We start from the raw sequence: 57,671 nt of genomic DNA, 5'->3' as shown, positions 1-57,671 counted from the left end.
CCCAGTGCGTCGATGACAGTCGTGAGGTTGCCCTGATTGTCATATTGATAGCGGGTGGTGTCATCAACGTCGGTACGCTCGCCGTCGACACTGGCAACCTGTCCAAGTGCCGTATAGGTACGGCTAACCGTTCCTGCATTAACGACGGTTGCCAGCCAAAGGCAGGCAACACCAGTAACTACTTTATGAAAGGCATGAGCGGCCATATAAATCCTTCTAATTAAAAGCGTCCAGTCGGACAAGTCATGTCATCGTGGAGTGACTTGCCGGCCGGTTTCCCTGCCTCGGTCGTCGTAGGTAAATGCGGTGATTCGTGTAGATTCTATAACTTTTGTTGGGAGGAACCGGGAAGGGTCCCTTTCGGTTGTGACATTCTAGGGCTGAGCATTACCGCTTGCCTCGCCCTCGGTGAGCTCAAAATGTAACCCAGCTCTGATACGCACAGCCACAAAATTTGAAATTTTGGTTCCTGGATACCTTAACCTTGAATATTTTCCAAATCCTTAAACGCTGCGTAGCGGCGAGTCGCAGACCTTCAATCGCCCCGCATCACAGACGTAAAACGTGTTTGAGGGATTTGTTCTCTTTGGCAATCACAAAAAACTCTGAGGGAGCTTTTACACCCTTAAGCTCCGAGAACCACAAAATCAATGAGTTCAAAGCTGGGCCACACCAACAGGTCTGGATGTTGTGCTCACGCGCACCCAATCCCAATCAGACATACCGTTTACAATCAAGGCATATAGGAAGGCTAGCATCACAATATATTTTCTGGTAAAACCCTAAAATTATTCAGATTAAATTTTGAACCAGAGGACTAGCCATGCGTGCTTTTTCGTCACCACTGCTTCAAGCGGTTGTCTGTAGTGTATCGCTGGGAGCAATATTGAAAGCAAACGCGGTTGATTTCTCATACTGGAAATACTATGGAATTCCTAATTTAGTGATGAGTGAAGTGGAGTGGTGTGAATATCTCTACTCTGAATACCATTGGAAAGAAATGGTCACTTACTATGACCCATCGCTGAGCCGTTACGCCATTGAGGGTTCAGACCCAGTCAGAACCTATCACTGCGGAAACAAATACGCATCTGCTCCTGCCTATACATTTGGTCAAGTATATTGGGTCACTATTTCTTGTGAAAACGGAAGCGTGTTGGACCGAAGTACTGGAGCATGCTCTTCTCCGGAGCAAAAAGGCCGACAGGATACAACATTATTCTGCTCAAACCCGTCGTCTTTTGTTGGAAATCCAATAAACGCATCAACTGGAAATAAGTATGAAGAGGAGGTTGACTTTGAGCTAGGAAAAATAGATCCGATAGTGATATCACGCTTTTATAATAGTACTGATGGTAGGTGGAGGCATAGCTATTCTGACTCTATTTTTTTTGGCGAAGGCGTGGTGGTTCTCGAACACTCAGACGGACGTCAAGCACTATTTGCACCTGTAGGAAACTCTTTTAAATCCAACGCCGACAATGGAACTATTGATTTAAATGGAGGTATCTGGACATATTCCAGCCCTTCAGGAAGTAGAATGATATTCTCTTCAGCTGGCACACTAGAAAAAAAAGTAAATCCGGCTGGACTGGAGCAGAAGATAACCTATGAAAAACTTGGCGTCGATCGCAGACTAAAAATTCAAAACAGCAGCAATCAAAATGCTACACTTCTAGAAGACCCCTTTCATCAGCCTAAGACCCTGAACTCCGATGGCCTAAACATAAAATACGACTATGATATTCGTCATTACCTGATATCTAAAACAAAATCAGTCCAAAATTCAGCCCCCATGGTTAGAAAATATCATTATGAACTTCCCGGGCGCGAGCATCTATTGACCGGAATCACGGATGAGCGTGGTATTCGATTCGCTACATGGGAGTATGACAACCAAAATCGCGGCATCAGTAGTCAACATAGTAATGGTGCCGGTCGCACCCAAGTAAGTTACAATGCAGACGGCTCAAGCATCGTTACAAACGAACTCGGTAAGCAGGCCTTAATCAGCTATGTGCTTGTCGGAAATCTGATACGTATCTCATCAATCAAAGGAGAACCTTCACCGAACTGCGCAGCAAGCAACTCCAGCTATACCTATAATGATCGAGGTCAAATCCTTACAAAAACAGATGCTAAAGGAGTCATCACAACTTATACCTATAATGAGCGCGGCATGGAAACTCAGAGAACAGAAGCAACTGGGACCGGTATTGCTCGAACTTTTACTACAGACTGGGACGCTTCTCGTTCACTTCCTATTAGAACCGTAGGCCCTAATAGCACTATTTACTACCGATACGACGATGAAGGTAGAGAGTTAAGTCGTGAGACTACCGCACACTGACACGGACAGTAACTCCCTGTTCGTAGCACGACAGTAGGCGTCTGGACGACAGGGGCGCTTCCACAGGCTCCTCAAAACAAAAAGGCTTGCCCAGTTGTGCCGGGGCGAAGTGCAACAGATAGAAATAATGTCCTAACGAAACGGCATTATTCTTCGCCCCTATAGTTATACAGCCTAGTTCCTGCGCATGAGAATGAATTCACTGCCGCACGCCATTCGTGTGGTTTTTCCTACAAATTTGGTGGCGAGAGAATCGCTCCATATTGCGTGGCAGCCAAGCATGCTCACCTAGCAGGAGTGGGTCGAATCTTGGTCGAGCAGGGGAATTTCTTAGATCCGCAGGTAGGTCATGGTGCATGGAAATGCGAAATCACCGATATTGAGTACATCGAGTCGTCGATTATAGAGCTTCACAACCGCTATAAATCACCAGAATGCCTAGAATCAGGAATCTCTAAATCTCCAAACAAGTCCCTAAAACACACTGAACCTAAAATCAGTTTTACGGCAGCGTCCCCCAGCATCATGTAGTTGACTGTATCCCGATCACAAATCCGGACACAGCTCATGTCACCTCGACGCCATGCACTCACCGCATGCCTCATTATCATTCTGGCCAGCACAGCGGCCAATGGTGAAGCCATCCTGATCACCACCAACCAAAGCCCACTCGCCGCAACCAAAAACATCCGCACAATCAACCTCAATCTTCATGCAATGCTCGAGGCCGATCTATCCAGTGCCCTCCCCGCAAACCCAGCAGCAGCCCAGGATATTGCCACCCAGCGAATCACTCCAGACCTAGCTGCCCAAATAACCCAAGCCCACCAAAACGTCACCGACGCCTGGAGCATGGGCATCACCAAAGTCCCAGCCGTGGTAGTCGATCGCAAATACGTGGTCTACGGCGAAACCAACGTCCAGCGCGCATTGGATCGCATTGACGAGTACCGGAGGAAAGAGCCATGACTCTTCTTGCCCTACAGCCATTGGCACGGCGGCACCTTTCCGCCCTCCTGTTGGCCTCAAGCCCAGCATTCGCGCTGAACACCGCGACCATCGTGCCGTCAGTGAAGTCCCCTGCGTGCATGGACTACAGAGTCGTCGGTGTCTGCTATTGGCTGTACTGCACCACCTTCGGCTGTGAGGTAAAGACTTCTCCCAAGGTAGGTCACTACGTCCCGGATGCTGTGGTCTCCAGCTACGGCAACACCGGCCAGAACCCATGGGTAGAAGTCGCAGCCATGAGCTCACCTACTTCAGCCGCTCAGGGTGGCGGTAGCGGTACGACCAACAATGTGCACGAGAACAATCTGGCGGCATTCAAGAATGTTGATGTGATCGGCCATCCCGGGCTCTTGGCTTTCAACAGTTTCGCCAGTGGATCGGGTTACACGTGCGCAGGTGCTGGCACGTCCTATGTACCGAACATGCTCAGCACCCTGGACACCATCGCATGGCGTTATGGCGTTCCTGAGAGTGTGTTTCCGCAGGCGCTGACGCCTGGCGTGCGTGAGATTGGCAATCGTACTGCAGCGAATTTGTGGGGCAGCGTCTATCCGCGCAGCGGGTTTCTGCATCAGCCGGATGACTACAAAGCGGCAGCGGTTATGGCGCAGCGCGCCGGGGATGTCGTTACCCGCTCTGGGCAGGTTCATGTCTACCAGCCGTTGCTTGCTCAGGTGCAGCCAGGTTACTGGCCTGCAGGCGAGTTGCGTGAGGGTGAGATCCGAACTGGCAAATGGCAGCAGCTAGCACCGGTTGTTAGCCCAACCTGCGGTGTATTTCCCGATCAGTCGCCAGCGATGCAATCCCAGGATGGCGGTTATGCCTGGGCCTTATGGCGCCCCTACAGCTGCTGCAAACGCGAAGGTCAGACCTTCCTCGGCAGCACTGGCGCTTACTAAAAATCCAAGCACATGAGGCCCTATATGGTTCGGTTTTCTTCTGAGTCTCTGACTGTAATTCGCTTCCTAGTAATAACGATTGCGCTCTTGACGGCAAGAACAGTGCAAGCAGATCCGATTAATGCTGGAAGCTCCGGCAGCGTCATTGGGGACGACGTGCTTTACAGCATTGGTGGCGGCAGCGCGGTGTCGATGGGTCGAGCCGGCAATATGCAAAGCATTGGTGTCGGGGTCGGCTGGAACAGCAATTTGATGTGCGGAAACATGGACCTGTCGACGACATTGCAGAACCAACTGAGCGGTGCCACGGATGGCTTTCAGAACATCATGAGCAGCGTGATTCAGGGCGCGACAGGTGCCGTAGCTTCGTTGCCCGCGCTGATCATTCAGCGAGCAGACCCTGGGCTGTACAACCTGCTGACCAACGGGATCCTCCAAGCACGCGTCGACTTCGATCGCTCCAAGGCTAGCTGCGCAGCGATGGCAGCAAAGATGGCTGACATTGCGGGTAATCAGACCGGCTGGAACACCCTCGCCCAAGGTCAGGCCATGAAAGAGGCCGTTGCCCAGAACGGCGATGCGGTGGCAGCAACCAAGACGGCTGAAGCCTCCAAAGGTAACAGCGGCGTGCCCTGGGTTGGCGGCACCAAAGCGGGTGGCAAAAATCAGCAACCTATCAAGGTCATCAGCGAGGTCACAAAAGCGGGTTACAACCTGCTCAACGGCCGCGGCGCTACGGATGACTCGGCGATCAGTCAGAGCACCTGCAACAGCGGCATGACGTGTGGCACCTGGAAGTCTCCCGAAGAGGCCGCGCAGTTTGCCAATCGTGTACTCGGCGAGGTGCAACAGCAAACATGTGAAGACTGCACCAAGTCCACCACCACCGCAGGCGTCGGACTTACTCCGCTGATCCAGGTGGAGTACGACGTCAAGCTGCAGGCCCTGCAAGAGCTGATCACCGGCAGCAAAGAGACCACGCCGGAAAACCTGGCCGCTGCAAGTAGCAACTCCCTGCCCATCTCCCGGGGTGTTGTCACAGCGCTACGTGATGAACCGGATCAAGAGCTGCTGGCTCAACGTCTGGCGTCTGAGATCGCAGTGTCCAGCGTGTTGGAGAAAGCCTTGCTGCTGCAGCGCACCCTCCTCGCTGGCAACAAAGAGCCCAACGTCTCCGCCAACGACGTGGCCACTGGCGCTATCAACAGCGAAAGCCAGAACTTGAAGCTCGAAATCGACAACCTCAAGACCGAGCTGGAACTGCGAAGAACCCTGGCCAGCAATTCGCCGATGGCGATCATCGCGCGCCACAAAGAGCGCAAAGAGAACTCGCGCTCGATCTACCAAGGCGACACAGAGATGAACCGCCTGGACGACGCCCAACAACCTACCAGTCAGGACAACCTGTAGGAGCACGACATGGATTTCAAAAGCAACCGAGTATTCAGATTTAAGTACTGGCGCGTGATCGGCCTACTGATGATGCTCATCACCGTCGCCACACTCATCAACCTATACGGCATTTACATTCTGGGTAGTTTGGAAAATTGGCGAGCCTGGCGCGCTGAGTCCTACGAATACCTATTGGCGTGGCGACTCGCCGTGTACGCCCTGCTCGTCTGGGCATGGCTATCGGTGCGTCCACGCGTGCTGAATCCCGCACCTCAAATGAGACGACGAATCCGGCGCGCCGAATTCGCTGCCGCGATGACCTGCATCCTCTTCGAGATCACCCGTGCGAATGCCCACGGACTCTGGGGTGCAGCATGACGCTCTATACCAACGACTATCTGGAGTACTACCTGACACTGGTGGGCTGGCTGGTCGGTAACGGGATTTGGGAAGTGCTGATGGACTCCGGGGTCTACGCCCTGGCGTTTGCCGCAATCATCGTTCAGGAGTGGATCAAGGCGCGTGGCGAGGGTGCTGACGAAGGCAACAAAGGCGCGCTGTCGGTTATACGTATCGAAAACCGCGTGTGGGTGGCCACCGTTGTGATCATGTTCGCTGGCCTGCCACTCATTAACGTCGACCTAGCCACCCTGAAGTTTGACGAAAGCCGATCTCAGCAATGCCAATACCAGGTTGCGCAACCTCAGGACACTCGCTGGGGCAAGTCCTTCACTACGTTGAACGACCAGAGCGCAAAGATCCCGGCATGGTGGTTCTTTGTGCATGGGATTTCGAAAGCGATTACCAACGCGGCTGTCGCATCTATACCTTGTGGGTCAGATCTACGCCAGATGCGCATGGAGATCAGCACAACCCGAATCCACGATCCCCTGCTCGCTCAGGAAGTCGCCGACTTCACCAACGACTGTTACGCCTACTCCCGAGCCAAGCTGTTCATGAAGCGTCCGAAGCTCGATGACAAGCTCATGAACGACGTGAACTGGATAGGTTCAAGCTACTTCAGCAATCAACCAGGCTATTACGACAACTACTACTCCCGATCGCCGAGGCAGGAGTGGCCATGGGACCCGGTCCGGGATGCTGCCATGCCGAAGGTCAAGAACGGCGGCGGTTTCCCCATGTGCAATCAATGGTGGAGCGATGCAGACAAAGGTCTGAGAGACCGCTTGCTGAGCCAGGTGAACCCTACGCTGACGGAGCGATTCATCAGTTGGGCGAGCTTCATGTCGCCTCAAGAAGTGAGCGACGCGCTCATTCGCGAGATCGCATCGCCCAGAGCACAGCGTATGACTCAAGGGCAGGTCTACTCCGACTACGGCGGTCAGATTGGCGGCTCGATGTTCAACGATGCAAGTCGTGTTACGGGCGCAGTGGGATTGGGTGTTGGATCGATGGCCTACTTCCCAGCGATGGACGTGGTTCGACAGGCGTTGCCGATGGTGATGGCGTTTATGAAGATGACCCTGATCATCTGCATACCGCTTGTGATTACGTTTGGGACGTTCGATTTCAAGTCAGCCATGACCCTGTCCATCGTCCAGTTCTCGATGATCTTCGTGGACTTCTGGTTTCAGCTCGCACGATGGCTGGATACGACGATTCTGGATGCAATGTACGGCGGAGATTCGCCGCATGGGACGCTGAATCCGCTGTTGGGGATGAACAATACGCAGGCGGATATGTTGTTGAATTATGTGATGGCGGCGATGTTTATCGTGCTGCCAATGCTCTGGATGACAGCGCTCGGATATGCAGGAATTAGCACAGGCAAGGCGCTTGACGGCCTCGTTGGCGGCACAAAAGGAAGTCAAGCGGCTGGAGGGGAAGGCGCGAATATCGTCACATCTAAACTGAAAAAATAATCCCTAAAGGTAAGTGGCTCATGAGCCACTTACCTCAGTCATCCTCATCATTACCTGAATCAACTCTGTATCCGTTGATGTAGTACCCGAAACCGGAGTGGCCATAATCCCAGCCTTCATCAGGAGCCGTCCCTTTTGGAACCAAACCCAGCTCAGCCATACCCCGAAAAACCCACAGCCCAAAGAAAACTGCAGCAATCCAGAACGATACATACAGAGCGAGCGTAATCAGACCAAGCTTCAGAATACGAAGAGCCCAGCGGCACAGTCCGGGATGCATGCCCCAGCCGACACACCGAATAATCAGACGCCTCTCGATTACCGAGTACCGACGCAGTGCCGTCCCCATTAACTGACCTGCGCGGAACGCAAAGCCGGGTTTGGTAGTCATCCTGTCCATAGGCGCTCTCCTCTCCTAATACCGAAAATGCCTTTGGCTAGAGAAGAGCAAAAACAACATCAAATTGCGATCAGCCGTTTCTCTATATTGCGTAGGACACTTCCCCTAATAGGCTCGCGCCTCTAATCAAGGGCGACATACCACCTGACGAAACCAGCTATCTCGTGACCTGTTACGCAACCAAACATGGATCTCAGCGCTATCGCGAGATTGGGGCTCGGCATCAAATGCAATCAAACATGAACCGGCATCAACAACCTTACCCATCAGAATATGGCGTTTGATCAGCGCAACATCCCCGTCACCGGGTAATTCGTAACAGCCATCAAGAGTGGACACGAACCACTGTCGTTGAAATTGTGTAATTCCTAGTGGCTCCGCCGGGACCTGAGCTATTGTCCGAAGTATCTCACCCGAGACCGAAATCACCGAACCGCCGGCCGCTACCGCCAATAACTCACCTTTGGGTCCCTCCACACCGGCGATCAGGTTCACAAACGCATTGGCCTCCTCTGGCCACGGTCCTGACAAAAGTTGCCAGGTACCTTCGGCCCTGCGGCGCAAAATCAGGCCCGCATAACCAAGGGCATACACTGCATGGGCTGTCTCAACAATGCCATTGATCCCTCCCAATACATCTGATCGTTGGTCGTCATATTCGAGGATAGCGGTGCCATGGGAATCCCAACGGTAAAGACGACGATCGCAAGTGCCAATCAGCAAACTACCGTGGACCCAGGCTAAGCAACAAGCCAGTTCGATTTTCTCTGCATCCGGCGAAATGTAACGTAAACGTCGAGTGAACCAGTTACTCCTCAAACCAAGTTGCGGGTGAGACGTGATCGTCTGCCAGCCGTCTAAATGGCCCAGATCCGTATTGGTAATCAGGTCGTCTTCGCTGGTGATTGCCCAAATCTGACCGTCGCTATCGGTAACGATTGCCTGAATAGCATCAGGCACCCAAGTCTCCGGGCGGAAATCAAATCTTTCTCCGTTCAACTCACCGCTGATAATCCAGGAAGATGTATGCCCCTCACCATCCTGTACGTGGACGGCAAACCACGGCTGATCACCTGCGACAGTCAAATCTGCTAACTGGTAACGTCTATTAGCGACAGCATTCGCGGGTTCAGTAATATCCAGGCTCATGTCACAGGCACCTGCTGTTGATTGACCGTAGGCGGAATGTCGTGGAACAGTGGTAGCTCTCGATCCATTGTCCAGCCAGCACTGGTATAAAATTCACGTGCCTCAATCAACAGGGCTACGGCCACAGCTCGACCGACATCTTTGCGCTCCGCCCATGTCATGAATCCTGCCTGTGCCAACGCAAAGCCTTTGACATTGAAGTTCTTGAACTCGCTTCCGTTGGCCAAGCCGCTGTCCCTCACCGCAACATCGACACCTAGATCAGCCATGGTGTAGACCTGCGTCATCCATTTGAAAACATGTTCGAGGTATTCGCCCGTCGTTGGGTTCTTGGCAGGACTTTGCAGATCACCACGCAGCAGCTTACGGGTTTTCCTCTGCTCATCAGTTACGAACTTGTGCTGCGAACCTTTGTTCTGTGAGTCCTGCATAAACGTCGCGAAACTGTGATTCAGACTGAAGGATTGGCCTCTAAGCAGCGAGCCACGAAGCACCTTGTCAGGAATCAAGTGATCTGCGTCGTATCCACGATAAATACTCAATAAGTGCGCGCGTTCAGTGGACTTGGTATTGGAGAGGGTCTCGTAACCACCTGCCAAGGTCGGCATACGCAGCAGCTCACGAATCGCATGTTTGCTGGTAGGGTCTAGTGTGTCGTTACGCCAGTCCAGCTGATTGATTTCATTGGCCACCCTGATCACTGACTCAATCTCATCGCGGAGCACATCTTCTTGCAGCGGATAGGCAGCCTCAATAACACTTGGACGAAGATCTGCCGCCGAATAGCCGGGAATGGATAGAACTCTCGAAATGGCCGCTCTCGCCTCACGCTCACTTAATTTGTGGCCATCAGTTCGCGGGTAGGTAACACCACCCACGTGAAATGAGTCGACGAACGTCGTCTGATGGAGCTGATGCGCGGCGGCGAAAGCGGCTTGAGCGCCTTGATCACTCGGATTACTCAGCGCAGCTTCGTAAGCCTGGCGCATCAGAGACATTGCTTGAAACGCGCTACTCATCTGTACTCTCCCCTTGCACCAAGGCAGATTCGTACCCACATAGAAGATCTTCAATGTGCTTACCGTAAGTCGACGGTCTGCCATGCCCACGAGCATGCATCCAGGCCAATAACTGATCGACTGTCGGCTCAAGCAGAGAATGGGTTCGTGTGGCATTGTCCTGAGCCACGACTTGTAATACCGGAGGTGCCTGCGCACCAAGTAAAGCTTCTACTCCAGATTGAGCCCAAGAGGACGTGTATCTACCACCCCCCTCAGGATCAATGCCAAACCATCCGGCGTATGCACCCTGCGTGCCCGTGATAACTTCAACACCAACCTCAATAGGGCGCACCACCCCCCACGTCAGCGGGTAAATCCGGCGTACGGTGTGCATCTCGCCGTCACGCAAGGAAGAGGCGAGCATCAGCTTCGACATCATTGCGTAAAGCTGCCGCTGCCGGGGTGAGAAACCAGCCATCTTTTCACTATCAGCTTCGATGGCCAAATCTAGAGGGACCAAAGCTCCGTGCGCCCCGGAGCGTCCCCCACCCAAATCTTCAGGTGTATCCCCCGCCTCGACAGACTCGCTTTTCTCTGCTGGTAAAATATCGACACTGGACGTCTTCCAAGAGCTCAAGTCCACAGATGGTTGACCGGCGAACAACATTATCTCGAAGCCTTGTGCATCAACCGTTGCTGAGTAGGGGCCAACGATTGGAGTCGAGCATTCCTGTGCGGGACGGCAATCGTCAAACCTCGCGGCCCAAGTGCGAAGGAACTCAACGTAGTCCTGCTCACAGGCATCAGCATGCCAAGACAAGCGGGTTAGCGCCTCATCGAACGCGATCAATAATTCATTGGCACTGATTTGCTCTAGCCAGGAGCTCCCTAAAAGCTTGTTTGCAAGGTTCCGGCCGGCCTCTGTCAGGCATAGGCGTCCTTGGTCATCCAGAGTTGCCCAAGCGCCATTACGAGGAAGCGGTTTAGATTCATCAGTATCTGCGCGTAACTCATACAGCCTCTGCAGTGCTGTCATAGTCTCGGAGGGTAGCCAACCAAAGCGCCGAAATGCCTCCTGCAATACCTGGTTCGTACCGAGTTGCTCCATGGGTGGCAGCAGTTCAGTGTTGTGCTCGATAAGACATGGCGTAGTTGAAACGACAGCATCCTTCAGTGCCGCAGACACAAGTGATGCATTTTCTTCGACGTCCGTCCCCCACCTGCGCCACCCCTCTGTCCCACGAAGTACCATCAGACGCGCGGGCACCGCCGTGTCATTGACCAACAGCGTGATTGCGATGCCGAATCTTTTACCCGGCCTTTCCTTAGAGTCGCCATGTGCCGCTAAGGCTCTCAATAGCGGGCCCTTTACCCGGCCCCCGCCGGGAATTCCGTGGCGCAGGTAAACTGAGCCGATCAGGTTATCCAAGACCCGCAGAGCGATGGCACCGTACGCCAAGCCCATATTTAGCGCGCGACACATACTCGCAGCACGCTCTTCCGGGGTAGCCCCCTCTACAACTACCAGCTTGCCTTCCTCAAAGGCCTGCTTCATATCCGGTTCAGTCAGCGAGTGAAAGCGCACGCGGCGCACCTGCCTCACATGGACAAACCAAGGAGCATCTTTTAGGACTTGGATCATGTGCCAGGCGATTGCTTCACCTTGAGCATCGTCGTCTGTGCCGAGGACTAGTTCCTTGCATTGCAGCAAGCGGCTGCCGGCATTACGCAACGCGGTTGTGAGGTCGCCACCCTCCCGCTGGCTCATTTGCCAACGGGGGTGGAGTCCATCCTGCCATCGAATAGCACCTGGACCTGGTAGGTCGCGGATATGGCCGCCGCAACCGAATACCTGTGTTCCAGCAGGCACAAGATTCTGGATAATTTTGGCTTTATGAACAGACTCCACGACCATTAGAGTGTGGGGCCCCAGCTTGCAAGCTGGTGTTCGAGGGGCGCCAGTCATCCTCTCATGTTCCGGCTCGCGGACACCGGCAAGGCATCTGCCTACAACGGCGGAAGGCAGATCGTTGGCCGGATCCATCGCCTGCTGGGAAAAGAAGAGATCAGAATGACCAAACAGTATGAAGCTCTTCTGAGCACGGCTGATCGCTACGTTGAGCAAGCGACCATCGTCCCGGTCGATAAACACCCGTTCGCGATGGTTGGTGTCAGTTCTGCAGTTAGCACGGCTTTCCCTGTTAACGGAGCTGAAGAGCACCACCGGCTTTTCAGCACCTTGCAACGTATGGACAGTGCCAATGGTTAGACGCCCGCTCAAGTTGTCGTCATTGGCATCCAACTCCTCGCGGATACAGTTTCTGATGGCTTCAACTTGCCCCCGAAACGGCGTCACAATCGCGACAATTTTCTCCAACGCGATCGGCTGATCAGGATTGCCCTCGACCCGTGCCGCCCATCTGGCCAATGGTGGCCCATTTTGTTTTAGCCAATCTACGATCGCCCTCGCCTCTCCGGGATTAGACCAGGAGTCACCTTTACTGGGTTCGTCATTCGGTCCCCCAGTCTGATAGAACCCAAGCGGCGGCAACGGATAAGAGGCTTTCATGCGCTTACGCAACTCCTCCTCCGGCTTGCCATCAAGGAGTGGCAGATCTGCATCCGCAAACAGACCTGGTTGCGGATCGGGGATTTTTGGCACCAACTCTCGCTCGAGCAATCGCCCATCAGAATCACGATCATGGTCGTGATACAACAGATCGATGCAAACATTGATGATCGACTCAGTGCACCGGTAGTGCTCTCGTAACAACAATCCGTCCCGCAGCCGTCCATCAGGCATCGATTCGGCAAAAGAGGCTCCGGTAGCCGCCAATTTCATGATTGAGCCGGTTGCAGAGTCAGCCCCGCGTTGCCGCAGATCGAGCAAACGGTCCGAATCAGGCCAGCGATCTCGTACTTGTCGAGCATCCACCTCCGGCGTGACCGAGGAGACAGGAGAAAGCTGCTTCATATCGCCAACGATCACTGCTCTTCTGGCGAGGCTTAAAACTGGCACGCCTAACTCCGGAGCCGCCTGGCCGGCCTCGTCGATAATCAACATATCAAGAAAATCAAAAAGCGGTTCCCCCGCTTGGGTCAACAAACGCGGTGCGCTGTGCAGCGTGGCCACTATGCATGGGAATAGCATGGCCGAACGTCTCAGCGCAGCTCTTCGGTTAGCAGGCTCTGGGGATGCCACAACGTCGGCGAGCCAGCGGGTCTCCCAATATCTGGCTGCCAACTGAAATATGATCGGTCTCCAAACAACATCAAGTAACTTCTGATACTGCATCTGAACATGTTCAGGGCTGGAGGCAGCACGCAGTTCAGTAAGGATGTCTTCTACCCAATGGGAGGACCACGCCTCGCTCGGAAAGCTGGAAGTCAGCTCAGTCAGATCCGTCAAAGGTTCGACATCACTCTGCCGATCAATCGCGCAACGCAGGCCACTATGCAAAACCTCAGCGAGTGCGTCCAAATAACCGTGAAATTCATCCCTGGAAGGCAACGCATCTTTCGACGCGGCCTTCTGAGCTAGACGGATCTTGCGCGTTATGTCACTGACCAAGAGCTTTTGCTCGACGCTGAAGAGCGAGTCAAATAAAGGCCTCAGTTTAGTAAACGCGTCTTCGAAGTGCCCCGCCAGCGCGTAGGCCGCCGCTGCAAAGTCTTTATATGGTAAATGCAGGCTTGAGGAACCAATACCGAAGGTATGCAAGCGGCTCTTCCTGATTTCCAGCGTGGTGAATTTCTTGCGATGCGACCTACTTTTAGCCTTCGAAGGTGCACTTGCGGTAAACCCCAGTAGGTTCTTCCCGACTGGATTCAACCAACGTCGGGCCAATGGGTGTTTGTTACCAGCAGCGCCGTCGAATGTACCCATAACGTTCTCAACGCTCTGATTGGTAGCGCCACATACAAACGTCACAGGACAATGCTGGGCGCTATCGTAAGCAGCTAAGACCCACTGGTTCGCAATCATCGCCCGCAACATCGCGGTTTTTCCGGTCCCTGGCGGCCCACTCACTGCGAGAACCCCGGTCCCGCTCGCCAGTTGTCCGTAGGTGTGCAGGGCCCTTCGCTGTGAGTCATTCAGAGGGTCAGCGGAACGTTTTTCATCAGGCTTCTGAATGTTGGCAGCTTTGTCGACCATCGCCACGTGCCGGGCAATTACTGACGCGGGACTCGGGCACCCCACCTGAATGGCTGAACGGTGGCGACCAGGCAGTATTAGTTGTCCGAGTGCACCAATAGAGGTGGCCTGCGGCATCGCCTTGTAAACGCCTTCTAACGCCCGGGTCGCATAACTAGGTTGTCTTGGTACCGCAATCCACTGCCCGGATATAGTGGCTAGACCTGTCTCTGCCCCATCGGCTTGAATCCGCTTGAAAAGAGCAAAACAAGCATCGACATATGTCCGCAAATCCGTGCTGTGCCGCAGGGTGTCGATAAATGATTTCAGCTCCTCGCGGTAGCTGTCGTAGTGTCCGATTGGTGGAGGCAAGTCGTTGAAAGCGATAAGAGGCTGCGGCTCAAGCCATTGCCTGACGACCCTCGGGCGACAATCGTTCAAATCACGAGGAAGGCATACTTGGTTGGCGTCGTTAAGGTCAAAGGGGAACCAGAACGCTATGTTCAGTTTGGTCACTTTGGGACGTGAGCTCTTCTTACCCTTCACCGGCTTATCAACCGGATCAGGCCAAGTGACCTGAATTTCGTCAGCTGATGTAGCGTGGTGGAACACCAGCGCCATAGGAATACGCGTGTCTACCTCACCAGAGTCATCCGCGCTTTCTGGGTCCTCCTCCAAGGCCTGTAACGCCTCGGCTTCTTGCTTTCGCCGATCCTCTGCGGCCCGCGCAGTGATCACCGCCAACGCTTTTGTCGGGCGCGTCCCGTAACCTAAGTCGAAATTCTGCCACGCCAGTCGGGCATGATTCTTAAGCGGAATGCGTACATCGGTTGACTGCAGCCCGAGAAGATCATCCTCCGTTAACGCCTTATGCCAGTAACCGAGTATGTCGGACGGTAAACTGGCTACAGCCTCCCTGTAGGGCGCGCGCTCGCTCGATTCCTGCACATCCTCTTTGAAGTCCTGCTTCGCGACCGCCTCGGATCGAAACCACTCTCTAAACTCCTTCAATCTCCTGAACATCCCTTGCTCCCTGCGAACTGGCGCGCCTGAGAACATCAGACACCCTAAATTGTCGATGATGTCGTATCGCCTTTAATCGTGCAATTAACGACATTGAGTGGCCCAGAGGAATACGAGGATCACAACGCCATAAGGCCGGTTTCCTTAATATCCAAAACCAGTTTCCCCATTGATCCCCTCCCACCCAAAAGGCCATAACCCCACCAGCCAAAAGGAATGGCAAAGCAAGGGAATGGAAGCCAAGGGTAAGAGCCTTACCCGCAAAGGGCTGGGTTTGAGGTGAAGAGCAAAAGGCTCTTCCGAGGCTGTCGCCGAGGGTGGTATGGGTTGGACACTGAAATGGAGAAAAACAAAAGGCTCGCCTGTTCCGGAGCCTGCTGCAGATCTGGCGATCGGCTGCCTTCGTGCAGAGTCAGCCAAGGCGTTGATGGCCACACCTCGCCGAACGAAGCTCATCGAGCATATCTGGCAACGCACTTCCCTCTCCCGTCAGCAATTTGATCGTTTGTACCTTGAGCCCCTGCATCGCTTTGCCGAGCTGGTACAGCATCTCCCTGCGTCCAGGAATCACCACCATGCGTATCACGGTGGGATGCTCGATCACGGGCTGGAGATTGTCGCCTACGCATTGAAGATGCGGCAGTCGTATCTGCTTCCCCTCGGTACCAATCCGGAAACTCAGGCCGCGCAGACTGAAGCGTGGACTGCAGGCATTGCCTATGCTGCCCTGCTCCACGACATCGGCAAGGTTGCCGTGGACGTTGAAGTCAGTCTTGCATCAGGCAAGCGCTGGCACCCGTGGCATGGGGCGATCAAGGGCGATTACCGTTTTCGCTTCGTCGAAGACAGGGATTACAAGCTACATGCTGCGGCAGCCGGGTTGATTTATAACCAGGTGCTGAGCGCAAGGATCATGGACTGGCTCAGTGGTTTTCCAGAGCTGTGGTCGGCGCTTGTTTATGTGCTCGCTGGTCAATACGAGCACGCGGGTATTTTGGGTGAGTTGGTCATCCAGGCAGATCGAGCATCAGTTGCTCAAGAGTTGGGTGGCAACCCTATCCGTGCGGTGGATGCGCCTAAGCAGTCGTTGCAGCGGCAACTGGTCGATGGACTGCGGCATCTGGTGAACGATCAACTCAAGCTGAACCAGCCCGAAGCCTCAGATGGATGGCTGACGCAGGATGGTCTGTGGTTGGTGAGCAAGACTGTTGCCGACAAGCTCAGGGCCTATTTACTGGCTCAGGGTATCGAGGGCATTCCCAGTTCGAACTCTACGTTTTTCAACATCCTTCAGGACCACGGGATCATCCAGCCGAATGCCGAAGGCAAGGCGATCTGGAAAGCCTATGTTGACAGCGGTCACTGGCAGATGACGCTGACCTTTCTGAAGCTGTCGCCGGCACTGATCTGGTCTGGGGATGAGCGCCCCGCGACCTTCGTGGGCACCGTTACTGAGCACGCATCGGCTACTGACAAGAATAACGAAGAGCCTGTCATTAATGACCAGCCGGCATTGGTTGATTCCCAAGCTATAACGTTGAACCCATCCCCGGCTCCTCTGGCAGTACCTGATCCCGGCGACGCCGTGGACGACCTTCTTACGCTTTTAGGTATGCAGGAAACTTCCGAGCAGACTGTAAGAACACTTCCGAAGGAAGAAAATATAATTCACCACCCGCCTACAACAACATCCGAACATGACGTACGAATCGTCTCTCTCGACACTAACCCACTACACATTTCGAATAACAGGAATAAACTCGGCGACGAATTCATTAGATGGGTTAGACAAGGAGTCATCGAACACAGAATCATCATCAACGATGCGAAAGCAAAAATACACTCAGTAGCTGATACAGCTTTCATAGTGACGCCAGAAATATTCCAGCGTTATGCTCAAGAACACCCAGAACTTATGCAGCTCGCCAAGGCAGAGTCGCTTAGCGACTGGCGATTAGTGCAGCGTGCCTTTGAAAAACTGGGCATACACAAAAAACGCGATGACGGTTTGAACATATGGACATGCGAGGTCAAAGGCCCCAGAAAAACCCGCAGTGTCAAAGGCTACCTGCTACAGGACTACTCGGTGATATTCACCGAAAAGCCCTACAACAATCCTTACTTAACGATCATCAATCCATAAAGAAGATAACAATGTATTCGATATCTGATCTTTTAACAGCCTACCTTGACGATAAAGACCTTAAGCCCAGCAGCAAACAATCCTACGGCGTAGCTTGCCGGGCTCTGATCCGTTACATCGGCGATTGCATCGTGGAGGAGATCGACAGGAAGACCATCAACAAGTGGCGTGAGCAGGTCCTGCGGGTCACGATAAAAGAGGTTAGCTGGAACACCTACATCCGCCACCTGCGCAGCATGTACCAGTTTGCGATAGATTTTGGCCTCATCGGGCTGACCAAGAACCCCTTCGACAACTGCAGTGTGAAATGCCCGAAACGTCCCAAAAAAACCGTTGATTCAGAAGTCATTGATCGAGGTCAGAGATACCTGGCTAGCGCGGAGCGCGAAGAGGCTACCCCATTCCATCGAAGCTACTTTTATCCAGCCTGGTTCTGGTCAACCGTTTTCGACACCCTGCTTTACACGGGCATACGCGCGGGCGAGCTGTTAAGCATAAAAAGAGAAGATATCGATCTACCAAAAGGTATCATCCTGATATCAGCTGACACATCAAAGGGATTTAGTGAACGACGGATACCCATCCATGAATCCCTGCTGCCATCATTATGGCAACTTGCACACGAAGCCACGCAGAAGAAAGTGGCGAAAGGCGAGCAACTGTTTAACATTAATAAGTTCTCAGTAAGACACTGTCGACTTACAATGAACATGAATCAACTCGAAGCTTTTTATAAACGAATGTCTGACCGATTAAACGTAAAGGTAAGTCCTCATAGATTCCGGCACACACTCGCATCTAGTCTAATGAAAGAGCCTGATAGGGACATCCACACCGTTAAAGATTTGATGGGCCACAAAAATCTTTCAACAACCTTGGGGTACATTGAAGTCGGCATGGATCAGATGCGCAGCCTGGTGAACGGATTCAGATGCCCCTGCTGAACGATTCAATCGACGCACATTTGACATCACGTAAATAAAGCTCTACTTTTCGGCTTGTGACGGCGACTACGTCTCACAACTGAAAAAGATGCAGAAGTGGTATTGACTTCAAACGCTGATGTTCCGATTACCAGCGGTTGACCAGGACACGACCTGGACTTGAGACAAATCTCGAATTTCCCATGGGATGACTGTTAATCACTGGGTCCCTGGTTCGAGTCCAGGTCGTGGAGCCATATGGATACAAGCGATTGGGCGGTTTTTGTAAGGTTTCTTAGTTAAAATGGCTTCGGTCATTGAGAGCTGAAACCTGGCATAACCGCCCTTTTTCTTGCCCGCAGAACTCTGAACAGCATTAACGATTCAGAGGCGAGCACAACGAAAATCTTTACCCCCTTCCAACCAAAGCTGACCTGGCAAGACCACGGCAGACGCAAATCCGGGCGCGCTCTTCGTTGACGCTGACATACCCACTCCTCCTTGCTGAAACGGCCTTTACATGAATGCAGCCCGATGCAATTCAAAGGTAGGCCTGTTTAAAGCATGTATTTTTTGATTCAACCTTTGACGGCCTGGGTGGACCAATTCTGCTGACGCTAATTCTGCGGATATTGGAAGGCTTGGAAACCCGAATAGAGGGCGTTAACCTGACGATCCTGTGGATTCAATCCTGAGCGGTCAAAATCTCCTGATTTCTTGCCGCGCTCAAACCTGTGCCTGATGCGACGATGAATAAGTTTTCTCTAATTAGTTGTGCGCTTCTGCTTACTGGCTGCGTTGGTCACTACCAGCAACCGGCGCTGACAGCGCCTCACGCCACCCTTGATGCCAAGTGGGGCAACAACAACCTGATGTCCGGTGGCTTCCAGGCATACTGGGCTTATCACGACGCCCATTGCCTGGACACAAAAGATACCGGCGTGCTGGGCCGTGTTTCACAGTCAGAGAGCGAAAAGAATCAATTTTTGGTAGAGCCTGACAGGCGCATCTACCTCACCGCTCTTAGTACCGGAACCAAGCAGCGCTAGACCACCGACCCGTCGGCGATTCAAAGGAGTTGCATGAACATCAGTAGCTTCATCCCTGAAGCTGGAGCGACCTATCAGATTACCCACTCAGCGCCCAAGTCTGGTTGCTATTTGGAGGTGCTAGACATTAAGACCGGAAAGGCGCCTGCTTCGCTCGTCTTAGAGCCTATTACCAAGGAGTGCGGGCTGTAAGGGATCGAGTAGCCTGCCGCCACTTTCGCGGTCGGGCCAAGCAGTGACAACTCATCGGACTAATTCGGGAACTTAAGTCAGTGTCATCAAGTTTTCTGTAAGCGGACGGCGAACACACCTATCGAACTCCGGCATTAAGGGCGGCGGTGTCCGAGAGTTTTTAAGCGGGAGCAAGCACCCTTATCGCCAGGATGTCCATGCGCCAATGAAGCTCTTACTTAGATTAAGCGGGCACAATATGCTCTTGCAAAGTCCGGTAAACCAACATCTCTCATTCTTCAAAAATCCCTTTCACCAACGCGAGCCCTAGCGTCTCGCGCCTCGCCTCAATCTCCTGATCAACCCCCCGCTTACCACTCACCAACCGCACAGCTTTCAACTCTGGCAACGGCTGATCAAGCAAAGCCAGCAAATCCAACCCCGGCGTTTTATAAATCGACAACTTGCCCACCGGCACTTCACCCAACCCGTCAATCCGCCCAAGCGACTTGAGATTAGCCAAACGCAACGCCCGCAACCTGCTACACGACCCCAAAACCAGCTCACCCAAGTGCGGCTGATCCTCAATCTCCAACACCTCAAGACTGGGAAAGCGTCCAAGCTCCAGCGCTTGCAACCCGCGCACCCGGAGCAGGCTCAAGTGCGTAACGCTGTCACTGAACAACTCCGGCATCGCCTTACGGCTGCCAAAACCGATGGAAAGAGTCTCCAAACCGGATAACCTCGAGACCACCTCAAACGTGGTAGTGGCCGGCTGTCGCCACAGGCTGAGTTCGGTCAGTCCAGTAAGCGCTTCCAGCGGCTTCAGCCCCTGGGTTTTTGCATTCAGGTGCAGCACCCGCAGGTGGGCCAGGCGGCTGACCGAAGCGAGGTCCAGCTTTGGCCCCACTTCCTGGAAAACCCGCAGCATGGTCAGGTTTTGCAGGTTGCTCAAGGCCAATATCGGGTTCAGGTCAAGCTTGTCCACGCCTAGCGCCAGGCTGCCCAGGTGCGCAAGGCTTGCCAGCGTCTCAAGCCGTTCGGCGTGATAGAGGCAATCGAGGGTCAAGGTCTGCACATGAGGCAGGGCTTCGAGTGTGCGACCGTCGAAGGGCTGGTCGGCGGCGTAGTGCCCGTAGAAGCGCACGTCGAGGCGATGGCCGTGTTGTGCGCACAAGGCATCCAGCGCTGCCAATATCGGTGCCGGGTATTGCTCGGGCGCCAAGAACTGCACCACGACGTGTTCGTCACTGTTGCCGAGCAGTTCGGCCACGGTGGTTTGCAGGTCGTGCAACGAAGGTGAGTGGATACGTTGGGGCAACATGGCGCAGCCTTGTGAGCAGAGAGTGAGGGTCGATGTTAGGTCACAACGTCGGTTTCGGCCATTCTGGAGCGGCTCGAATCCCCCCGTCGCGTGCCGTACTGGAGCACCTCGCCGGGTATCCATGTGGAGGCTGACCTGGCCGGCACGAGTCATCTATCAGTCTAAGCGCAGATACAGGTTCACAATTTGCCATGAACGCGCACGCTGTGCTTCACGACACCCCAGATCACCAGCTCGTCGCATTCCATCACGTGGCGTGGTGGGTATTTGCTGTTTTCCGAGGTAAGCATGCATGTGTTCTCACGCATATGCAGCCGCTTGCAGAGGGGTTCAGCATTGAGCGCTGCGATGACGATGTCGCCATGTTCCGCGTAAAGACTGCGATCTACGATCAGAAGATCCCCGGAGAAAATCCCCACCCCCTGCATGCTGTCCTCCTCAATTTTCACCATGTACAGATCGGGTGTCGGGACGTCGAACAACTCATCCAGTGAGATGTGCTTTTCGACGTGATCGGCGGCCAGCGACGGCAAGCCCGCGGATGCATGAAAGGAATAAAGCGGGAGCTTTTCGCCCCCGGCCGATATGGGACCAAGGATGGTGATACTCATTAGGCTGACCTTGCGAAGAATGACTGTACATGCATACAGTTAACGATCTCGACGACGTGCAGTCAATCTCATGCGCAGGAAATTGCGACGGGTGACACCATAATGCGCGAGCCACATGCGTGGCAGCGCCCCGAATTCGGACGGTTATCATGTCCGATGGCGGTTGAAGATTACGAAGCCTTGATGACGTGGAACTGCACTCCTCGACTGTGCTCATAAATGCGCCGCCCATGGTTGGCTAGCTAAGGGGCATGGAGCACTTGCGGTACAAGGGGATTGCCAGACAGGGCTGGCAAGGTACAAACAGGGTCGGTATTTGTTGATGTCAGGGTGTTTATGAACGCTAAAAAAACAGTGAATAAAGGTGATTATTTCGTCATCCCTATGAGCGATGGCCGGGGTGCGGTGTGTCAAGCTATATGGATGGGTATCGAGAGTGAAGAAGGCAAATTCAAGAATGTATTTGCATTCTGTGTGGTCTCAGTAGGCACAGACCAACGCCTTCCTGATGAAAACAAGTACCTGGTGTTTGAAGAGCACTGCGGGCCCTTTACCATGATTTTTACAGCCGTCGGAAAATGTTTGTCCGGCGAGTGGCCATGGCTCGGTAGCGGTGTGCTGGATGAGCCAGACCTGGTGGATTTTGAATTCAATATGGCAGGTAATTTATACCGCTCAGGTTACCCTGTTCGGATGCTGCCGATTGACGAGTACCGCAATCACCTTGATATGGGTATCTCAGGGTATGCCCTTGTAGAGCGCTACCTGATGCAGCATTAGCGTGGGTAATGAAAGAAACGGACTCGCCAATACTTGACTAGTTTTCATTTTCGCGCCGTGACATCAAGGATACCTCCTCATGCAATATACGTTTTCCGAAGTCCTTAATGACGTGATTGACTACTTCCTGCTGAGTGACTTGCAACTCCTCAAACGTTTCAAGCACGAGCATCAACTTCCCGATGACCTGGCTAGCGAGTTTACTTCCAATGAAAGTGGCGACAAGGCCGTTCTTGAAGGTGTCCTCATCCCCCTCATCGGAGTGGAAAATCACCCTTACAATATTGTCTTCACGTTGGCAGGCACTGAACCTGAAATGCCTCGGTACGAAGATCGGATCCAGCATCGGCGCGGCGGTTATTCGTTGCATGTGGAGCACGGCCGCATCCACCTTTACACGTGGCGCATCCTGCAGGCGTTCACGGAGGACAACCTCGATGAGTTGCTCGAGCGCTATCAGCAACCCAACAGAGCGACGATTGAAGTCGAGAATGGCTGGTATGAAGTGGAGATACTGGCGGGTGAAATCCTGCGGGATGGATACTTCGAACCGGCGTTCGAGTTTGTGCTGACCAAGTCTGATCTGCCGGTAGATGCCAGCAAGGTGGATGTCAACTATCGCTTTGAAGTGGAATGGCGCCAAGGCACGGCTGAATAATTTGCCGGAGCACCGCACGTGGCTGTACTACCCGGAGTGACAGATCGGTATGCACCCGCTTGATGATTTGCATGGGGACTGCAAATCCGCCTATCTATCAGGCGGGCATACCGATCACCAATAAACAACAACCACAACCGCAAGCAATACAACAGTCATTGCGGCTTCTTTCCTGGAACAGCTCACATAAATCAAAAACTGAGTGAATAAGGCAATTGCCACCGCTAGAAATCTTATAGGCCCCCTGTCATTCGAATTATCCTCTATAACGTAATCGGGCCCCATCCAGTCATACTCTGACCCTTGCATAAACGTATAGGTGAGTAGGCAAAAGACAAAAATTCCATACAGAAAAACTCGTATCAACACCCTGACTGCCTTCATGCACACCTCATCAGCCTACTGAAAGAACTCCACCCTCTCATCATTGGGTAGGTGCCGCGACGGTATTCGACACCTCACCACACATTGATTCCACTGCCCTACACACTATGGTAACTTCGTCAGCCATATACTTGGTATAGGCGGTCAGCATATTGAGGACTCTCTTTTATCATTTAACGGTTCCGGCTCCGACTGGAACGGTGTGAAAGTCATCACGCGAGACATGAGATCTGAAGTAATCCGCTAAATCGAGTGTGGCTCTCAATAGTGACGACCACAAAATTCACAGGCGCGCTCCTGAGACGATGCGCCCGACTTGAGGTTTCCCCCTTGGGACTTTTCTCTAAAATATTCGGAAAGCCATCCGGACCTGTTCTCTACACACTCTTTTCGGCTCGCCCCTCAAGCGATCTGGGTGCATGGGCACCCAGCTTCCCGGAGCACACTGAGGTTGTCGGTTACTCAAGCCTCGGTCATTTCTTCCTTCGCAGCCCGGACGACCAGGACTATATCGTCCTGCACCCCTTCAAGCGCGCGGCGAAGTCGTATGGAAGCTTTGAGTCAGTCGAAGAGTTTGAATCCGAGATACTGAAAGAACCGGGGTTCGATCTGCACGTCCTGAGGTCGGATCACGTCGCCGAATTATTCCAGCATCTGGGCCCCCTTGCTGAAGATCAGGTCTACATCCCGAAGCCCTACCCGTTTCTCGGCGGCAGCGAAGCGCTGGAGACCTACGAAAAAGGTGATGCCTGGGTCTTTATGCAGGTTGTTGCTCATATGCATGGCCTCGACGGCAGCGCCTGAAATGCACAAGCTAGCTGAGCGCGCTGAAGAGACTCTTCAGCGCAGTTCTGCGACGAAGGTAGCGATGCCGGGCTAAGGGCACCTCACTCGTGCAATTCTCCAGAAGAGACACGCCAAAATCAAAGCGCGCTCTCCTGCTGCCGTCGACTGGAACTATCGCAGATTGTTTGCTGCACCCACTGCTGCATTGTAGGAGTCCATCATCGCTTTGATAGAAGAGTCATGTTTAAGCTCTTTGTATTGCCGCATGAAGCCGATGGAGTTGGTCAACGCACTTTGCACAATGCTCATGCTGCTCTTCGTCACAGGATCCTTGTAGTCGATTAGCGACTTGCGCAGTTCTTCCAGTGAAGCCTCCAGGTTCGGCACGATGGTGTCGGCCTTCGCCACGTCCTTCTGGCTCATGGCATTTACCATATCGGTCCCGAGCATCAGGCTGTTGAGCATATAGTAAGCTGGCATGTTGCCTTCTTTGCGAAGAGCTTCAGCCTCTTCTGCCTGAACTCGCCGTTGATGAGTCGACAGTGCTTGATCCATCTGCCCCAAGCTGTCCATGGCGTCCTGGAACGCTGCTCGAGTCGCCGGGTCCTGGGCTCTGCCCTTCGCCAGCTTATCCTCTCGATAGGCGCCACCGTTAAAGTAAGGCGCGATCTCATCAATGCGTGTAACGACAACAGGCAAGGTTTTCAGTAAAGCATCAGCGGCTGCGTCTGCATCTTCCGAGCCTGCGGCAGATAGCGCACGGCCCTGCTTCAGCGCATTGATGGCATCCGTGTAATGGCTGTTGGACGTCGGAGCATGGAACATGTCAGTCGGTTTGGCTCGATCAAGTTCCATCTCGCCGTATAACCTGATGCTTCCAAGCAGCCCAAAAGTGTCGTCCAGCAAGCGGTTGTAAGCCTTCACATACAAGTTGAATTTTTGCTGCTCTACGGCTTGAGCCGATTCCGCCTCAGTGGTGGCAGGAGCCTGGGAGTTGCCGGACGAATTAGAATTATCACAACCTGGTAACGCCATTATTGTGCCAAGCAGAACACATACAGCTGCAAGTTTATTGAGTCGATCAAAAGCTGAGAAAGGCATAACGGTGGTCGTCCTTGAAGTCGGAGAATTACGAATCACGCATACAGACTGGAATATATCGGCCAGGTTCAACCGGGGAATTACAAAAAGCCATCACTGCTAGCTGATCACCGTATAGCGGCATCCACTTTCATACCATGTTGGTATTATTGTGATGAATGACGGCGACACCTGAGATCGTCACTCCCCTGAAGGGTAGATGGAGTTGCATCAATAATAATCATCCCAGCCCCTAAGCGGCGGCGTGGTTGTGGAGCAAGGTAGAGAGCCTGCGTAGTATCCCTTTGCAGGATCCCAATCACCGTCCATGATGAATACTCGCTGCGTTGAAAGATCACTCCATTTGATATGCCGGGTGAAGTACCTGCGATTTCCTTTGGGGTCGGAGCAAGGGAGGGCCACCTGGACGGTCAGACTGGTCGCGTACTTTATTGGAAAGGTCTCCTCACCATCAGGGCCGACCTCCCCCTTGAAAACGTGCATGTTCCAGAACGTCGCGCAGCTTCCACCATACAAGTTAATACAGAACAGTTTCTCTCCCACGTTGAGGGGCTGTACGGCGAGCGCGACCGTATCGGGAATGGGCTGACCATTTTCATCGAGTACCCGAATGGTGATCTGCAACGGAAGATCGAGCGCCTGCTGCCTGGCACTGATGAGCTCTGACACGCAGCCTGAAAGAAGCGATGCAACAGCAGCGAACACGGCAAAACGGCACGCTGCTTTAAATGTGATCGTCATAATTTTTATTACGCCAATGATTACATCCGTGATGGTGGGGATGGAGTTATTTGCAGCGCCTTGGTTCAGGTGCAGAAAATAGGTTTTCCGCACCGCACAATGGTTTAACAATTCAATACTGAGTACGTTGCTCTAATTCCAGCAATTTAAGGAGTTCTTTGTCATCCAGATGAAAGGCGAGTTCTTCAGGAAGCGGGCGCTCGAAATCCCTGAGCTCACTCAGTTCGTAGAAGAAATTGTTCTCGTAGAATGCGTTAATTACTGCAAGCTCGGGGACCAAATCCAGCATCGGCGTTGCAGGCGTATAGCCCCGACGCACCCGTCCAATTGACTCAAGGTACTCGGTGCATGACGCACATCCTTCATTGACGCCTTTTTCCCACAAGCGGTAGGCATCCAAACGACGCCCTTCCATCCAGGCCAGTTTACCCAAGCTCATGTAGGCCGGGGCATAACCCTGTTTTACCGCACACTCAAGCATCTGTTTGCCAACAGGATGAAGCTCTTTCGCCTGCGGGACGATATTTCCCCCGACTGATGCCATCGCCTGCGGGCTGCCGCGATCAACGGCTTCAGAAAGCAGCTTGTACATCGCGTCATAGTCCCGGCCATAAAGAGAGGCTCCATAGGCAGAGACTACAATTGGTACACCCTGTTGAACAAATTCGTTGATTGTATCTGACGCTGCGGCAGCTTTTTCGGGGCTGGCCGGATAACGCAGCGTCCAGACACTGTCGAGATATATGGCCTTCCAGCTTCCCTCTTTCACGGCAGCAGCGAGTAAACTCTCACGCTTTTCTTTATGCTCTTTATCCATCCAGAAGTTTTCGGTTTGGTCCCCTTTCGAGGCGTACTCCACCAGTTGCCTGAAAGCCTGCGCCGCCGCGGGGGACTCTTTCGGCAAAAAATCCGTCTCACTGCGGCAAACAAAATTCTTATCTTTAAACTGCGCCAGTAACTGTTTATTAACTGACAACTGGTCTGAGCTGCCATACGTTCTTTAGTGACGTGATCCCTGGATCAGAAATTTTTCATCAATATCAATCCCCGTCGCACGACGATGTGTTTCTTAACTGCTAATCACCCGAGCCGGGGTGAAACCGGTCAGCCGAATAAATAATTCGGATACCTCAGTGCAAGAAACCCGGCTACCGTTAGCCCTCCTTGAATCAGCAGCGTCACCGAGAGCCCTTTCGGCCCTCGGCGGACAAACCAGTAAATAGCGTTCAGCGCCATTGAAATCAGGTTGGTGAGCCACATAACGGCGAACGACAGGAGAGACGACGGGACGAAGGCAGAGCTAGGCAATTGCAGTACATAGAGTGCGAATATCGTACCCAGAATCACAGTAGTGATCGAGAGGCAGGCAATCCAGCGGGTAAAACGTAAAACGCCGTGGGATATCATACCGATGTATATCCTTTCCAATTAGCTTTGCCCAAACAACGAATCATCGCTGCGGCGTGGTTCACGCCACTAAAGTCAATTGCCGCAATAGATAAAGCCTTCACTTGCAGCAACCTGGATGCTTCATAGCCTTTGCGTTCATGACAGCGTGACTGCTACTTACCCGTTCCGGATTGCAACCGCTCAGCCGAAGAAATAATCCCCGAAGAGGGATACAACAAAAGGGGCTAAACACATCCCTGCTTGAATCAGCAGCGTGACCGAAAGCCATTTCGGCCCTCGGCGGACAGACCAGTAAATAACGTTCAGCATCATTGAAACCAGGTTGGTGAACCACATCACGGCGAACGAGAGCAAATACGATGGGACGAAGGAGGAGCTAGGCTTTTGCAGCAAATAGAGTGCGAATATCGAACCCAGAATCACAGTAGTGATGGAGAGGCAGGTCATCCAGCGGGTAACACGTAAAGCTTCGTCGGGCATCATACTGGTGGACTTCCTTTCAGCACTTTGCCCGAATGGGTGAGCTATCGCTGCTGGCAATGGCTTGCTTGAGTAGGTGATAGATCCTTATTGGATCCAAAAAACGCAATCTTACTGAATTCGCCTGAAAAGCCAAGCGCCAATGTTTTTTGGCGCCAGCCACTCTCAGTCTGGTTGACCTCGCCCGGAAGCTTTGACCGATGTTCCTTCCCGCCAGTCCCGACAATTGATTGTTTTAAAACACCCTGCCGCCATCAAGGCACAGCCCGGTATCCATAAGCCGGGATTTCCAGTGCCCAAACCTACTGCGAATAGCGTAATCCCTGTCGCGAACATGATGAGTTCTCCATAACTGATATATCCATCAAAGACTGATGCGAACTTGATAAGCCTTCAACGGCCCTGAGACTCGCCATCAAGGAACCACAATCTCATCATAAAACCACACACCCACTTCGCCATTCGGGCGCACATCCAGAACCTTCCCATCAGCACTCTGCATAACCGAATGATCAGACTCGATGGGCGTTCCCGTGCGCCGATCCAGGGCCTGTGCTTCAGGTGGCGGGCTGAAGAGCAGGTAGCCTTGAAAACTGCTGACTTGAGCGCCGACAGGATAGTGAACAGGGCCGAAATCGGCTGCACTGTTCAATTCACCGCTCCACTTGAGCACATCACCGTCAGGCTTGTTCAGGCGCATGCTCAGCCATCTCAGTTCCAGTCCCAGCAGGCGTGTCGGCGTGTCCGTCCCCAGCTCCCAGCTATCGCCCGAGGAGGAAGACACCGTCAACGATCCCGGCCAGACAATGCCTCCCTGCTTGCTGCCTGGCGCCAGCGTGCAGCGGTTCAAACGCCATTCGGAGAACTTGAAATGAGCGCCGGATGGAAAGCGGAACTCGACCTTGCCCGGCTCACACCTCCAGCCTTGCAAATCGGTAGCCGCCAATATTTCCACCGTCGCCGAACCATGGCCCTGCCACAGCTCGAGCCAACGCACAGGTATGCCCATGATGTTACCAGGCGTGCGTTCGAAGTCGGCGTGCTTGAGGCTCTGCATGCCGTAAGGCTGCGGAGTACCACTCAGGTCGTTAAAGGGTTTGACGTCTTCCAGCTGGACCTGCGTGCCAGCCGGCAGCACCAGATCGCCCAGCACCTCTTCACGTTCCAGACGCGGGTTATGTGCGCGCCAGTCAAGCCATTGGGTAACCCCGAAATTGACGTAGGGCACGCTGGCGGCCGCCAGCACTAAGAACGTCAAGCCGAACAGCCAGGGCCGCGCCAGCATGGAGCGTCTGTAACGAGGGATAAGAAAAGCCAGCAGGCAGGCTAAAAACAGCCAGAGAAAAACCTGGGAAAAGATGAAGATCATGGAACCGATCATCATGGCCAGCGGATTAATCGGGATCATGGACGTCCTTGTAAACTCATTTCAAATCGCGAAGGATAATCCAGACTGCGGCACTTTCCCACGTGCCGACAAACTAAGTCCTGGCCAATCAAGGAAGCCACTCCGCATGATGCCTGACAGCGCTTGCCGTATTGACTGCCGTTTTACTGCTCACGAACCCGAATATATTTTTAACTGAATAGTAGTGTCCGAAGCTGGCAACAACGCCGGAATACCAGGGAAGTACAACACATGAAATGCGCAGGATTCTGGAAGTATGCGTTATGGGCTGCGGCGATCGGTTATAGCGGTATGAATAATGCCGCAGCGTTACCCCAGGGCTGGCAAATCCGGCCAAGCGCAGTCGAGGATATCGACAAAGGACTTCCATCGGCGTTGCAATCGTCAGAACTGGCAAAAGATGGGCGCAGGCTTGCTGAGGTGCACATCGTCGTTGCCCTGCCCTTCGACCAGGTGCTGCCGCAAGTCGTCTCAGCGTTGCGCCCCCTGGGGCGCTTGAGCGAGCAGTCCGGCGTTGAACCGCTGTCCAGGCTGGAGGATGAATGGGGCAATGTGCTGTTGACGCGCCGTCCCGATCTTATACGGGAAATGGTCCGGCAGTTCGATCTACCCAAGCTGCAACAAGACGTTCGCGACGGTGCCCTAGCTGAATCAGAGATACCCGAGCGTATTGCACTGATTGAACGGACGATACGCTTTCAATCAGATAGAAGACGCATGGCCCCGCTGACCCAACAGTATAAACACTGGATCGGCAGCGCCGAGCATAAGCATGGAGTGACAGGCCGCAGCAGCGGTCGTGTCATTGCCCGCGTGATGCAGCTTGACACTGTTCTGGGTCGCCCCGCGACCGTGGTCTATTTGACGCGAAATGATGAGTATCCGAATCCCGACGCCGGGTTCATCGGCCGTATGCGCGAGCTGGTCGAATTCAATATTTACAGCCCCACCGCGCCGAGCCTCCTGCATCGCAGCATCGTACCAGGTGAGGTGTTCAGCCCGGTATTCGACGCTTTAAGCACGCTGCCCAACGCGAACGTGGAACTTGGTGCAAGCCCGGACCAATGGCGCGCGCCTTCCAGGCCAATCTCCTTTGTAACCGAGCCGAAGCTCACCCTGCCGGACACCAAAGCGAAGGTACTCGAGGCGAAAGCGGCCATGTCCATTAAGTCCCCGGATAACTTCATCGTCCTGGGCGATGGCAGTGCTCTGATCATCCGTAGCTACCCGCGCGCATTGATGCGCTGGTCGCCTGACGCGGGCGGTGAGCTGCGGGAACTATGGGCCTCGACAGAAGAAAAGTGGCACCAGTGGCAGCTGTCGCGCGATGCGAGTGGGCAATCGGGTTATCTGACGACGGGCGGGCTCATTGTGCGCTTTGACACTAAGAGCGGCTCTCTGGTCAAGCACCCCATAGCCTTCGAAAAAACCACCCAACCGGACAAGTACATGAAGTACTTCCACGATGGAAACGGCGTGCCGTTACCCTATAACCACAACCTTCGCGGGGGACGCGATACGTTCGAGGTTTGGCAAACCAGCGCACAGCCCGCTGGCGATGGTACGCCCTGGAATTACACGTTGCGCTTTGCCTCCCCGCGCCAGGACATGATGAAAGGTTCGCTGCGCGGCAATAGCCTGATCAAGCCTGTACGCTGGGACGGCTTCATGCCAAACACATGGGTCGAAGACGTTTACGGCCTTGCCGAACTCGATGCAAAAACAGGCAAGGTATTGCGCGCGGTGAAGTTGCCGCGCCGATTGGGCGATGTGGACCGCAACGATGACACTGGCATGGCACCCTGGGACCCTGCGCCTTTTGGTTCCGTCAAAGGTGGGTGGATCGCGGTCGGCTTTGTATTGGGTGAAGGGAAGCAGGTCAATCCCGGGATGCACGTTGTCGACATTGCCAGTGGCAAGGTGCGCTATTCGCTGACCTCGCCCGGACGGGACTCGCTCAAAACTGCGGTGGGTTCGCCCAACGGCCGCCTGCTGGCCCTCGGCAGCGGTGGCAAAAACTCTGCTGTGCTGTGGAACCTGGAAAACGGTCGCTCACTCACCCTCGGAACTGAAGCCTCAGGATGCAAGGAGTTTGAGCAACTGCAATGGAGCCCATCCGGGGAGCGTCTGTGGGGAAGTTGTAATAACGGACTGGTCGCCTGGGATGTGCCTTCGAGCTGGTGAGTTGGCATGCCTGGCTAACAACATCCGTTAATACTCATGTCGCGTCAACCCAAGTAACCCAACCCATGCGCTGGCGTAAAGCGCATGGGTTGAGCACACTTCTTGTTCATACTGTGCAGCTCCGCCACTGGCTCTCGGTCCTCGATAGACGGAGCCTGCTAGCCGCTGATTGTTCAAGAACTGCACGTAATCCACGTCAAGGATGGGTATCAGGTGCCCTCCGGAACTTCGCCTGATGCCTGGCACTGGTCAATATGCTGTAGCGGGTGGTACGCGAAACCTTCTTTGTCAGAAAGCGCTCGAACACCGGGTCGAAAACGGCACGTTCCAGATTGGGTTGTTCATCGAGCAAGTAATGCTCGCAGAGTGTCCGGTAGTCTTCGAGAGCAATGAAACGTTTGATCCAGTAGTGATAGAAGTACCCCATCAAAAAGCCAAGACTGAAGTCGTGATCAATCACCGAGTGGGCACAGCATTCGAAATCGATCAGCCGCAAACTTCCATCCGGGCCGATCAGAATATTTTTAGGATGAGGGTCCATGTGTACATAACCCTCGCGGAGCATCTGCTCGAATAACCGGAATACCTGTGGCAGGAGACGCCTGGAGTCTTCAGGGCACGCGATAAGTCGATCATCAACGCTGCAATGCTGATCGAAAAAACCCAGCAGTAAGTATTCCTCCTTGATAAACGGGAAACGCGCTCTATACCCAAAGCCTGCTACGCGTGGAACTTTGATCGAACGAGGAGATACCACTGAGAGATTGATGAATTCGTTGGTCAAGTCATGCAGCCCGCTAACTCGTTTCAGGCCAAGGTAGTTCTGCAACTGCTTTTTCCAATGCGGCAGTCGGTTGTATTTCAAGACCCACTTGCGCTCTCCCTCCAGCAGAAACACACCGCGGTTTGGCTCAGGCACATCCAGTGTGGCGTGCTGCTCCGGCGCGATAATGAACTGCCGTACCAGCGCCGCCAACTCGTCTTGATAGCGGGGTTCGAAATGGAAGGTGAGGCCCTGAATCTTCTGACTGAGAAGTCGGCGGGTCAAATCCTGAAGATGACGCATCTGCATGTCCGTATTAATGCCAACAGCGGGATAAACTTACGTGCGCCACCTGGGCTGGGGTAAGCAGGAAGGAACGAAACAACGCGGTGTTGCAGATCGTACTTTATTCTGGCCAAAACGACACGAACGCTGAACTCTCCCGCCAGACAACGCTCTAGACCCTCTCGCCGATATTTGCCTGACATCGACGATGCAACTCCTGTCACCTTTTGAGAATTTGAACACGCATGTCTATTCAGCAATCCTCCGGGCACGTGCTGCCCGCGCGCTCCGCAGCCAAAATGGAAGCTGCCATGGCCGTTGGCGCTTTTGCTATCGGTACTGGCGAATTCGCAATCATGGGGCTGATGCCCGACATCGCGAGCAACCTGCAATTGAGCGAACCGCAGGTGGGTCATGCCATCAGTGCTTACGCATTAGGGGTGATGGTCGGCGCGCCGCTGCTGGCGATTCTGGGCGCCAAATTGCTTCGCAAACATCTGCTGTTATTGCTGATGGCGCTTTACGCTATGGGCAATCTGGCGACTGCGTTTACGCCGACATTTGGCAGTCTGATTGCCTTTCGTTTTATCAGCGGCCTGCCCCATGGCGCTTATTTCGGCATTGCCGCGGTGGTGGCTTCGAGCATGGTGCCCTCCAATAAGCGTGCGGGTGCGGTAGCGAGGGTGATGATGGGCCTGACCCTGGCGATGTTGCTGGGTAACCCGATCGCCACTTTCCTTGGTCAGTTTTTCGGCTGGCGATCTGCGTTTGCGCTGGTGGGGGCTATCGCGCTCTGCACGATTGGGTTGGTCTGGCGCTTCGTGCCTGATCGCCGCGACGAACCGCGCAGCGATCCTCGCAAGGAACTGCTCGCGTTCAAGAAACCGCAGGTCTGGATGGCGCTTGCGATTGGGGCCATTGGTTTTTCCGGAATGTTCTGCGTGTTCAGCTATCTGGCACCAACGATGCTGGAGGTGACGCGGGTTACGCCGCAGTGGATTCCCTTTGGTCTGGCGGCCTTCGGGGTTGGCGGCATCATTGGCAATATCGTCGGCGGCAAGCTGTTCGACCGGATGCAGTTTCGCGCGGTAGGTGTGCTGCTGGTCTGGTCGATGGCAGTGCTGCTGTTTTTCCCATTCGCAGCCGGCTCGTTGTGGAGCGTCATGCTGGGTATCGGCCTTGTCGGAACGATGGTCGCGCTGGCGGCGCCACTGCAAATCCGCTTGATGGATATTGCCCACGAAGCACCTAGCCTGGCGGCAGCATCCAACCATGCCGCGTTCAACCTGGCCAATGCGCTAGGCCCATGGTTTGGCGGGATGGCCATTACCGCCGGACTGGGCTGGACGAGCACCGGGTATATCGGAGCTGCCACGGCGCTGGCGGGTCTGGGTGTCTACCTGATTGCCCGACGCATGAAGGGCGGTGATTGATTAACATCGCTGTGATTGAGCATAAGGAATCCCATGACACTGACCGCCAACCGCCTGACCGACATCGCGATGTCCAATCCGCTCAATGCCGAAATAGTCGCCCGGTTACCTTCGCTGGGTCTCAGTCAATGCATGCTCACGGCGGGATGCATTTTTCAGGCGGTATGGAATCAACAATCCAGTCAGCCACCCGCCTGGGGCGTGAATGATTACGACGTGTTTTACTTTGATGAAGACCTGTCGTGGGAGGCAGAAGATGAAGTCATCAAAGCCGCAACCTCTCTTTTCCAGGATCTGGGTGTAAACGTCGAGCTCAGGAATCAGGCACGCGTGCATCTCTGGTTCAGTGAGCGATTCGGCCATCCCTATGCACAGCTCCACTCAGCAAGACAGGGGATTGACCGATTTCTTGTTGCTGCGACGTGTATTGGCCTGGATATCGAAACGAAGGAAGTCTATGCCCCTTATGGCCTTGCAGAACTTGAGCAAGGGATTCTGCGAATCAACCCCAATTACGCTCATCCCGAAATGTTTTTGAAAAAGGCGGCCAGCTATCAACGTCGCTGGTCCTGGCTGAAGGTAGTCGAGCCATAAGCGATCAGCTAACCATCCTGAACACGGTAAAGCAGCGCTTAAACCCGAAAATTCAGCAATTAAATGTAAATTTCCCCTCAAATTATCCGACAACCTGTCAACGGCCACAGTGTGGCCATTAATAATTTGATACTGTGTCATCGGATTTTTCGGGACGAATGCTATTCGGCCTTCTTCAGCTCACGATCTGAGCCTGTGCCAACCGTCTCAAAAGCCTTTAAAGGGGAAAGTTTTGACCGTGATCGACACTCAGGCATCTCTGCAGGCTGCCATTGATAACTGCGCGCGCGAACCGATTCGCACGCCGGGCAGCATTCAGCCTCAAGGGTTCCTCATCGTTATTGATGAACCAGAGATGACGATCGTTCAGATCAGCGAAAACATTACCCATTGGCTGAATCTTGATACTGCCGATTTGCTGGGCAGTCATCTGGACTCTCTGGTCAAAAATGGCTCGGCGTTTGTCGGCCAGCTAGGTGAGCTGGACGAAGATGAGGCGCAGCCGTACCACGTGGGTGACGTAACCTTCCTCAAGGGTAATCGTCCCGGTCAACGTGTAGCGATGATGTTGCACCGTCATGAAGGTGTGCTGATTGCCGAGTTTGAACCGGCCGGGGACACGGCGACTGCGCATGGCAAGTTGTATCCACTGGTGCGTGCATTCATCAGCCAGATGCGCGAAGAAGAAAGCGTCGACGAGCTGTGTGATCGCTCTGTCCGCTTCATCAAGCGCATCACCGGCTTCGGACGTGTCAACTCTTATCGTTTCGATGAAGCCGGTAACGGACTGGTGAATGCCGAATTGGTTGACCCAGGGATTCCCAGCTACCTGGGCCTGTGTTTCCCGGCTTCGGATATCCCGGCGCAGGCACGTGAACTGTATTGCCTCAACCGCATCCGGATTATTGCCGATTCGAATTACACCCCGTCAGCGATCATCCCTGGCACCAATCCGAAAACCCAGCGCCCTCTGGACTTGAGTTACGCGACACTACGCAGCGTTTCCCCGGTCCACTTGCAGTACATGCGCAATATGGGCACCGGCGCCTCGATGTCCATCTCGATTGTGGTTGATGGTCAACTGTGGGGGCTGATTTCCTGCCACAACCCTGCCCCGCACCCGGTCAGTTTCCAGACACGCTCGGCCTGCGAATTGCTTGGTCGGGTTTTATCGTTGCAAGTGGAAACCAAAGAAGCTCACCTGCGCAGCCATCGGATGTTGAGCCTGCGCAAAGACATCGTTCATATGCTCGCCGCAATGGCTGATCACGACAGCGTGTTCAAGGGCCTGCAAGCGCTGTCGGACACATTCATCAGGTTCGTGGGTGCCTGCGGCGCAGCCGTCGTGTCTGAGGAAGAGTGCCACCTGTTTGGCCAGACGCCTGCCGAGCGACATGTTCAGGCACTTGCCGAATGGCTGGCAGAACGTGGTGGGCCCAATGTCTTTCATACCAACAATGTCAGCCTCGACATCGCGCAAATTCCAGGCCTGGCCAAATCAGTGAGTGGCGTGCTGGCAGTGTCGATTTCCGAGCTGCATTCGAACTACCTCATCTGGTTCAAACCCGAGCTGGCCCGCGTTGTTCACTGGGCTGGCAAACCCGAGAAAGCCGTTGATAGAAACGGCGCACTGAGCCCTCGACAGAGCTTCGAGCTGTGGAAACAGAATGTCGAAGGATATTCGTCTCTTTGGGAAGACACCGAGCTGGAAGGCGTGGCGGAACTGCGCCTTGCGGTTCTCGGCATCGTGCTCCGCAAAGCCGAAGAAATGGCGCAACTGGCCACGGAGCTCAAGCGCAGCAATAAAGAGCTCGAAGCCTTCTCCTACAGCGTTTCCCATGACCTGCGGGCGCCACTTCGACATATCGCAGGTTATGCCGAACTGCTCAAGGATATGGAAGAGGCCAACCTCTCTCACCGCGGCCAGCGCTTCCTCGACACCATCGGCGAATCCGCCAAGTTCGCCGGTACGCTGGTGGACAATCTGCTGAGTTTCTCGCAGATGGGACGCTCTGCCATGCGCCAGTCAGAGGTCAATCTCACGGCCATGGTCGAATCGATCCAGCGAGAAATGCAGCCCGACTACGAAGGACGGACAATCGAGTGGAGGGTCGGCAATTTGCCGATCATCATTGCCGACCCGGCCTTTCTACACTTGGCGATGCGCAACCTGCTCGCCAACGCAATCAAATACACCCGCAATGAAACCATTGCTGTCATTGAAATAACTGCGGTTCAGGAATCTCAGGGTGTTGTCGTCAACGTTCGTGATAACGGCGTGGGCTTCGATATGCAATACGCCGATAAATTGTTTGGAGTCTTCCAGCGCCTGCACCGGATGGAAGAGTTCGAAGGTACCGGCATTGGCCTGGCCAATGTGCGGCGGATCATCGAGCGCCATGGTGGCACCGTTCACGCGCAAGGCGTTTTGGGCGAAGGAGCAACGTTCTCTTTCACCCTTCCTTACAAAAATCCTGAACCCAGTCGTCGGAGTACGAAGGAAAAATAATGCTCAAGCCAATTCTGCTGGTTGAAGACAACCCCAACGACCTGGAACTGACCCTGGTGGCGCTCGAACGCAGCCAACTGGCCAACGAAGTGATCGTTCTGCGCGACGGCGCGGAAGCCCTTGACTACCTGTTCCGCCGCAATGCTTACGCCGATCGCGTGGACGGTAATCCGGCGGTCCTGCTTCTGGACCTGAAACTGCCCAAGGTCGACGGGTTGCAGGTACTGGACGCCATTCGCCATTCCGATGACTTGCGCAGCATTCCGGTGGTCATGCTCACCTCCTCCCGAGAGGAAATGGACCTTTCACGCGCCTATGAACTGGGTGTCAACGCGTACGTGGTCAAGCCTGTCGAATTCAAGGAGTTCGTCAGCGCCATCTCCGATCTCGGTATTTTCTGGGCCGTTCTGAACGAACCACCACCAGGTTCGGTCAGAGCTCAGCGTCGTACCAGCTCCTGATCCCAAATTGATTAAGCGCAGTCAGACTTAATGCCACTGAACGAATTAAAGATCCTCCTCATCGAAGACAGTCCGCAAGATGCGGAATTGACCCTTTTGTCCCTGGAGGCCAGTGGTATCAAAGTTGACTCGACCCTGGTGCACAATCATCAGGGTGCCTCCCAGGCGCTGGGTCAGGAAGTCTTTGATGTGGTGTTGTGTGACTTTCTGTTGCCGGGCTCTTCCGGCGCAGAAGTCCTGAAAATTGCTCAGCAATTAGCGCCGGAAACTCCCTTCATTTTTCTCTCAGGCATTTTCGGCGAGCAGCAAGCCGTAGAAATGATGCGCCTGGGCGCGGTGGATTACGTCCTCAAACAAAACTTCAAGATGCTGCCCAAGGCCGTCAGGCGGGCCGTATCAGAGGTACGCGAAAGGACTCAGCGTCGAGCAGCGGAAACCGCCCTTCAGGACGTGGAAGTGCGGGCCCGGCTGGCCATCGAAGCAGCCATGATGGGCGTGTGGGAGATTCAGCCCGCCACCGGCCGGATGCTTTGGGATGAGCGCTGTAATGCCTTGTACGAAATCCTGCCCAACACCGCGGTCAATCTGCGGTTTCTTCTGGATCGCTGCCATCCGGATGATCGACCGCTACTTGACTCAAAGATCAGTGCAGCCATCGCGCGGGAATCCGACTATCAGATCGAATACCGCGCCCTAATGCCCGGAGGCCGATCGCGCTGGCTGTTCTCCAGTGGCCGTTCGGTGTTCGAAGACGGTCAATGTGTGCGCATCACGGGCGTCATGCAGGACATCACTGAGCGCAAGCAGGCCACCCGTGAGCTCGTTGAGCTGAACGAGGTATTGGGCGCCCGTATTGAACAGCGTACCCGTGAGCGGGACCGGATCTGGGAGCTGTCCAGAGAACTGCTGGCCGTCCTGCAACTGGACATGACACCGATTTCCTTCAACCCGGCCTGGGAAGCAACACTGGGCTGGTCCCATGAGCAAATCAGTCAGATGCGCTTGTGGGAGTTGATCCACCCGGAAGATTTCGACACGACCCTCCACGAAATGGAGAGCATCGCTCAGGGCAATGTATCGACACGCTTCGTCAACCGGATGAAGCATAAGTCAGGTGATTACCGCTGGCTGTCATGGACCATCGTGCCCGAGGATGGGCTGATGTATGCCGCCGTCCGTGACATCACCGAAGAGCGCGCGGTCATTGATGAATTGGCTGCAGCCAACCAGCGCCTGCGATCCCAGATCAGCGAGCGGGAACGCATTGAAGCCGATCTGCAGCAAATGCAGCGCCTCGAAGTGGTGGGTCAATTGACTGCCGGTGTCGCTCATGACTTCAACAACCTGCTGACCGTTATTCTCACCAGTACCACCTTCGCGATCAGGGATATCGAACGCGGCACACTGGACAAGACCGTCAAGCGCTTGCAGAACGTCAAGGATGCGGGCGAGCGCGGTGCCAGGCTCACGGCCCAATTGCTGTCGTTCTCCCGACGCCAACGGTTGCAACCTACCGCGATCAACCTTAACGACACCATTCGCGGCATGGGCACCCTCCTCGGTCGCGCACTGGGCGGCAGCATCTGGATCGAGACCGATCTGGCCAGTGATCTGTGGTACGCCATGGGCGATCCGACCCAGACCGAGATGATCATTCTCAACCTTGCGATCAATGCGCGAGATGCCATGTCCATGGGCGGATCGCTGTGCTTCTCCACGTTCAACGCGCAAATCACTCAGCCTGCGGTCCGCCCCGAAGACCCGGAGCCAGGCAAATATGTGGTTCTGGCTATCCGCGACTCAGGCAGCGGCATGAGCCCTGAAACCTTGCTGCGCGCGTTCGAGCCGTTCTACACCACCAAGGATGTCGGAAAGGGTTCAGGTCTGGGTCTGGCTCAGGTGTTCGGTTTCGCCAAGCAGTCAGGCGGCGGCGTGATGATTGAAAGCGAACTGGGTGTGGGCACGAGGGTTCTGGTCTATCTGCCCAGCGTAGATAAGCCTGCTGTCCTGCCGGAAGAACAACACCTGAATCAGGCTCCGGCGCAGGTAGGTGGGGCGCACACGATTTTGCTGGTAGATGATGATCCCGAGGTTCGAGCCGTGACCGTGCAGATGCTCGAATCCATGGAGTACAAGGTCAAGCAGGCGAAAGACGGCGCGATGGCGCTATCGATGCTGGATCAGAGCGTCGACCTGGTACTCACTGATTTCGCAATGCCGGGCATGACCGGTGGCGAGCTAGCCAGCCTGATCCATAAAAAATATCCCGCCCTGCCCGTGCTGTTTGTCACCGGCTATGCCGATACCGACGTGCTGGGCCTCAATGGCTCGGCAGTGGTACAAAAGCCGTTCAACGAGATCGACCTGAGAAATAAACTGCACGACGTCTTGAGCAAAGCAGGCCGTCGCTGACCCTCCCTTTATTGACCTCTCCTAGATCAGCAGGGCTGCGCCAATCTCGGTCAGCCCACTGATGATGTGCTGGGTGTACGGAAACGCCGGATCCTCATCCAGCACCCGCTCCGACACCAGTAGCCCCTCCTTCACCAATACGTCTACGGCGACTACGCACTCTGTGATTGTGGGAACCCGAGTCTGGGAGCGGATCAGCCGGGTATAAATCTGGCCGAACGTGAGCTTTCTTGCCCCTGCAAGATTGAGCACCCGGACGGCAGTCAATACTGCGAGATCAACCGTGTATCGGTCATCGACGGTCGGCAATCGGGAGGGTTCAGTAACGGGGGACGGCATAAGCGAAGGGATCTGAAAGATAAATCGGAGAAAAGACGCTCTTCTGCCACAAACAAAAAATCATGATAACGCGCAGACTTTTAAACGGCATGCGGACTATCACATGCCTGCGTGGCAAACCGAGACTTCAAATAGTGATTAGCACGCCCAGACAGGCAGCAATATACTTTATATAAAGCGCTGAAAATCAGGCGTAACCGACTTCATTAACACAACATTAAAAGAGCAATACTTTCTACAAAAAATACCAACTTCCAGCGATGGACAAAGCTTATCAGATCACTAAACCTAACTGCAATTAGGTTTATGAAATAGCTACGAAACGCCTAAAATGCAATTTTTGACGCAATAAAACACCCATATATTTCTATTTATCGACATTTAAAACCAATAAACCACCTTAAAACTGTTAATACCCGTCCCTAAAAATCAGTCAAAACTCAAAAAACGCCGATTGAGGCCATGTGCCATCATTTAATAAAAAACCTTATCCAAATATTCTATTCGTCAGTGAACTTTTAATCCTGGCGCTGGACTTAACGTTCGGCCGATCGCCGCAACCGCGTTTATTTATTTCTCCAAACCATTAATCGAGATTTAATCGATGACCAGACCCATGCTGTCTGTTTTCAGCGCAGTGCTGCTCTGCGCCCATAGTTTGTCTGCCCTGGCAGCCGACTCTGCTTCTGCGACCAACACTGCAACTTCCACAGAACAAATTCGCGTGCAGGTCGAGGCCAAGCGCGACCAACTGACCGGGGTTGCCAACGTCAGTACAGCAACGACGAAAGGCCCCTCTGCCGTGCTCGACGCACCGGTGGCCACCGACGACGCTCCAGCGCAGGCGCAACGTCCATGAATCAGTCCCACTATCAGCCGATCGCCTCCGCAAAAAGGACGCCCGCCTTGTCAGCCTTCAAACACACCCTTGGCCTTAGCCTGCTGACCTTCAGCATTCTGCAGGCCAACCTGGCTCTCGCAGCCGTGACGCCAGCCACTGGCAACGACGTTGAAGCCCGTGTCAGTTCGATTCTGGACAACATGAACCAGTCCGAGAAGATCAACTTCACCCGGGTAAACGACGGGCACATGATTCCGCCGCTGCTGAAGTGGGGCATCAAAGGCACCACGGCGTACGACTCGTCCATGGGCGTGCACGTCAACAACGCCACCTTCGGTGCGCAGTACCCTTCGCAGTCTGCCCTCGCCGCAACCTGGAGCATCAACCGCGCCAAAGAGTTCGGCCTGGCCATCGCCTACGAAACGCGCATCTCTGGCGGCCAGCAAATGCTGTCGCCAGGCGTCAACCTTTACCGCACGCCCTACAACGGTCGTTCAGCCGAATACATGAGCGGTGAAGATCCATTCCTGGGTGCCGTGCTGGCTCCAGCGGTGGTCAACGCCATTCAGGCGCAAGGCATCCAGGCCAGCGGCAAGCACTACCTGGCCAACGAACAGGAAGCCAATCGTCAGGCGGTCAACGTTATCGCTGACGAACGCACCCTGCGCGAGCTGTATCTGCCGGGCTTTGAGTCGATGGTGAAAAACTCCAACGTCGCCTCGATCATGTGCGGCTTCAACAAAATCAATGGTGACTACGCCTGCGAAAACCACCACCTGATCACTGAAGTGCTCAAAGGCGAATGGGGTTATCAGGGCACTGTAATCAGTGACTTCAACGCCATTCACGATGCGTTCAAGGGTGCCTGGGCAGGTACCGATATCGACATGCCGTCGGGTCTGCAATTTACCGAAGCCAACCTGCTGCCGTACCTCTGGAGTGGTCAACTGACCCAGAACGTCATCGATGACAAGGTCAAACGCAACCTGCGCGCCATCGTCAGCTACGACTTCCAGGAAAACCTCAACACCGCGAAGACGCTGGACCACCCGGAGTACGGCGCACGCGCAGCATTGAACACCGCACGTGAATCCATCGTGCTGTTGCGCAACGAAAACACCACTGAAGGCAAACCGCTGCTGCCACTGGCCAAGACTGCCAAAATCGCAGTGATCGGTGACTGGGCGCACGAGGCACCGGCATCGCCATTCGGCACCGCCAACTCGCCGCCCAACAGCTACGTCACCGAGCTGAGCGGTTTGCAGCAACTGGCGTCGAGCAGCTCGAATGTCACTTATCTGTCCGAGCTGAGCCTTAACCCGAAATCCGCAGCCTGGTACCAGCCTGCCACGGGTAGCAACGGTGTGAACAACTCTGGCGTGAAAGCCGAGTACTTCTCCAACACCAGCTTTTCGGGCAGCCCAAGCGTGACCCGTGTCGAGCCGGGCGTGAATCTCAACTGGACCACCGGCACCAACGAAACCAATGCTGGCACCACCGCCGTATCCGGTTTCAGCCCTTCAGCGGGTGCGTTCTCGGCTCGTTTTACGGCGAACATCAAGCCGACGGTTTCCGGCGCTCACGTGTTCAAGGTACGTGCAGACGGTCCTTACAAGCTGTGGGTCAACGACGAGCTGGTGTTGCAGAGCGACGGCGTGCCGTACTCCGCCGACGTCGTGAACGCCATGACCACCTCCGGCAAAACCGCCGCGCTGGTGGCAGGCAAGTCATACTCCGTGAAGCTGGAATACCAACGCGTGCAGGGTAACTTCATCCCTGCACTGGGCGGCGTGACCGGCGTGCAGATGAGCTGGGCGTCCCTGCGTCCGCCGAAGGATCTGTCGAAATACGACGCGGTAGTCGTCGCCACTGGCTCCAATTACGAGCATGAAGGCGAAGGTTCCGACCACGGTTTCGAACTGCCCGACCAACAGGCTGAACTGATCAGCTTTGTGACCCGCGCCAACCCCAACACCATCGTGGTGATGCACGGCGGCGGTGTTGCAGACATGCAGCCTTGGGCTAACAAAGTCGGCGCTACCCTGCAAGCCTGGTTCCCGGGTCAGCAAGGCGGTCAGGCACTGGCCGAGATCCTGTATGGCAAGGTCAACCCTTCGGGCAAGCTGCCGATCACCATCGACAAGAAAATCGAAGATAACCCGAGCTATGCGTCCTATCCGGACCCGGCTGCTTACCGTGGCGACAATGCGCTGACCGAGATGACCTACAGCGAAGGCCTGTACATGGGCTATCGCGGTTATGACAAGAAACACGCAAAACCGCTCTACCCGTTCGGCTACGGTCTGTCGTACACCACGTTCGGCTATAGCGATCTGAAACTGTCGACCAACGTGCTGAGCCCTGGCGCAACCATCGACGTGAAGTTCACGTTGACCAACACCGGCGACAAGGCTGGCTTCGAAGTGGCACAGCTGTATGTGCAACCGGTCAAACCTGCGGTTGATCGTCCGGAAAAAGAACTCAAAGGCTTTACCAAGGTGTACCTGCAACCGGGCGAGAGCAAGACCGTCAGCATCCCGATCGACTCGCGCTCCCTGGCCTACTACGTCGATAAGACCGCAAGCTGGGATGTGGACGCTGGCAAGTTCAAGATCCTCGTGGGTTCCGACTCAGAGAATCTGACCCTGAACCGCACCTTGACCACGCTGTTCCCGGAACACCTGACCACCCGCGACAGCAACCCGCTGCCATTGCCCCTGCGCAAGGCCGTACAGGTTAACGCCACTCAGACCTACTAAGCATCAGCATTCAGGCTCAAGGACGAGCCTGAATGTCCTTCCCCAAACGCCGCAAATAGATGTCGAACACCGCCATCACATCCACCTCTTCAGGGCTTCTCAGCCACTGAATCTGCAAGCCATCCATGACCGAGAAAATCTCCTGGGCCATGGCCTTGATGTCAATGTCCGCACGAATTTCCCCCGCCTCTATCAACGCCGTCAAATGACCGCGAGCGTGATCGTGGGTGAGATGAAACCGTTCCTTGTGCCAGGAACACGCAGGGTGTGCTTGAGACAGGCTTTCGGTATTCATCACCATTGACGCCTGGCATTCGGCAGCGTCCTCGATACTGAACCCCATGCTCAGCCTCAGGAATTTGAGAAAGCCGGTCAGTGTCAGCTCGGTCGTGAGATCGCGAAACCTTGATGTCACCCGTTGATCACGGCGCTCCAGCAGTGCAGCCAGCAACGCCTCTTTGTTCGGGAAATGATGCAGCAGGCCTACCGTGGTGATACCGGCAAGCGCCGCAACGTCACGCATCGATGCGCTGGTATAACCATCCCGGGCGAAAATGACCGTCGCCGCGTCCAGCAGAGCAGTTCTGCGCATCTCCCCCTTGGGGGCCCGGCGACGCTTGGGCGAAAGCTCTTCGCCTGATTCATTCCCTGATTTGTCAACTGACATAAAAATCCGATAACAACTGCATTCAAATTTTCCCGGCGCTCGCTGGCTGGGCCCGACTTATAAAGAATCGCTTGGCGGTGATGGACGCGACCCAGGTCGACAGCAATGCGATCAACGCGTTACCGGTAAACGTACCCGGCATCAACCCGCTGCTTCCGAACAGATGCGTGCCGGCGAATATGAACGGTACGGTACCGACCGTTGACCGAAGCCAGGCAAACACAGCGACCAGCCATGGCCGCTGCATCGTCACGAACACCGCAATCGAGACGAAATCCAGACCAATGAGCACCCACAAACCACCGCCAAACTGGCAGAACGCGAGAAACAGCACTCGGCCCTCACCTTCCAGGTTGTAGAAGTCCGCAATAGGCCCGCTTGCCAACAGCAACAATCCCCAGACAACCAGACCATAGACAATGACCAGTTTGCGGGTAAAGGCAATTGCCGAATGGGTCCGCTGATCCAGATGAGCGCCGATATTCTGTCCCAGCACCGGTGCCAATGCACTCGGCAAGGCAAAAAAAGCGCAGTAGGAAAACTGCAGGACCCGATCAAGAACCGCCATTGCCGCCAGGGCCGAGGTGCCGAACGTGGCCACGCTCGAGACAAGATACGCCACCCCCACCGGGGTCGCCAGATTGCCCACCATGGCAGGCAAGGCAACCCTGAACGTGCGCCTGACATGCATGCGCAGCAGTTTGAACTTGATGGACATCGCCAGCCCGACGTGGCGACGCACCCAATACAGCCCCAGACAGGCAGACATGAACGCAGACAAGGCATAGGAAAGGCCTGCCCCTTCCAGCCCCAGATCCAGGACAAAAATCAGCAACGGATCGGCAATCGCTAGCGTAGCGGCGCCCGACAACACCACCCACAACGCCCGACGACTATCCCCGGCGGTGCGCAGAATCTGCGCGGTCATCTGCATCAACGACTGCAGCACACTGAATGGCAACGTCAGCCAGATAAACACCCTTGCCGCTTCATAGGTCGCAGCATCAGCACCGAGCAGATGAGTCACCGGGACGATCAACGCCAGTTGCAAGGCAGCTGACAGACCGCACACGACAAGCACCATCAACATCAGGCTGGCGGTGAAGCGCGAGACGGCCTTGGTCGCACGATGCCCGATACGCTCGGACAACACCGTCGCCGCCGCGATAATCAAACCGTTGGCCAAAGCACTGTTGAGAAAGATCAACACCTTGGCGATGCCGACCGCGGCCAGCAGCAAGGGCTGGTGCAGCATGGAGACATAGACCAGCGTCAGGATGTCTACCAGAAACACCGCGAACAGGCTCAGGGCACTGGTGCTGGTCATCACCAGGATATGGCGTGCTATGAGCCCTTCAGTAAACTTCGCGCGGGCTACCGCCATCACATTCCCCAAACAGGCAATACTTCGCCAGCAGCAGTGGCGAAGCTCATTCAGGCGGCGATTCTAGCGGTGTGCCGGTTCGGTTGCTATCGTCGCTTCGGGATATCTACCGAGGGCCGACCAAGGGTTTGGAAGCCGTTGCGATTTACTCCGGCAGCGGCTCGGAAACCGGCCGGCCCATCAACAGAACGGCAAGCAGAATGGAAAGCCCGACAAAGCACGCGGCGGCGTAGCCAAGACTCTGCAGCCCAAACGAATCAATCATCCGTCCGCCCACAATAGCGCCCAGGCCGATGCCCAGATTGGCACCCGAGATATTCAGCGACGCGCCAAAAGCCGTCGCGCCCTCAGCGGCTTTCATGACCCGCACATGGCTGACCAGAAACAGCGCCGCCTGGGTAATCCCCCAGGTCGCCAACGCCATCGCCAGAAAAACCGGCGAGTGAATGCTCGGTATCAAAGCGACCATGCCCGCCACCATGAACGTGCAGAACACGATAGAAGCCATCAGCGGATGCTTGTCCACCGCCCGACCGCCCAACGAGTTACCGATCAGGCCCACCGCACCAAATGCCATCAGACACCAACCCACCACGGTGCCGTTGAAACCTGCCAGCCGTTCGAGGATGTCGGCCAAATAGGTGTAAGCCGTGAACATCCCGGAGAAAACCAGTACGGACAGCAACACATGGCCTTGCAGGACTGGGCTGCGCAGAACTCTCATCTGTTGGCGCAGCGAAGCGTCTTGCCGGGTAACGTGAATGGTCGGCAGATACACGAACAGCAGCAACGCCTTGGCCAGTGCCAGCACCGCAAGCATGCCGAACGCCATACGCCAGCCCACGGCATCCGCAACCAGCGTGCCCACCGGGATACCAAACACCGTGGCGCAGACGATCCCGAACGTGATCTTTGCCATGGCCCGTCCCGCGTGCTCCGGGCCGACCAGATCGACCGCAGTCTCGCTGGCCAACGCCCAGAACACTGGCAACCCGAGTGCAGGTATGAGTCGCGCAATACCCATCACTGCAATATTGGGACTTAGCGCCGCAAGGGTATTGGCGAGCGCAAACAGCACCATTACGGTCACGAACAGCTTCTTGCGTTCAAAACGCGCGAAATACGCGGTCAGGAACGGACCAAAACAGGCCACCGTGAACGCGAACAACGTCACCAGCAACCCTGCTTGCGGGATGCTTACCTCAAGGTCCCGGGCGATGCCGGGGAGTAGGCCAACAATGACAAATTCGGTTGTCAGCACAGTAAAGCCTGCGGCCGACAACAGCAGAATGGGTAACAGCATTCGAGCTCCAATAGCAAAGCGCCAGACGGATCAACACCGGTCTGGTTTTTTAAAAGGGTATGGTCAAGCTGGTATGACTTGGCGCTGATTACTCGTTAACCGGGCAATCAAAGCGGAAAAGAATTGTTATAGGCAAACAGCGGCCGACATTATGTCGGGCCACTTTGTTGAGGTCTACTGGCAAGCATGCGGCTTTTTATCCATCACTGCACGCTTCCCGAAAGCTTCAACACTCAGGAATTATAACGTCGCCTGGCCTCCCACCGTTTGCCCGATCAGCGCTGTTGATTGCACGATCCTGCGAGGTTGAACCGATGCCTGACCCCATGGTTTGAACCCGTAGGACCGGCTTCAGTCGGGAGGACGGAGTTTCTGCCAAAGAACATTTAGCGAATATCCCGGCGTTTTCCAGGCCGACCGTATGGATTGCCTGGGCACCTGTGGAAGCTTTCATGTCTTCCCTTATGCTGAATGTGACGACGTGGGACCGGCTTTAGCCGGGAAGAGGCCGGGGCAGACGCTGAATGCGTGGCGTCTGCCAGGCAGCTTTCCCGGTTGAAGCCGGTCCCACGTCAACAGTGTGTCCTATGGGAAATCCTATGTTCGAAGGATTGTGGTGCCGGCACGCCGGACAACGGTCAAGGCGCCACACCCTGTCAAAATCTGATTATGCCTGCGCAGCTCTGGCCTTTACCGCATCCTCGAGAAACGCCTTTACCGCCTGCCATGATTGTTCATTGGCTTCAGCATTGGCTGCAGGGGTGCCGTCAATGCTGTAGGTGGACGGTATGTTCGGCAGCAGAATCGTATGACCCGCGTGTTCGAAATCCAGGTGTTGAACGGGCCAGGAATGACCGGCCTCTTTCAGCCGCGAGTACGCCATTCGCGAAAAAAGCGCTGAAGGCCAGGCCGCGTCATCACCCGCAGACAGCAACAACACAGGGCCACGAATTTTCTCAACCTTGATGGCAACCCGATGCACCGCATCATGATCCTGCAACGCCGTGCTGATGGATTCGGTATTACGCAAGCCAGCATCTTTGGCCGCCCATGAAGCAGTCTTATTGTCGTTCCAAAGATGTATCAATGGCTTCCCTTTATAAAGCCATGCCGGTCCATCGCGGCCTACTGCCAGATCAGCAGCCGCCTGCCCGCCATGCACCAGAGCGCTGGGCACATAACCGATAACCGCCGACACCGCCTCTGGAAACATACTGCCCAGCAGCAACACCAACTCGCCGCCCCGCGACTGACCGCTCAGGGCGACAAAATCATGGGCAGGCTGGACTTCACGTCTGACCCAGGCCAACCCTGCGACGAAATATTCCAGAGGTGTATTTGAAATGTACGGCGACAGGCCCGGTGCCTTGAAGTAACCCAGCGCTAACGCCGCATAGCCTCGCGAGGCGTAAAGCGCGGCCCGGGGTTCATTGATCCCGCCGCCGGAACCGTTCAGCACAATCACGGCAGGATGCGGCCCGTCGCCAGGCGGTGTGAACAGGGTTCCAACCAGACCGTCTTCGCGAACCTCACGGCGAGTAACGCCTTCGGATACGAGTCGCTGAATCAAGCTGACGGATTGCTCGCCCCCGTCGAGGAATACCCGAGTCACCAAGGGTTGCAGCACATCATCTGGAAACACGTCAGCAGCACCCGGCACTTCTGGCCGCTGACTCCAGAGCAGGCCTGAGGCAGAGACGCCTTGATAACTGCCGGACACAGGAGCGTCGCGCTCCAGATCAACCTTTCCGAACGCATCGGCGATGTACGTCGCAGCGCTGACCCAATACTGCCCATTACCACGCACAGTGCGTGTGGCGAGCTCAATCTTTTGCGAAGGCCGCAAACCTTCTACGGAGATGCGTCGCGGTTCGTCCAGCAAACCGTCTGCGGGTGTTATGGAGAGTGTTGTCATGTGCTTCGCCTTATCACGCGCTGCGTGCTACCGGACTTTCAAATTCATTGTGCGCACAATGTGAACAAGCGAAGAGAAAAAGCCAAATTCCTCTGCAGCATAACCTTAGACCTTTCGCTATTTTTTCAAATGGCTGGAGTGACTCCGTCAGGGTCGAAGCGTTCACAAAACTAAAATATGCCATGAGATGCCGGGAAACTTACGCCCCATTCACGGGTCTTGATGGGGTTCGGATTAATGACGTATTTCATTGGCTGAAACTTTCCCCCGTAATCAAGGACGCAACATGAAAGACAGGAAGATTTTATCGCTGGCCGTTTTGGTCACCGTGCTCGCCGGCTGCTCCGACCCGAAAAAAGCCAGTGAAGAAAATTTCGAAAAAGCTGCACAAGCTTATCTCGACACTCTGTATCCAAAATGTCTGGTGGCTGCCAATTTCCCCACCGAGAGTCAGGAACTCGACTTCAGCGGTACCGACAAGGTTCTGCACACACTGGCTCAAGTGGGCGTAGTCAAAGAAACCGAGTTGTCTCGCAAAGAGGTCCCGCAGACCTACTTCCAACCCGCCCGCACCGACATCCGTTATGCCTTTGATCTTACCGATGAAGGTCGAAAGTACTACCAGAAAGACGCCAGGAAACTCATGAACGGGACGACTGTTGGCGCCCTGTGTTTTGGCAAGGCAAAAATCGTCAGTGTTGACCAGTTCAGTGAGCCTGGCGACATGATGGGCCAGAAGATTTCACGCGTGACGTACAGCTACAAGACCAGCGACTTGCCGAAATGGGCTTACGAAGAGTCCGTGCAGGCCGCTATCCGTGATTTGCCTGCAATGGTCGCCGGTGAAAAAACGCCGATCAAGGAAACCCGAGGCATGATCCTGACCAATAACGGCTGGGTACATGAGCGGTTATTCGGCAAGTAACTGATGAATGGGGGCCTTGGATGCCCCCATTTTTACATGAGCCCATAGTCCATCAAGTTATATAAACGCTGAAAAATGTGATTATTCACGCATAACCGGAATTGCTAAGGTGCAGCTTCAGGCCACTTGCCTTAATGCTTAGCTGCCGGTGATGCGCATGCCCAACTACCTCGACGCCACGCACCAACAGCACATCGCCCAACTGCGCAAAACCTGGACCGCCCGCACCGACTGGCCAACCTGGTTGTTGTTGATCGGAACCTACGCGGCATGGTTCAGCCTGATCCATTACTCGGCGCTGCTGGGTCGCGGATTAAGCTTGATGTTGCTGGTCCCGGTGATCACGTTCTGGATGTCGGTGCAGCACGAACTACTCCACGGCCATCCGACTCGCTGGCGGTGGGTGAATAAACTACTGGGCTATGCGCCACTGGCGCTCTGGTATCCCTACACCTTGTATCGCGACAGCCATCTGCTGCATCACCGCGATGAAGAGCTGACCTTGCCACATCACGATCCCGAGAGCCGCTACCTGAGCGAACAGCATTGGCAGCGCAACAGCATCGTGTCCCGCAGCCTGCATTGGTTGAACAAAACCCTTTACGGCCGATTGCTGGTGGGCCCTGCAATTGCGCTGATTGGCTTGCTTTCAGTGGAACTGCGACGGTTAAGGCAAGGTGTATTGCAAGCCTGGCTGATGTGGCTGACTCACGGAGCCTGCGTGGTGGCAGTGTTGTGGTTTGTACAGGCCCAGGGCGGAATCGGCATTTTCGAATATGTGATGGCCAGCTTATTGGCTTTGGCGTTATCCATGGTGCGCTCGTTCTATGAGCACCGCCCTGCTCCCTCGCCTCAGCATCGCTCGGTCATCAATGAGGCGGGCTGGCCATGGCGTTGGCTGTTTCTGAATTTGAACCTGCATCTGATTCACCATGATCTTCCCGGATTGCCTTGGTATTACCTGCCCCGGGTTTATGCAGAACGACGCGAGGACTGGCTACAGCGCAGTGGTCAGTTCCTTGTGGACGGTTACGGCGCCTTGTTCCGGCAACATGGCCTGAGGCCCATCGATAGTCCACAGCATCCGTGGCGTTGAGTTGATCTGTAAGACGCACAGATTTCTTTTAAAAGACCTGCCAAGTTCGGCACCGCGCAATCTCGCGGCGAACCGTGGACCTCTAGGAGTGAGCTTGCTCGCGATTCGATTCCTGGTTCGACGAATTTGTAGCCTGAACTGACGCCATCGCGAGCAAGCTCACTCCTACAGATCCGTGTTATCAGGAACACTTCGGCAGCTCCTGCAAAGGTCAGAAGCACCATCGATCTTTACTAAACGTCAATTACTGGATATTTTGTCTTAAATACTCATCCAGACGCCCATTTACATGTCCGACTTTTCTGCAGAAACCCGCAACCTGCTCGAACAACTCAAACACGTCGCTCAAGGTCTGGGTGAGACCTTCGGGCCATTCTGTGAAGTGGTGGTGCATGACCTGCAATCTCCCGATCACGCCATTTACGCCATCTATAACAATCTGTCGGGACGCACCGTCGGTGACCCGGCTACCGAGCTGGGTCTGGCGCGAATCGCCGACCCGGCCTATCCGCAAGTCATCGCCAATTACGCCAATCGATTCCCCGATGGCCGTCAGGCCAAAAGCACCTCAATCGGTATCCGCAACGTCGAAGGGCAATACGTCGCCGCGCTGTGCATGAACGTCGATCTGACCCTTTTTCAAGGCGTGCAAACGGCCATGGCGCAATTTACCCGCGTGGATTGCGCCGTGGATGAGTCATTGGAAGTGGACAGCGCGCACAGTATCCGCAAGCGGATCGACGAATTCGCGGGTCGTTCGGCAAGCACGCCCCGCTCACTCAAGGCCGATGAACGCCGGGTCTTGCTTCGAGAGCTGAAAGCATCGGGAGCGCTGGAAGTGCGCAAGTCCATGGACGTGGTGGCGCAACATCTTGGTGTCTCCCGCGCCGCCGCTTACAGCTACCTGAAGTAGGCCCACTGCCGCTTTAATATCTGCATTTCAACGAGAGAACGTCGTGCCCGAACCCATCCTCTGCAAGAACAGCACAACCATCAGCCCGCCCGCCGGACACTACTCGCACCTGTCCATTGCCAATGGCTTCGTGATGATCAGCGGCCAGTTACCGATCACTGCCGAAGGAGCTCATCTGGCGAATGCCTCGTTTGAAGATCAAACCCGGCAAGTGCTGCTCAATCTGGACAGTTGTCTTCAGGCTGCTGGCATCAGCAGGCAGCAATTGGTGCAGGTGCGGGTGTATGTCACGGATATTGAACAGTGGCCGCTATTCAACCGGCTCTACAGCCAATGGCTGGGGGATCATCGCCCCGCCAGAGCCGTAGCGGGCGTCGCACAATTGCATTACGGCTGCGCCGTGGAAGTTGAAGCCATGGCCGTTGCGGCCTGACATTTTCATTTCGAGAAGGTGATAACCCACGTGAACACATTAACGCTCCCCACCTATCAAGATGTTGAAGACGCCGCCTTACGCTTGGTTGGCCAGGCTAATCGCACACCGGTCCTGACGTCGCGCACGGTAGACAGCCTGTTCGACGCTCAAGTGTTTTTCAAATGCGAGAACCTGCAACGTGTCGGCGCCTTCAAGTTTCGCGGCGCCTTCAATGCTCTGGCGAAATTTGACGAGCAGCAGCGCAAGCATGGCGTGGTAGCGTTTTCCTCTGGAAATCATGCACAGGGCATCGCCCTCGCCGCCCGGCTGTTGAGCATTCCGGCTACCATCGTCATGCCGCACGACGCCCCACCGGCGAAGATTGCTGCGACCCGCGAATACGGCGCAAACGTGGTGATTTACAACCGCCAGACCGAAGATCGCGAAGCCATCGGCCGCGAGCATTCCGAGCGCCTGGGCATGACCCTGATACCTCCTTACGACCACCCCGACGTGATAGCCGGACAGGGTACGGCCGCCAAAGAACTGTTCGAAGAAGTGGGCCCGCTGGATACCCTGCTGGTTTGCCTCGGTGGCGGCGGACTGTTGGCAGGCTCAGCACTGTCTACCCGCGCACTGTCACCGACCTGCAAGCTGTATGGCGTGGAACCTGAAGCAGGTAACGATGGGCAGCGTTCGTTTCGCTCGGGCGAAATCGTCCGTATCGCTGTTCCAGACACCATCGCAGATGGCGCACAGACCCAGTACCTGGGCAACCACACCTTCCCCATCATTCGCCGTGACGTAGACGACATTCTCACCGTGTCTGACGCGCAACTCATCGACGCCATGCGCTTCTATGCCGAGCGAATGAAGATGGTCGTCGAGCCTACTGGCTGTCTGAGCTTCGCCGCTGCACTGCAGATCAAGGACCAGCTCAAAGGTCAGAAAGTCGGGATCCTGATCAGCGGCGGCAACGTAGACTTGCAGCGGTATGCGGAGCTGTTGGCGAAGTAATCAGGCATCGATGCCGGACAACTGGCTGTCTTCCAGCGCATGAAGGGCACGCGACAAAATGCCACAGCAGGAATTCAACCAGTTGTATGACAACCGCCGAACGGTCATAGATGGAGAAAACCAATTGTTCTAAAATGTTGCAATACCGGCAAGCGGACGCGGAATCGAAGCTCAACGACATCAACAGTCGTCAACTTCGAAGCCCGGCGACTTGACCAGATTTATAAAAAGAAAAGCCCGTCATAGACGGGCTTTTTCGTTTTCGGCATTTGTGGCCGAGCGCGCCCTGAGCGCAAACGACGATTTCGGGTCAGCCCACCGGGCGCCCTACTGCACACTTTTAAACTTGAGGCTAACCCCATGCTGCGACTCGTCATGATCTACCTGTTCCAATGGTTCAAACGTCTGGCATCCAATGCCGTATCACGTAACGGTAACGACACCTACACCGAAAACTTCTCGTCCCGTGAAGAAAATGAAGGCGGCCGCTGGACGTTCGTGACTCTCTTCATCGTGTTCACCCTGAGCCTCTACTCGCTGGCTGGCCTGGGCTACTACGCCAAGGTACATGTCTGGGATGGCTTCACCGAAACCGAAAAAAACAACATCGCCCAGGCCATGGTCATCGCCAGCCAAAACATGAACTAAACCCGTGACCTAGCCGCGACCAACGAACGGCATGTTAGTGGCCATAACGGTCATGTTCAGCACGTTGGTCGACAGCGGCAGGCCCGCCATGTAACGCACCGCATCGGCGACTTCCTTGACGTCCATCATCGGCTCTACCGCAGTCTGCCCATTGGCCTGCCGAACTCCGGTAGTCATGCGTGCAGCAAGGTCAGTCAAAGCATTACCGATATCGATCTGACCGCAGGCAATGTTGTACTCACGCCCGTCCAGGGCAAACGTCTTGGTCAACCCGAGCACGGCATGTTTGCTCGCGGTATAAGGCGAGCTGAACGGCCGTGGTGTATGGGCGGAAATCGAGCCGTTGTTGATGATTCGTCCACCCTGCGGCACCTGCCTGCGCATCAACCCAAACGCGGCGCGGGCACAGAGGAACACGCCAGTCACGTTGGTGTTGATCACGTTCAGCCACTTCTCGACGTCCAGCTCATCCACCGGAACAGCCGGGGCGCCAACACCGGCATTGTTGAATAAAACATCCAGCCGACCATAAGCGGCTTCAATCCTCGCAAACAGCGCATCCACACTCGCCGGATCGCGGACATCGGTGGACACCGCAATGGCCTTGCCACCCGCCTCGCCAATAACTGCCGCCAATTCGTCGAGCGGCTCCTGACGACGTCCCGCCAGCACCAGGCTGTAGCCGTCCTCCAGCAAACCCAAGGCAACAGCACGACCAATGCCGCTACCGGCGCCCGTGACAAGTGCGACTTTTGAAGCTTTGGTGCTGGTCATTCTGGTGCTCCTTCTGATTCGAAAAGTGCGGATAGCACAGAAGATTACCCGGCCTTGCTGACTCCGCGCCATCAAGTTGCAAACACAGGACCTGTAGGAGCTGCCGAAGGCTGCGATCGCGGTGTGTCAGAATGAATGCCTCGCAGCCTTCGGCAGCTCCTACAGATAATGCATTACATGCAGTAGTTTGCATGTTGATTGTAGGAGCGCTTTAGCGGGGGTGACATTCAATGCCGATTAACTCATCAAACCCTTGCACCACTGACGCTTTCCTGAGAAAAAGCCGCCTTTGTCGCCTTATTAGAGAAAGCACCATGAGCAACGAATTGCTGATCACAGACATCCGCACCGGTGATGGCAAGGAAGTCGTCAAAGGCGCGCTGATCACCACCCAGTACACCGGCAAACTGGATGACGGCACCGTGTTCGACTCCTCCCACGAGCGCGGCAAACCTTTCCAGTGCGTAATAGGCTCCGGGCGTGTCATTAAGGGATGGGATCAGGGCCTGATGGGCATGAAGGTCGGCGGCATCCGCACCCTGTTCGTGCCCGCGCATCTGGCCTACGGCGACCGGCAGATGGGCGCGCATATCAAGCCGGGGTCTGATTTGCATTTTGAGATCGAATTGCTGGAGGTTTTGACTCGGGATGATTGAGGGAGATCAATAGCGGGACCTTGAAGGCATAGCGCGCGTAATAAGTTATTTCCCTGCGACTCGGCGTCCTCCGCTTCAATCCACATACTGCACATACCGCTCCATTAGATTTGGCCGTTGAAAGGTATCGATTGCGTCGATGTTGTCCAGTAAATGGTCAAGATGCTGTTTGTAAGTTGTCTCATCCATGTCGATCCAGAAACGCGGCGGGCGACCGGTTTGCTGGTCGTAGGCGGCGGTGGTTGGGTCGAGGTAGCGGAATTCTTCGTAACGCGGTAACTCCGGCAGCGGACCACTGGTGTCCATATAGTTCTGCAGAAAATCCCACAGCGCGCAGGGCATTTGCCAGCGGTTATCTAGGTTTACCAGGGCGGAGAAGTCGATCACGATGTCCCGATAACGATGGGCGAGAAACAGTACGTGGTTCATCGAGCCCTGCCGCTCTGCTACGGAAACGATGTAAGCATCGAACTCATAAAATGGGGCTGCCAGCTCGCCGATGGTGCCGTTATTTTTGTATTCGCCGTTATTTTTGTAATCGAACAGGGTGACGATACCGGAGCGACGATTCAACTCCCAGATGGGGCCACGTGAGGGCTTGACCCAGAGCTTGGGGAATTTGTGGATGATTAAAGCGCCAAACGCCCAACAGCTAAAGGGGATACCGGCAAGGATCGTCCATATCGGAATGTACGACTTGATTAGTTGACTTACCTTAGCGCTATCCGAAGCCACAAAGTCCAGGAGGCAAGTTAAAACTGTCATCACAGTCATAAAGAAAAATAGAAATCGTCCGCCGCCATACAACAACAGCCAAAACTGTGATCTCGCAGACCAAAGCGAAAACCTGAAGCGCTGATGATCATGTCGGTCATGAAAGTCCACGTGTTCATAAGGAGCTGGCACATAGGTTCCTGCTGCCATCTTTTCATCACGTTCCTTGAACATCTGTTCCTGAAACCGCAATTTATCCGGTGCTCGCTCCCGCAAGAAATCATCGGGGGCAATATCTAGCGTATATCCCCATGGCAAGCGTCGTTTGCCGAAGCGCTTTAACCAGGACCGCTCTGCTGAAGGCAATTGATCAGGAATATTGTCCGACCGGTAGGCTGTCGGGGCGTAGTAAGGTGTTTCACTACAGTTAGTCGTCATCGGTTTCAGTCCACATACCGCACATACTGCGCCATCAGGTTTGGCCGTTGAAAAGTGTCGATGGCATCGATATTGTCCAGCAAATGGTCCAGATGCTGTTTATACGTTGCGTCATCCATATCGATCCAGAAACGTGGCGGACGCCCGGTTTGCTGGTCGTAGGCGGCGGTGGTGGGATCGAGGTGGCGGAATTCTTCGTAACGAGGCAACTCCGGCAGCGGACCACTGGTATCCATGTAGTTCTGCAGAAAATCCCACAGCGCGCAGGGCATTTGCCAGCGGTTATCGAGGTTCACCAAGGCAGAGAAGTCGATCACGATGTCGCGGTAACGATGGGCGAGAAACAGTACGTGGTTCATCGAGCCCTGCCGCTCTGCTACGGAAACGATGTAAGCATCGAACTCATAAAACGGAGCTGTCAGTTCGCCGATGGTGCCGTTCTTTTTGTATTCGCCGTTATTCTTGTAGTCGAATAGGGTTACCAGGCCGGTACGGCGGTTCAACTCCCAGATCGGGCCACGGGAGGGTTTTACCCAGAGCTTGGGGAATTTGTGGATGACGAGCGCAGCCAATGCCCAAGCTGCATAAAGTGGAAGTAGCATTACGTCATAGGTGCCTTGCACAAAATCCATAAGCGCTGGTAGAAAATCTCCCCTCGCAGTAACACCGATAGAAATAGCGGTGAAAATGTAAACGGGAGTGAATATGAGCGACCAGCCTTTTCCAAACATGTATACATAAGCCCAAAACTGAGATCTGGCGGACCAAAGTGAAAACCTGAATCGCTGATGATCATGTCGATCATGAAAGTCCACGTGTTCATAAGGAGCAGGCACATAAGTCCCAACCGCCATCTTCTCATCACGCTCTTTGAACATTTGTTCCTGAAACCGCAATTTATCCGGTGCTCGCTCCCGCAAGAAATCATCGGGGGCAATATCTAGCGTATATCCCCATGGCAAGCGTCGTTTGCCGAAGCGCTTTAACCAGGACCGCTCTGCTGAAGGCAATTGATCG

49 protein-coding genes (1 of these 49 only partly in view) are annotated in these 57,671 nt (G+C 54.7%); 27 read left to right on the top strand and 22 right to left on the bottom strand.

Features of this window, described 5'->3' with window-relative positions; all coding sequences use genetic code 11:
* Positions 1-206, bottom strand: the 5' end (the start) of a protein-coding gene (locus tag CKW31_RS26610; protein WP_256582745.1) for an RHS repeat-associated core domain-containing protein. 2,566 nt of this gene lie to the left of the window's left edge; the window shows 206 of its 2,772 coding nt (coding positions 1-206); it begins with the start codon at positions 204-206; its stop codon lies off the left edge, out of view.
* Positions 207-823: 617 nt separating this feature from the next.
* Between CKW31_RS26610 and CKW31_RS26605 the strand changes: the two genes are divergently transcribed.
* The 6 genes from CKW31_RS26605 (at position 824) to CKW31_RS26580 (ending at position 7,532) form a co-directional block, all read left to right on the top strand.
* Entirely contained in the window at positions 824-2,350 is a 1,527-nt protein-coding gene (locus CKW31_RS26605) for a DUF6531 domain-containing protein (protein WP_256582739.1), read from the top strand.
* Between the two features lie 567 nt (positions 2,351-2,917).
* Entirely contained in the window at positions 2,918-3,319 is a 402-nt protein-coding gene (locus tag CKW31_RS26600; protein ID WP_095101675.1) for a TIGR03757 family integrating conjugative element protein, read from the top strand.
* Entirely contained in the window at positions 3,316-4,257 is a 942-nt protein-coding gene (locus tag CKW31_RS26595) for a TIGR03756 family integrating conjugative element protein (RefSeq protein ID WP_095101673.1), read from the top strand. The genes CKW31_RS26600 and CKW31_RS26595 overlap by 4 nt, the downstream gene beginning before the upstream one ends.
* Positions 4,258-4,269: 12 nt before the next feature.
* A complete protein-coding gene (locus CKW31_RS26590) occupies positions 4,270-5,667 on the top strand; it encodes an integrating conjugative element protein (protein WP_371856817.1) in 1,398 nt (465 codons plus the stop codon).
* 9 nt (positions 5,668-5,676) lie between these two features.
* Positions 5,677-6,027 (top strand): hypothetical protein, encoded by a 351-nt coding sequence (locus CKW31_RS26585; RefSeq protein ID WP_095101669.1) that lies wholly within the window; start codon positions 5,677-5,679, stop codon positions 6,025-6,027.
* Entirely contained in the window at positions 6,024-7,532 is a 1,509-nt protein-coding gene (locus CKW31_RS26580; protein ID WP_095101667.1) for a conjugal transfer protein TraG N-terminal domain-containing protein, read from the top strand. The genes CKW31_RS26585 and CKW31_RS26580 overlap by 4 nt, the downstream gene beginning before the upstream one ends.
* A gap of 34 nt (positions 7,533-7,566) precedes the next feature.
* Here the strand turns inward: CKW31_RS26580 and CKW31_RS26575 are convergent, their stop codons facing one another.
* From CKW31_RS26575 to CKW31_RS26560, 4 genes are all read right to left on the bottom strand, one after another.
* Positions 7,567-7,932 carry a DUF3742 family protein gene (locus tag CKW31_RS26575; protein WP_095101665.1) on the bottom strand — a complete coding sequence of 122 codons (366 nt, stop codon included), beginning with the start codon at positions 7,930-7,932 and terminating at the stop codon, positions 7,567-7,569.
* A gap of 126 nt (positions 7,933-8,058) precedes the next feature.
* Positions 8,059-9,081, bottom strand: a complete 1,023-nt coding sequence (locus CKW31_RS26570; RefSeq protein WP_095101663.1) for a hypothetical protein — start codon at positions 9,079-9,081, stop codon at positions 8,059-8,061.
* A complete protein-coding gene (locus CKW31_RS26565) occupies positions 9,078-10,100 on the bottom strand; it encodes a hypothetical protein (protein WP_095101661.1) in 1,023 nt (340 codons plus the stop codon). Before CKW31_RS26565 ends, CKW31_RS26570 begins: the two co-directional genes overlap by 4 nt.
* The gene (locus tag CKW31_RS26560) at positions 10,093-15,240 is read right to left on the bottom strand and encodes an AAA domain-containing protein (protein ID WP_141230194.1); all 5,148 of its coding nucleotides are present in this window, start codon (positions 15,238-15,240) and stop codon (positions 10,093-10,095) included. Before CKW31_RS26560 ends, CKW31_RS26565 begins: the two co-directional genes overlap by 8 nt.
* Positions 15,241-15,562: 322 nt before the next feature.
* On the opposite strand from CKW31_RS26560, the gene mobH reads away from it, so the two are divergent.
* The 3 genes from mobH to CKW31_RS30165 all read left to right on the top strand — a co-directional run bounded on the left by mobH (position 15,563) and on the right by CKW31_RS30165 (position 19,355).
* On the top strand, positions 15,563-17,383 hold the full coding sequence (gene mobH, locus CKW31_RS26555; protein ID WP_095101656.1) for a MobH family relaxase: 1,821 nt from the start codon (positions 15,563-15,565) through the stop codon (positions 17,381-17,383).
* An 11-nt stretch (positions 17,384-17,394) separates the two neighbouring features.
* A complete protein-coding gene (locus CKW31_RS26550; protein ID WP_095101655.1) occupies positions 17,395-18,327 on the top strand; it encodes a site-specific integrase in 933 nt (310 codons plus the stop codon).
* A 728-nt stretch (positions 18,328-19,055) separates the two neighbouring features.
* The gene (locus tag CKW31_RS30165; protein WP_256582738.1) at positions 19,056-19,355 is read left to right on the top strand and encodes a hypothetical protein; all 300 of its coding nucleotides are present in this window, start codon (positions 19,056-19,058) and stop codon (positions 19,353-19,355) included.
* Positions 19,356-19,818: 463 nt separating this feature from the next.
* On the opposite strand, the gene CKW31_RS26540 is transcribed toward CKW31_RS30165, so the two are convergent.
* Together CKW31_RS26540 and CKW31_RS26535 are read right to left on the bottom strand one after the other, a co-directional pair.
* The gene (locus CKW31_RS26540) at positions 19,819-20,850 is read right to left on the bottom strand and encodes a hypothetical protein (protein ID WP_095101653.1); all 1,032 of its coding nucleotides are present in this window, start codon (positions 20,848-20,850) and stop codon (positions 19,819-19,821) included.
* Between the two features lie 179 nt (positions 20,851-21,029).
* A complete protein-coding gene (locus CKW31_RS26535) occupies positions 21,030-21,461 on the bottom strand; it encodes a LexA family transcriptional regulator (RefSeq protein ID WP_095101651.1) in 432 nt (143 codons plus the stop codon).
* A gap of 336 nt (positions 21,462-21,797) precedes the next feature.
* On the opposite strand from CKW31_RS26535, the gene CKW31_RS26530 reads away from it, so the two are divergent.
* The 3 genes from CKW31_RS26530 to CKW31_RS26515 all read left to right on the top strand — a co-directional run bounded on the left by CKW31_RS26530 (position 21,798) and on the right by CKW31_RS26515 (position 24,087).
* Positions 21,798-22,241, top strand: a complete 444-nt coding sequence (locus CKW31_RS26530; RefSeq protein WP_141230192.1) for a hypothetical protein — start codon at positions 21,798-21,800, stop codon at positions 22,239-22,241.
* Between the two features lie 79 nt (positions 22,242-22,320).
* Positions 22,321-22,899: a hypothetical protein gene (locus CKW31_RS26525; protein WP_095101647.1), complete on the top strand. Its 579-nt coding sequence runs from the start codon at positions 22,321-22,323 to the stop codon at positions 22,897-22,899.
* Positions 22,900-23,613: 714 nt separating this feature from the next.
* Positions 23,614-24,087, top strand: coding sequence for a T6SS immunity protein Tdi1 domain-containing protein (locus CKW31_RS26515; RefSeq protein ID WP_218192166.1), 474 nt, complete (start codon positions 23,614-23,616; stop codon positions 24,085-24,087).
* Positions 24,088-24,240: 153 nt separating this feature from the next.
* Here the strand turns inward: CKW31_RS26515 and CKW31_RS26510 are convergent, their stop codons facing one another.
* The 6 genes from CKW31_RS26510 to CKW31_RS26485 form a co-directional block, all read right to left on the bottom strand.
* The gene (locus tag CKW31_RS26510; protein WP_095101643.1) at positions 24,241-25,170 is read right to left on the bottom strand and encodes a DUF3829 domain-containing protein; all 930 of its coding nucleotides are present in this window, start codon (positions 25,168-25,170) and stop codon (positions 24,241-24,243) included.
* Between the two features lie 210 nt (positions 25,171-25,380).
* Positions 25,381-26,004, bottom strand: a complete 624-nt coding sequence (locus tag CKW31_RS26505; protein ID WP_141230191.1) for a hypothetical protein — start codon at positions 26,002-26,004, stop codon at positions 25,381-25,383.
* Positions 26,005-26,023: 19 nt separating this feature from the next.
* Positions 26,024-26,887 (bottom strand): hypothetical protein, encoded by an 864-nt coding sequence (locus tag CKW31_RS26500; protein ID WP_095101639.1) that lies wholly within the window; start codon positions 26,885-26,887, stop codon positions 26,024-26,026.
* A gap of 128 nt (positions 26,888-27,015) precedes the next feature.
* Positions 27,016-27,318 (bottom strand): hypothetical protein, encoded by a 303-nt coding sequence (locus CKW31_RS26495; RefSeq protein ID WP_095101637.1) that lies wholly within the window; start codon positions 27,316-27,318, stop codon positions 27,016-27,018.
* A 183-nt stretch (positions 27,319-27,501) separates the two neighbouring features.
* On the bottom strand, positions 27,502-27,804 hold the full coding sequence (locus CKW31_RS26490; RefSeq protein WP_027898994.1) for a hypothetical protein: 303 nt from the start codon (positions 27,802-27,804) through the stop codon (positions 27,502-27,504).
* Positions 27,805-28,216: 412 nt separating this feature from the next.
* Positions 28,217-29,209 carry a hypothetical protein gene (locus tag CKW31_RS26485; RefSeq protein ID WP_095101635.1) on the bottom strand — a complete coding sequence of 331 codons (993 nt, stop codon included), beginning with the start codon at positions 29,207-29,209 and terminating at the stop codon, positions 28,217-28,219.
* 231 nt (positions 29,210-29,440) lie between these two features.
* Here CKW31_RS26485 and CKW31_RS26480 point away from each other — a divergent pair, with 231 nt between their 5' ends.
* On the top strand, positions 29,441-31,393 hold the full coding sequence (locus CKW31_RS26480) for a WD40 repeat domain-containing protein (RefSeq protein ID WP_095101633.1): 1,953 nt from the start codon (positions 29,441-29,443) through the stop codon (positions 31,391-31,393).
* Between the two features lie 196 nt (positions 31,394-31,589).
* Here CKW31_RS26480 and CKW31_RS26475 read toward each other — a convergent pair whose 3' ends face one another.
* Positions 31,590-32,459: a phosphotransferase gene (locus CKW31_RS26475; protein ID WP_095101631.1), complete on the bottom strand. Its 870-nt coding sequence runs from the start codon at positions 32,457-32,459 to the stop codon at positions 31,590-31,592.
* A gap of 227 nt (positions 32,460-32,686) precedes the next feature.
* Between CKW31_RS26475 and CKW31_RS26470 the strand changes: the two genes are divergently transcribed.
* From CKW31_RS26470 to CKW31_RS26450, 5 genes are all read left to right on the top strand, one after another.
* Entirely contained in the window at positions 32,687-33,874 is a 1,188-nt protein-coding gene (locus CKW31_RS26470) for an MFS transporter (RefSeq protein ID WP_095101629.1), read from the top strand.
* A gap of 33 nt (positions 33,875-33,907) precedes the next feature.
* Positions 33,908-34,468: a nucleotidyltransferase family protein gene (locus tag CKW31_RS26465; protein ID WP_095101627.1), complete on the top strand. Its 561-nt coding sequence runs from the start codon at positions 33,908-33,910 to the stop codon at positions 34,466-34,468.
* A 232-nt stretch (positions 34,469-34,700) separates the two neighbouring features.
* On the top strand, positions 34,701-36,977 hold the full coding sequence (locus CKW31_RS26460) for an ATP-binding protein (RefSeq protein WP_095101625.1): 2,277 nt from the start codon (positions 34,701-34,703) through the stop codon (positions 36,975-36,977).
* A complete protein-coding gene (locus CKW31_RS26455) occupies positions 36,977-37,438 on the top strand; it encodes a response regulator (RefSeq protein ID WP_027898985.1) in 462 nt (153 codons plus the stop codon). Before CKW31_RS26460 ends, CKW31_RS26455 begins: the two co-directional genes overlap by 1 nt.
* A gap of 30 nt (positions 37,439-37,468) precedes the next feature.
* On the top strand, positions 37,469-39,850 hold the full coding sequence (locus tag CKW31_RS26450; protein ID WP_095101623.1) for a hybrid sensor histidine kinase/response regulator: 2,382 nt from the start codon (positions 37,469-37,471) through the stop codon (positions 39,848-39,850).
* Positions 39,851-39,871: 21 nt separating this feature from the next.
* Here the strand turns inward: CKW31_RS26450 and CKW31_RS26445 are convergent, their stop codons facing one another.
* Positions 39,872-40,189 carry a hypothetical protein gene (locus CKW31_RS26445; RefSeq protein WP_095101621.1) on the bottom strand — a complete coding sequence of 106 codons (318 nt, stop codon included), beginning with the start codon at positions 40,187-40,189 and terminating at the stop codon, positions 39,872-39,874.
* Between the two features lie 616 nt (positions 40,190-40,805).
* Between CKW31_RS26445 and CKW31_RS26440 the strand changes: the two genes are divergently transcribed.
* Together CKW31_RS26440 and CKW31_RS26435 are read left to right on the top strand one after the other, a co-directional pair.
* On the top strand, positions 40,806-41,048 hold the full coding sequence (locus CKW31_RS26440) for a hypothetical protein (RefSeq protein WP_095101619.1): 243 nt from the start codon (positions 40,806-40,808) through the stop codon (positions 41,046-41,048).
* A complete protein-coding gene (locus CKW31_RS26435) occupies positions 41,045-43,789 on the top strand; it encodes a glycoside hydrolase family 3 protein (protein ID WP_176469994.1) in 2,745 nt (914 codons plus the stop codon). The genes CKW31_RS26440 and CKW31_RS26435 overlap by 4 nt, the downstream gene beginning before the upstream one ends.
* A gap of 16 nt (positions 43,790-43,805) precedes the next feature.
* Here the strand turns inward: CKW31_RS26435 and CKW31_RS26430 are convergent, their stop codons facing one another.
* The 4 genes from CKW31_RS26430 to CKW31_RS26415 form a co-directional block, all read right to left on the bottom strand.
* Complete coding sequence (locus CKW31_RS26430) at positions 43,806-44,456, bottom strand: TetR/AcrR family transcriptional regulator (RefSeq protein ID WP_095101617.1); 651 nt, start codon at positions 44,454-44,456, stop codon at positions 43,806-43,808.
* Positions 44,457-44,478: 22 nt separating this feature from the next.
* Positions 44,479-45,840, bottom strand: a complete 1,362-nt coding sequence (locus CKW31_RS26425) for an MATE family efflux transporter (protein WP_095101615.1) — start codon at positions 45,838-45,840, stop codon at positions 44,479-44,481.
* A 145-nt stretch (positions 45,841-45,985) separates the two neighbouring features.
* Positions 45,986-47,143: an MFS transporter gene (locus tag CKW31_RS26420; protein WP_095101613.1), complete on the bottom strand. Its 1,158-nt coding sequence runs from the start codon at positions 47,141-47,143 to the stop codon at positions 45,986-45,988.
* Positions 47,144-47,810: 667 nt separating this feature from the next.
* On the bottom strand, positions 47,811-49,058 hold the full coding sequence (locus CKW31_RS26415) for an acyl-CoA thioesterase/BAAT N-terminal domain-containing protein (protein WP_095101611.1): 1,248 nt from the start codon (positions 49,056-49,058) through the stop codon (positions 47,811-47,813).
* Between the two features lie 286 nt (positions 49,059-49,344).
* On the opposite strand from CKW31_RS26415, the gene CKW31_RS26410 reads away from it, so the two are divergent.
* From CKW31_RS26410 to CKW31_RS26385, 6 genes are all read left to right on the top strand, one after another.
* Complete coding sequence (locus CKW31_RS26410; protein ID WP_095101609.1) at positions 49,345-49,983, top strand: hypothetical protein; 639 nt, start codon at positions 49,345-49,347, stop codon at positions 49,981-49,983.
* 157 nt (positions 49,984-50,140) lie between these two features.
* Complete coding sequence (locus tag CKW31_RS26405; RefSeq protein WP_095101607.1) at positions 50,141-51,079, top strand: fatty acid desaturase; 939 nt, start codon at positions 50,141-50,143, stop codon at positions 51,077-51,079.
* 289 nt (positions 51,080-51,368) lie between these two features.
* Positions 51,369-51,992, top strand: coding sequence for a transcriptional regulator (locus tag CKW31_RS26400; protein ID WP_095101605.1), 624 nt, complete (start codon positions 51,369-51,371; stop codon positions 51,990-51,992).
* A 43-nt stretch (positions 51,993-52,035) separates the two neighbouring features.
* Positions 52,036-52,425 carry a RidA family protein gene (locus CKW31_RS26395; RefSeq protein ID WP_095101603.1) on the top strand — a complete coding sequence of 130 codons (390 nt, stop codon included), beginning with the start codon at positions 52,036-52,038 and terminating at the stop codon, positions 52,423-52,425.
* A gap of 30 nt (positions 52,426-52,455) precedes the next feature.
* Positions 52,456-53,424, top strand: a complete 969-nt coding sequence (locus tag CKW31_RS26390; RefSeq protein ID WP_095101601.1) for a threo-3-hydroxy-L-aspartate ammonia-lyase — start codon at positions 52,456-52,458, stop codon at positions 53,422-53,424.
* A gap of 360 nt (positions 53,425-53,784) precedes the next feature.
* On the top strand, positions 53,785-54,072 hold the full coding sequence (locus tag CKW31_RS26385) for a hypothetical protein (protein ID WP_095101599.1): 288 nt from the start codon (positions 53,785-53,787) through the stop codon (positions 54,070-54,072).
* Positions 54,073-54,081: 9 nt separating this feature from the next.
* Here CKW31_RS26385 and CKW31_RS26380 read toward each other — a convergent pair whose 3' ends face one another.
* Positions 54,082-54,846: an SDR family oxidoreductase gene (locus CKW31_RS26380; protein WP_095101597.1), complete on the bottom strand. Its 765-nt coding sequence runs from the start codon at positions 54,844-54,846 to the stop codon at positions 54,082-54,084.
* 314 nt (positions 54,847-55,160) lie between these two features.
* Between CKW31_RS26380 and CKW31_RS26375 the strand changes: the two genes are divergently transcribed.
* Positions 55,161-55,502, top strand: a complete 342-nt coding sequence (locus CKW31_RS26375) for an FKBP-type peptidyl-prolyl cis-trans isomerase (RefSeq protein WP_095101595.1) — start codon at positions 55,161-55,163, stop codon at positions 55,500-55,502.
* A 75-nt stretch (positions 55,503-55,577) separates the two neighbouring features.
* Here the strand turns inward: CKW31_RS26375 and CKW31_RS26370 are convergent, their stop codons facing one another.
* Positions 55,578-56,654, bottom strand: coding sequence for a hypothetical protein (locus CKW31_RS26370; protein ID WP_141230190.1), 1,077 nt, complete (start codon positions 56,652-56,654; stop codon positions 55,578-55,580).
* A 5-nt stretch (positions 56,655-56,659) separates the two neighbouring features.
* The coding region (locus tag CKW31_RS26365; protein WP_256582735.1) for a hypothetical protein at positions 56,660-57,671 on the bottom strand (1,012 nt) is incomplete at its 5' end.

The organism is Pseudomonas sp. Irchel 3A5, assembly GCF_900187575.1.
Classification (GTDB): domain Bacteria; phylum Pseudomonadota; class Gammaproteobacteria; order Pseudomonadales; family Pseudomonadaceae; genus Aquipseudomonas; species Aquipseudomonas folii.
The sequence above is the reverse complement of the archived record's forward strand: the minus strand, read 5'-3'. Positions and strand labels throughout refer to the sequence as shown.

What these genes read in the sequence shown, in the direction of transcription:
- CKW31_RS26605 (WP_256582739.1), top strand. Translation starts at nt 824, where the DNA reads ATGCGTGCTTTTTCGTCACCACTGCTTCAAGCGGTTGTCTGTAGTGTA.
- CKW31_RS26600 (WP_095101675.1), top strand. Translation starts at nt 2,918, where the DNA reads ATGTCACCTCGACGCCATGCACTCACCGCATGCCTCATTATCATTCTG.
- CKW31_RS26595 (WP_095101673.1), top strand. Translation starts at nt 3,316, where the DNA reads ATGACTCTTCTTGCCCTACAGCCATTGGCACGGCGGCACCTTTCCGCC.
- CKW31_RS26590 (WP_371856817.1), top strand. Translation starts at nt 4,270, where the DNA reads ATGAGGCCCTATATGGTTCGGTTTTCTTCTGAGTCTCTGACTGTAATT.
- CKW31_RS26585 (WP_095101669.1), top strand. Translation starts at nt 5,677, where the DNA reads ATGGATTTCAAAAGCAACCGAGTATTCAGATTTAAGTACTGGCGCGTG.
- CKW31_RS26580 (WP_095101667.1), top strand. Translation starts at nt 6,024, where the DNA reads ATGACGCTCTATACCAACGACTATCTGGAGTACTACCTGACACTGGTG.
- CKW31_RS26575 (WP_095101665.1), bottom strand. Translation starts at nt 7,932, where the DNA reads ATGGACAGGATGACTACCAAACCCGGCTTTGCGTTCCGCGCAGGTCAG.
- CKW31_RS26570 (WP_095101663.1), bottom strand. Translation starts at nt 9,081, where the DNA reads ATGAGCCTGGATATTACTGAACCCGCGAATGCTGTCGCTAATAGACGT.
- CKW31_RS26565 (WP_095101661.1), bottom strand. Translation starts at nt 10,100, where the DNA reads ATGAGTAGCGCGTTTCAAGCAATGTCTCTGATGCGCCAGGCTTACGAA.
- CKW31_RS26560 (WP_141230194.1), bottom strand. Translation starts at nt 15,240, where the DNA reads ATGTTCAGGAGATTGAAGGAGTTTAGAGAGTGGTTTCGATCCGAGGCG.
- mobH (WP_095101656.1), top strand. Translation starts at nt 15,563, where the DNA reads ATGGGTTGGACACTGAAATGGAGAAAAACAAAAGGCTCGCCTGTTCCG.
- CKW31_RS26550 (WP_095101655.1), top strand. Translation starts at nt 17,395, where the DNA reads ATGTATTCGATATCTGATCTTTTAACAGCCTACCTTGACGATAAAGAC.
- CKW31_RS30165 (WP_256582738.1), top strand. Translation starts at nt 19,056, where the DNA reads ATGAATAAGTTTTCTCTAATTAGTTGTGCGCTTCTGCTTACTGGCTGC.
- CKW31_RS26540 (WP_095101653.1), bottom strand. Translation starts at nt 20,850, where the DNA reads ATGTTGCCCCAACGTATCCACTCACCTTCGTTGCACGACCTGCAAACC.
- CKW31_RS26535 (WP_095101651.1), bottom strand. Translation starts at nt 21,461, where the DNA reads ATGAGTATCACCATCCTTGGTCCCATATCGGCCGGGGGCGAAAAGCTC.
- CKW31_RS26530 (WP_141230192.1), top strand. Translation starts at nt 21,798, where the DNA reads ATGAACGCTAAAAAAACAGTGAATAAAGGTGATTATTTCGTCATCCCT.
- CKW31_RS26525 (WP_095101647.1), top strand. Translation starts at nt 22,321, where the DNA reads ATGCAATATACGTTTTCCGAAGTCCTTAATGACGTGATTGACTACTTC.
- CKW31_RS26510 (WP_095101643.1), bottom strand. Translation starts at nt 25,170, where the DNA reads ATGCCTTTCTCAGCTTTTGATCGACTCAATAAACTTGCAGCTGTATGT.
- CKW31_RS26495 (WP_095101637.1), bottom strand. Translation starts at nt 27,318, where the DNA reads ATGATATCCCACGGCGTTTTACGTTTTACCCGCTGGATTGCCTGCCTC.
- CKW31_RS26490 (WP_027898994.1), bottom strand. Translation starts at nt 27,804, where the DNA reads ATGATGCCCGACGAAGCTTTACGTGTTACCCGCTGGATGACCTGCCTC.
- CKW31_RS26485 (WP_095101635.1), bottom strand. Translation starts at nt 29,209, where the DNA reads ATGATCCCGATTAATCCGCTGGCCATGATGATCGGTTCCATGATCTTC.
- CKW31_RS26480 (WP_095101633.1), top strand. Translation starts at nt 29,441, where the DNA reads ATGAAATGCGCAGGATTCTGGAAGTATGCGTTATGGGCTGCGGCGATC.
- CKW31_RS26475 (WP_095101631.1), bottom strand. Translation starts at nt 32,459, where the DNA reads ATGCGTCATCTTCAGGATTTGACCCGCCGACTTCTCAGTCAGAAGATT.
- CKW31_RS26470 (WP_095101629.1), top strand. Translation starts at nt 32,687, where the DNA reads ATGTCTATTCAGCAATCCTCCGGGCACGTGCTGCCCGCGCGCTCCGCA.
- CKW31_RS26465 (WP_095101627.1), top strand. Translation starts at nt 33,908, where the DNA reads ATGACACTGACCGCCAACCGCCTGACCGACATCGCGATGTCCAATCCG.
- CKW31_RS26455 (WP_027898985.1), top strand. Translation starts at nt 36,977, where the DNA reads ATGCTCAAGCCAATTCTGCTGGTTGAAGACAACCCCAACGACCTGGAA.
- CKW31_RS26450 (WP_095101623.1), top strand. Translation starts at nt 37,469, where the DNA reads ATGCCACTGAACGAATTAAAGATCCTCCTCATCGAAGACAGTCCGCAA.
- CKW31_RS26445 (WP_095101621.1), bottom strand. Translation starts at nt 40,189, where the DNA reads ATGCCGTCCCCCGTTACTGAACCCTCCCGATTGCCGACCGTCGATGAC.
- CKW31_RS26440 (WP_095101619.1), top strand. Translation starts at nt 40,806, where the DNA reads ATGCTGTCTGTTTTCAGCGCAGTGCTGCTCTGCGCCCATAGTTTGTCT.
- CKW31_RS26435 (WP_176469994.1), top strand. Translation starts at nt 41,045, where the DNA reads ATGAATCAGTCCCACTATCAGCCGATCGCCTCCGCAAAAAGGACGCCC.
- CKW31_RS26430 (WP_095101617.1), bottom strand. Translation starts at nt 44,456, where the DNA reads ATGTCAGTTGACAAATCAGGGAATGAATCAGGCGAAGAGCTTTCGCCC.
- CKW31_RS26425 (WP_095101615.1), bottom strand. Translation starts at nt 45,840, where the DNA reads ATGGCGGTAGCCCGCGCGAAGTTTACTGAAGGGCTCATAGCACGCCAT.
- CKW31_RS26420 (WP_095101613.1), bottom strand. Translation starts at nt 47,143, where the DNA reads ATGCTGTTACCCATTCTGCTGTTGTCGGCCGCAGGCTTTACTGTGCTG.
- CKW31_RS26415 (WP_095101611.1), bottom strand. Translation starts at nt 49,058, where the DNA reads ATGACAACACTCTCCATAACACCCGCAGACGGTTTGCTGGACGAACCG.
- CKW31_RS26410 (WP_095101609.1), top strand. Translation starts at nt 49,345, where the DNA reads ATGAAAGACAGGAAGATTTTATCGCTGGCCGTTTTGGTCACCGTGCTC.
- CKW31_RS26405 (WP_095101607.1), top strand. Translation starts at nt 50,141, where the DNA reads ATGCCCAACTACCTCGACGCCACGCACCAACAGCACATCGCCCAACTG.
- CKW31_RS26400 (WP_095101605.1), top strand. Translation starts at nt 51,369, where the DNA reads ATGTCCGACTTTTCTGCAGAAACCCGCAACCTGCTCGAACAACTCAAA.
- CKW31_RS26385 (WP_095101599.1), top strand. Translation starts at nt 53,785, where the DNA reads ATGCTGCGACTCGTCATGATCTACCTGTTCCAATGGTTCAAACGTCTG.
- CKW31_RS26380 (WP_095101597.1), bottom strand. Translation starts at nt 54,846, where the DNA reads ATGACCAGCACCAAAGCTTCAAAAGTCGCACTTGTCACGGGCGCCGGT.
- CKW31_RS26375 (WP_095101595.1), top strand. Translation starts at nt 55,161, where the DNA reads ATGAGCAACGAATTGCTGATCACAGACATCCGCACCGGTGATGGCAAG.
- CKW31_RS26370 (WP_141230190.1), bottom strand. Translation starts at nt 56,654, where the DNA reads ATGACGACTAACTGTAGTGAAACACCTTACTACGCCCCGACAGCCTAC.